Here is a 56827-nt window from a genome sequence, read left to right on the forward strand (position 1 = left end):
CGGCGTCCTGCTCACTCCGGACAGCGAACGGCACCGGCAGGAGATCAACGCCTGGATCCGCACCCAGCGCCGCACCGACGGTGTCGTGGATTTCGATGCCGCGCTGCGGGATCCGGAGAACCCCTCGGTACTGCGGCGCGATCTGTCGAGCCCGGACCGCCTGCACCCCAACCCGGCGGGTTATCGCGCGATGGCCGATGCCGTCGAACTCGCCATGATCGCCGGGAACCCGGGCTGCTGACACCGGCGGACCCGGCTCCCTCGCGTGCGGGCCGGGTTCCGGCCGCTCAGTAACATCGTTATCATGGTGGGGATGGTTCGCTCGCGCCCGGCCGAGCCGAGCCCGCGAGCCGGCGGCGCACGAAGTCGCGTCCCCGGTTCTCGCGATAGATTGCGGAGGGGAACGACCGTGGAACCGAACACCGAGGTCGGCAGGGCGGCGGCGCACCGGCTGCGCCGGCAGTTCGCCGGCCTGACCGCGCATACCGTCGACGGCGCGACGATTCTGGCGGAGTTCATGGATCCACCGGCCGATCCCCGAAGTATCCGGTCCAGGCTCGCCGCGGCCAGTAGCGCCGGGGCCAGGGACGCCCGAGCCCTGCGCGCGACGGCCGCCGCCGAAGGGGCGGCCCTGCCCCGCCGGGCGGATCTGTACCGCCTGGCCTATCTGCTCGAATTCACCGTCGAGCATATGGAGGTCGCCGGCGAGTGCGCGGCCACGCACGACATCATCGCGCTGCCCGACGAACTGCTCATCGCCCTCGAGGCGATCCAGGACTGCACGCGCGCGGCGCACCGATTCGTGGGCACCACCCTCGGCGATCGTCGCGCGCGCGACCGGATCGCGGTATCGGCGCCGGCCGAGTTCGCCGCGAGCACCTCCACCGGCCCGTTCCGGGCAGCCACGGGAGCCTCGGGTTTCGACCTGGCCATCGAGGAGATCGGCGAGGGTATCGGTCACGTCGCCCGCTGCCTGGGTCAGGTCGCCAAACTCCTGCCGGTGGTCGACACACTGGCCTGATCGCCGCCCGCCACGGCTCCGGCGGGCCGGCGCACGACGAGCGAACCGGACACACCGGCACCCGGATGGCCTAGTCTCGAGGATCCCGGAGGCAACCGCGAAGGATCCGACCACCATGAAGCGCCGCAACGAAGTCGCACCGGCGGAGCACATCGTCATCGTCGTCCAGGAGATGCTGGAGTCGCAGGGCTACGCCGCTGTGCAACTCCGCGAGGTCGCGCGCCGCGCCCACGTCTCCCTGGCGACCGTGTACAAATGCTTCGCCACCCGCGACGAGCTCATCGTCACCGCGGTCGAGCGGTGGATGGCGGCCCACAATTTCTCCCCCACCGCCCCCGCGCCGGCCGGCGAATCGCCGCGGTCCGGGCTGGTACGCATCCTCCGGCATATCCTCGCGCCCTGGGAAACCCATCCGCATATGCTCGAGGCCTACCACCGGGCCCGGTCGGGCCCGGGCGGCCGCAGACTCGACGAACGGGCGATCCGCGAGGTACTTCCGGCGGTCTCCGCGCTGTTCGCGGGTTCGGACCCCGACTATGTCTCCGATGTGGGACTGATCCTGTCCAATATGATCTACGCGCTGATCGGCCGGTACGTCGACGGCGCCCTCGAGGTCACCGATATCCTGCCCGCGCTGGAACGCACCGTGATCCGGCTGACGAGCGATAACAAGGCGCCGAGCGGACCCGGTGCCGAGGAGCCGCCGCGTTCCGGCGCGGTTGTCGACGCCTCCCTGGCGGGCCCCTACGGGCCCGGCGACCGCCGGTCAGGGTAGTACCGCGCGCACCGACCCGGTACGCGCGGCGGCGATCGGTTCCGCCGGGGATCGTCCACCGGCCCCGGCGGAACCGTTCACGCTCACGGCGCGGCGACCTCGAGCACCGTCGCCGAACCCATACCGCCGCCCGCGCACATCGCGACGATCGCCAGACCGCCGCCGCGGCGGCGCAGCTCGTGGATCGTGGTGACGATCATGCGGGCGCCGGTGGCCGCCACCGGATGCCCGAGCGAGCAGCCGCTGCCGTTCACATTCACCAGCTCGGGGTTCAGGTCCAAGGCCCGGATGGCCGCGATCGGCACGGACGCGAAGGCCTCGTTGATCTCGAACAGTTTCACCTCACCGAGCGAGATCCCCGCCTTCCGGGCGGCCTTGGTGATGGCCTCGATGGGCGCCAGGCCGGTATCGGCGGGATCGACTCCCACCGAGGCCCAGGACCGGATGGTCGCCAGCGCCGGCAATCCCAGTTCGTCACTCGCGACCGTGAGCAGCGCCGCGCCGTCGTTGGCGCCGGCGGCGTTGCCCGCGGTGATCGAGAAGCCCTCGATCTCGGGATGCAGCACCTTCAGCGACGCCAGCTTCTCCAGCGTCGTGGTGCGCCGTGGATGTTCGTCCACCGCGAACTGCCCGAAGGGGGTGTCGATGGGCACCACCTCATCGGCGAAGCGGCCCTCGTCGATCGCCGCGATCGCGTTCCGGTGCGAGCGCAGCGCCCAGGCGTCCAGCTCCTCGCGCGAGATCCCCGATTTCACCGCCGCGTTCCAGCCGACCGTGATCGACATATCCAGGTTCGGCGCGTCCGGCCGGTCCGGATGCGAGGGCGAGGTCCACGGATCGACCCATTCGTCGGGGCCCACCCGGAACCGGGATTTGGGTGCGGTGGAATCGGCGTTCACTCCGCCGGCCAGTACCAGCCGGTCCATTCCGGACCGGATACCGGCCGCCGCGGTCTGCACAGCGGCCATTCCGGCCGCGCAGTGCCGGTTGTGCGCCAGGCCCGGCACTCCGGTGAGCCCGGCGGTGACGGCCGCGTGCCGCGCGATCACACCGCCGCCGTACCGGCCCTCACCCAGGATCAGGTCGTCGATGGGGGCATCGGTTTCCAGCTGTTTGGTGGTCGATTCGACCACGTGGTGAGCAAGGTCGAATGCGGTGGTCTCGCGCAGGGTTCCCTTCACGGCGGTCCCGATCGGGGTGCGCAGCGCGGATACGATCACGGCTTCAGGCATCAGTTCACTCCAGTTTCCGCCACGTCGACGATCTTGCCTATATACATGAGAATAGTATTCTCTCAATCTGAGAGCGAGAATCGCAAGAGAGGGTAGCGCTATGCAGATCGAAGGTAGTTCGGCGATCGTCGTCGGCGGCACGGGCGGGCTCGGCGAAGCGACCGTCCGCCGTCTGCATGCCGCGGGCGCGAAGGTCGTGGTGGCCGATGTGGCCGACGACAAGGGCAAGGAACTGTCCGACGAGCTCGGTATCCGCTATGTGCACACCGACGCAACCAGCGAGGAGTCGGTGCGGGCGGCTATCGAGGAGGCGAAATCCCTCGGACCGCTGCGTATTTCGGTCGACACCCACGGCGGCCCGGCGGCCGGCGGCCGGCTGGTCGGCAAGGACGGCTCCCCGCTGCCGCTCGACGGGTTCCGCACCACCATCGAGTTCTATCTGATCGCGGTGTTCAACGTGATGCGGATGTCGGCCGCGGCGATCGCCGAATCCGAACCCACCGAAGAGGGGGGACGCGGGGTCATCGTCAACACCGCCTCGGTGGCCGGCTACGAGGGCCAGATCGGCCAGCTCCCCTACTCCGCCGCCAAGGGCGGCGTGATCGGCATGACCCTCGTCGCGGCCCGCGACCTGTCCCCGCTCGGGATCCGGGTGGTGACCATCGCGCCGGGCACCTTCAACACCCCGGCCTACGGTAAGGCCGCCGACCAGCTCGAACAGTACTGGTCCCCGCAGATCCCGTTCCCCAAGCGGATGGGCCGGTCGCCGGAGTACGGGCAGCTGGTGCAGTCGATCGTGGAGAACGACTACCTCAACGGCGAGGTCATCCGCCTCGACGGCGCGCTGCGCTTCCCGCCGAAGTAGCCGGACCGGTTCCCCGCTCACCACACGGTGAGCGGGCCGGGCCGGCGGAAGGCCGGGCGGTGTTCATGCCGACGGCAGGCCGGCCCGCTGCCGGAGCCGATGCAATTCCCAGAGCGCCATCGCGATGACCACCACCGCGCCCAGCAGCAGAACCGACAGCGGGTAGACGGTTCGCAGGACCTCCCGGCGGCCGTACCGGTCGACGATATCGAGCCACAGCGGGAGCCTCCAGACGCCCAGCGCCGCCAGTACAACGAGGGCGATCGCGCCGAATACCGCGCGCAGACAGGCGAATCGGCGATAGGCCAGCGCCACGTGATAGTCCGCCCACCGCGCGTTGGGCGAGGTGTCGAGATGGGTGGTATCGCCCTCCAGTTGCCGGATCTCGGCCAGCGCGTAGGCCACCGACCGGTCCAGCGAGTCCCGCCCCTCCAGCCCCTCGGGCCATTCCGCCCGGACCTTCACGAGTGCGTCGAGTCGCTCGTACGGCGCCCTGCGGGCCCGCCCGGACGCGTACCGGCCGCCGGTCCACGCGGCGAGCACGATCGCCAGCGGGGCGGCGACGGTCAGGACGTCCCTCCACCACGAACCGGACGGAACCGGGACGGCTTCCGCGGTAAGCCAGTCGACCACGAGCCGATCCTCCCACTCCCGCACCCCCGCCGGTGCTGGTTCGGCAAACCCGAGTAAACCACCTTGGATAGACTGGTTTACTTCCACTTTCGCTAGTCAGCAACTTTTTGGCATCCGATTCGTGCCGCGCCGGGTATCACGTCACCGCCCCGAGACCCCTGCCCCGCATCTGCCACCGCCACACCTCGGACCCGTTTCCCGCAGGGCTTCGATAAGTTATTCATCATTCTGTTGATTTCATCATCAGAAGCTGGCCATATAGGCGATTATGTAATCGGAAATACTCGCTCTATCACCGGATCGGACCGGGCTGCGGGCGAGCACTCCGACGATTGGAGACCCGCCTATGAGCACCACACTCCCGGCGCTCGGCCGAGAGCACGCCGAAATCGTGCGCGCGACACTGCCCCTGATCGGGGCGCATATCGACGAGATCACCGAGGTGTTCTACCGCGAACTCTTCGACCACCACCCCGAACTGGGACGCGACCTGTTCAACCGCGCCGATCAGGCCGTGGGCTCCCAGCCCCGCGCATTGGCCGCGTCGATCGCGCGCTTCGCCGCGCGCCTGATCGACCCCGCCGCCCCGCAGCCGGACTCCATGCTGGCCCGGATCGGCCACAAACACGTCTCACTGGGAGTCACCGCCGGACAGTACGAGGTCGTGCACGAGCACTTGTTCGCCGCGATCGTCACCGTGCTCGGCGCCGAGGTGGTCACCGAACCCGTCGCCGCCGCCTGGGACCGGGTCTACTGGCTGATGGCCGAAGTGCTCATCGAACAGGAGAACCGGCTCTACGCGCGGGCCGGGACCGCACCCGGCGCGGTATTCCGGGAGGCCGTCGTGGTGGCCCGCGACGAGGATCCGTCCGGCGTGGCGGTATTCACGGTGGAATCCGCCGACCCGGACCGGCCGCTTCCCGGATTCGCACCCGGACAGTACATCTCGGTGGCCGGACGACTGCCCGACGGCGCCCGTCAGCTGCGGCAGTACAGCCTGGTGGGCCCGGCCGGGGGCGGGCGGCTGATATTCGCGGTCAAACGCGTCGACGGTGAGCCGGGGCTGCCGGCCGGTGAGGTGTCGACCCGGCTGTACCGGCATCTCTCGCCGGGTGACGCGCTCACCCTCACCCTGCCCGCCGGAGAGGTCACGGTCGATCCCGCGGCCACGACCGCGCTGGTCCTGATCTCCGCCGGGATCGGGATCGCGCCGATGATCGGCATCCTGGAGGCGCTGGCGATCCACAGCCCGGGCCGGCAGGTGCTCCTGGCCCACGCCGACCGCGCCCCGCATGCCGTCCCACTGCGCGCTCGGCTGCTCGAACTGGTTCCGCGGTTACCCGCCCTGACGCTGGAATTCCACTACAGCGAACAGGGCACGGGTGCGCACTTCGCGGTGAATCCCGGGGCACTCGACCTGCCCGCGGAGGCCGATTTCCTGCTCTGCGGCCCCACCGGGTTCCTGACCACCGTGCGTGCGGCGTTGTGCGAGCACGGTATTCCGGAAACCCGGATCCGCACCGAACAGTTCACCCCGACCGACTGGCGCGACGGCACCGCCTGACCCGCACCGCGACCTATCCGGATCGCACCGCCACCGCGTCGACCTCGAACCGCATCTCGGGCAGGGCGAGCGCGGCGACCCCCAGCAGGGTCTGCGCGGGCGGTCGGTCGCCCCAGATCCCCGCGATCACGCGGCCGAGGATCTCGAGTTTGCCCACCTCGTGGTCGACGATATAGGTGCGCAGCGAAGCGACATCGGCGTAGCCGAGGCCGACCGCGGCGAGGGCGATTCCCAGGTTCGCGAAGGCCGCCTCGACCTGCCCGGCGAAATCCGCACGGGTCGGGTGGCCTTCGGCGCCGGAATCGTATTGTCCGGCGATGAGCACCAGCTCACCCTGGGTCCGGGCGATATGGCTGTAGCCGAACGGCACCGGATCGTGCAGTCCGGGCGGGTTGATGATCTCGATCGCCATGGTGGCACTCCGTTCTCGGCAGATGTCGTTCCGACATGACGACGAAACGACCGGGGCCACTGTGACAACCCGCCCGCCGGCGGCTTATTTCTTCCCGGAGGTGAGCCGGGTGATGGTCGCCTGGAAATCGTCGGTCTGGAACGACTGGTACTCCGCGGTGAGGGCGTAGTCCAGGGTGGTGAGAACAGCTTTCTCGAGCTGCATGTTCAGTACCCGTTTGGTGGCCTCCACGGCCTGGCGGGGCATTTCGGCGATCCGCTTCGCACAGGCCAGCGCTTCGGCCATCGGATCGGCGACCACGTGATTGGCCAGGCCCATCTCGCGGGCGCGTTCGGCGGAGATCCGCGCGCCGGTGAGGGCGTATTCCTTGGCCAGCAGCAGGCTGGTGTGCAGCGGCCAGGTCAGCGGACCGCCGTCGGCGGCCACCAGGCCCACCTGGACGTGCGGATCGGCGAGATAGGCGTGCTCGGCGATATAGACGATATCGCTGAGCGAGACGAGACTGCAGCCCAGACCGACGGCCGGACCGTTGACCGCCGTCACCACCGGCACCCGGCAGCGGGCCATCCCGAGGACGATATCGCGCCCGTGCGCGATGGTCTTCTCCCGCAGCGCCGTATCCCGGCCCAGCTCTTCCAGGTAGGTGAAATCACCACCGGCCGAGAACGCCTTACCGGCGCCGGTGAGCACCACCGCCCGCACCTCGGGATCCTCCGACAGCCGCGGCCACAGCCGCGCCAGCCCCGAGTGCAGCGCGTCGTCGACCGCGTTGAGGGCATCGGGCCGGTTCAGCGTCACGATGCGCAGCACGCCTTCGGCCCGGACGTCGATTTCCGCGGGCATATCGTACATTTCAGACTCCCAATCCGAGGATCCGCGAGGCGATGATGTTCTTCTGGATCTGCGAGGTCCCGCCCATCACGCTCTGCGCGCGGCTGTAGAGGTAGGCGCCGAACATCTCGGTATCGGCGGTACCCGCGACGGTGAGCGCGGCATGCCCGACCGATTGGTCCACCCAGGTCATGAGCAGTTTGTCCAGCGACCCCTGCGGCCCGTGGACCACACCGTCGAGCTGTTCGGACAGCCGCCGCCGCACATGCAGGCGCAGCATCTCCGACTGCACGGCCGCCCAGGCGAGGTCGCCGGGCAGCGGCCCGTCCACCCGCGCGGCCAGCTGGCGCACGAGTTTGCCGTACCGGGCGGCGTAGCCGAGGGTCGAGGGTTCGCGTTCGTGCCCGACCACCGTCATCGCCAGTTTCCAGCCCTCGCCGGGCGCGCCCACCATCTGATCGGCGGGTACCCGCGCCCCGTCGAAGAGGACCTGCCCGAATTCGGTGGTCACCCCGCTCATCATCTCCAGCGGGCGCTGCTCGACGCCGGGTTGTTTCATCGACAGCACGAACGCCGAGATCCCCTTGTGCCGCGGCGCGTCCGGATCGGTGCGGGCCAGCAGCAGGCACCAGTCCGCCACATCCGAGTAGCTGGTCCAGATCTTGTGCCCGTGGATGACGTAGTCGTCACCGTCACGGGTGGCGGTGGTGGTGAGCGAGGCGAGGTCGGAACCGGCGCCGGGTTCGCTGAAGCCCTGGCACCAGCGCTGGCTGCCGTCGATCATCCCGGGCAGGAAGCGGCGGCACAGGTCGGGGCTCGCGTGATGGCCCAGACCCTGGATCAGATAACCGAGGCTCGGCCGGGGCGGGGCGCCGGCGATGGCCAGTTCCTCGTCGAGGATCACATCGAAAACCGGTGTGAGTTCCTGGCCGCCGTACTCCTTCGGCCAGGACAGCCCGAAGAAGCCGGCCTGGTACAACTCGGCATGCCATTCGCCCTGCCGGGCCCAGTACTCGTCACCCGAGGTCGGGTATTTGCCGGCGATATCGGCGAGCCAGCCGCGCAGCCGCTCCCGGAACGCGGCCTCCTCCGGGGAATCACGAAAGTCCAAGGCCGGCCTCCTCCAATCGGACGGGAAACAGTTCGGTGGACACCAGGGCCCGCCGCAGATACACGTGGGCCAGACATTCCCAGGTGTTGCCGATACCGCCGTGCACCTGGATCGCGGTCTCGCACACGGTGCGGGTGGCGCGGGCGGCGTAGATCTTGGCGATCCGCGCGGCCTGCAGCGCTTCGGCGGGGTCGAGTTCGTCGACCGCCCACGCGGCATGCCAGAGCACACTGATCGATCCTTCGATCAGCGCCTCGCTCTCGGCCAGCAGATGCGCGACGGCCTGATAGGAGCCGATCGTCTTGCCGTACTGGGCGCGCATTTTCGCGTACTCGACCGCGAGCCGCTGCGCGCCCCGCGCGGTGCCCACCAGATCGGCGCAGGTCGCGGTCAGCGCGAGCGCGTGCCAGCGGTGGCGGTGCCGGTCGGAGATATCGCCACGCGACTCCCAGGGCCCCTCCGCGACGGCGCCGGCGCGGGTGAGGTCGGCGCCCGGCGCCGGCCCGGCGACCCGGCCGGCGAGCAGCGTACTGCCGTCGAGGCGCAGCACCCGCTCGCAGCCGGTCGCGTCGACGGCGATACCGTCCACCGCGACCGTCCACAGCGCGGTCTCACCGTCGGCGCGCCCGTGCAGATCGTCGGCGAGAATCGGGCCGAGGAACGGCACATCCACCAGACCCCGGCCGAACTCCTCGGCCACCAGCGCCACCTCGACGCCGGTGGCGCCGTCGGAGCGCAGTTCGCGGAACCCGGTGCCGGATACCGCCTTCTCCAGCCGGGCCCGGCGGGTGGCGTCCGCCAGATCCAGCACCGACCCGGGCCCGAGTTCATCGGCCAGTTCGGCCGCCGCGTCCCGGAGTTGGCGTTGTTCACTCGTCAGCCGGACGTCCATAACGCTCCTTCAGCACTCGCCGCAGCACCTTGCCCGAGGGCAGGCGCGGGATCTCGTCCACGAACAGCACCCGGTGCAGGCGCTTGTAACCGGCCAGCCGCTCGTGTACGAGCGTCGTCAGTTCCTCGGCGGTCACGGGCGAGGCGGTCGCGACGGCCGCCACGATGGCCTCGCCGTTGGCGCCGTCGGGCACCCCGAACACCGCGCAGTCCGCGACCGCGTCGTGCCCGTGCAGGACGGCCTCGATTTCCGCGGGCGCCACCTGGAACCCGCGGACCTTGATCATTTCCTTGGACCGGTCGGTGAGCCGGATCCAGCCGTCCCCGTCCACATTTCCCACATCGCCGGTGCGGTACCAGCCGTCGTCGAGCGCGCCCGCGGTCGCCGAATCGGGCAGATACCCGGCCATCAGCGAATCGGCCCGCAGCTGGATCTCCCCGTCCTCGCCGGGCGCCACCGGTTCTCCGTTGTCGAGCGACACCACCCGGACCCGCACGCCCGGTACGGCCTTACCCACGCTGTCGAGCCGCGGACCGTCGATCGGATTACAGGCGATCACGGGGAGTTCGCTCGCCCCGTAGGCCGGCAACCAGGTGACACCGGTCCGCCGGGTGACCGTCTCCGCCACGCTGGGCGTCACCGGTGTCGCGCCCCACATGATGTAGCGCAGCGAGGACAGGTCGTAGGACTCGAGGCCGGGATGCTGGGCGATGGCCAGCGCGATCGGCGCCACCGCCATCTCCACCGTGATCTTGTCGGCCTCGATGGTGCGCAGCACCCGCTCGAGGTCGAACCGGCGGTGCAGGCGCAGCCAGGATCCGCATTCCAGCGCGGTGATGATATTGAGGATGCCGAGGATATGCGAGGGCGGAGTTGCCACCTGGATCCGGTCACCGGGGCCCAGCCCGAGGGCCACGCGCCAGTGCTCCACCGCGACCGCGAAGGACGCGTGGGTGTGGCGGACCGCCTTGGGCAATCCGGTGGTGCCCGAACTGAAGACGAGGACCGCGTCGCTACCGGGGTCCGGCGGGTCGAAGGTCCGGGTGACGGCGGGCACCGGTTCGTCGAGCGACAGCATATCCGTGAGCTCGCCCAGCACCGGATGATCGCCGAGGGCGTGCTCGGCGCCGGTGATCTCGAGCGCATGCGCGACCTCGGCCTGTTTCCAGGCCGGGCTCAGCAGCACCACCGCCGCGCCCAGCCGCCAGACGGCCAGTACCGCACTCACGAATTCCGGTCGGTTGGACGACATCAGCGCCACCCGCTGCCCCGGCCGGACCCCTCGGCCCGCCAGCAGTTCGGCCAGACCGTCCGCCGTCGCATCCAGTTCGGCGCGGGTGTACTCGCGGTCCTCGAAGGCGAGCACTGTGGGACCTGTCATCTGCGTCCCCCGATCCGGTAGCACTTCATCGCTGTTCCTATCCGAATTTGAGAATACTATTCTCGCTTGGATAGAATCTTAATACCAGAAGGAGGCGACCATGGCGAGACCACCGTTGTTCCGGCGCGCGAAGGTGATCCGGATCGTCAAGGAGACACCGGACACCCGCACCTTCGTGCTGGAACCGGAGGACGGGCCGTTCTCCTACCAGGCCGGGCAGTTCTGCACGTTCAAGTTCACCGTCGACGGCAAACCGTTCTTCCGGTCGTACTCGATGTCGAGCGCGCCCGAGACCGACACCGAGTTCATGACCACCGTCAAACGGGTTCCCGGCGGCACGGTGTCGAACTGGATGCACGACAACCTCAGCGAAGGCGACGAGGTCGAACTGACGGTGCCCACCGGACGGTTCTGCCTGCGTGAGGCCGAGGTCCCCCTGCTCGGCTTTTCCGGCGGCAGCGGTATCACCCCGATCATCTCGCTGGCCAAGAGCACCCTGGCCACCACCGGCCGCAGCGTCCGCCTGCTCTGCGCCGACCGCGACCGCCCCTCCGCGATCTTCGAGGCCGCCCTCGACGAACTCGTCGCGAAGTATCCGGGCCGCTTGACGGTGCTCCGGCACCGCGACGACGAACACGGTTACGTCGACGCCGCCAAGGTACTCGAGTTCGTCGGCTCCGATACCGCCGGCGACGCCTATATCTGCGGGCCGGAACCGTTCATGGAACTGGTCGAGAACGCACTACCGGGACCGGGCCGGATCTTCTCGGAGCGCTTCGGCGCCGCCACCCCCGCCAAACCCGCCGACACCGCCCCGGCCCCCGCCCACACCGCGGAGCGGCAGGGCGCACCCGCCGGCGCCGTGACCCCGGCCGACGCACCGGCGGCGGCGCCCGCCACCGCCGAAGAAGAAGGCACGATCACGATCTTCCTGAACCGGAAGAAGAAGTCGGTTCCCCGGCGCGACGGCGAAACCCTGCTCGAGAGCGCCCGCCGAGCCGGGCTGACCCCGCCGTTCTCCTGCGAATCCGGTAACTGCGCCACCTGCATGGCCAAACTCACCGACGGCAAGGCCACCATGCGGATCAACGACGCGCTCACCGACGACGACCTCGAGGAGGGCTACATCCTCACCTGCCAGGCCGTCCCCGACACCCCCTCGGTGACCGTGCGCTACGAATAGGCTCTCGCCCCGTTCCCATCCACATCGGCTGGCCGGAGTCGGCCTTCTGACGCGGATCAGCCGGCGGCCTGGGCCTTGCCCCACAACACCAGCGCCCAGCCCAGGCACGCGAACGCCACGGTGCTCGTCACGGTGCGGACGATATTCCAGGCCACCCACCGGGCCTCCTGGAAATCGGCCCGGACCGCCGCGGGGTCGGCCATCTCGGCCGGCGCTCCCGCGGCCTTCAGCGCGTCGTTGAGCGGCAGGTGCACGGCGACGGTGATCACTACCGCCGCCAGATAGAGCACCGCGGCGGCCGCGGTCCAGGCGAGCACCGAGCCGCGACCGCCACCGATCTGCAGCACCGCCGCCAGCACCGAGAGCACCAGCGCGCCCATGAAGGTCAGCAGGAACAGCGGATTCACGATGGCGCGGTCGATGGCCTGGAAGGAACCGATGAATGTCCGGTCGTCGGTGGTCCGCAGGCCGGGCATGATCGCCAGCGCGTAGATCCCGAAGACTCCGGCCATCAGGCCGGTCGCCAGGGTCGCCGCGAGCAGCGTGACCGAGCGGAGTCCGTCGAGCATGACATCACCTCGTCCGAGTAGATCCCGAATGCCTCGAACGAGGCGTCCACTCGCTACGCGATCCGCGACCGAGCAGAGTCACCGTACCGGCGGCCGGAAAACACCACCAGCCCTGGGACGACACAGAGGTGCACACCTGGATGTGCTCACTCCCGGCCGTCCAGAATCTCGCGCAACCGGCGCGCGAATTCCTCCGGCTGACCCGCGTACCCGAATTCCCCGTCGGCGAAGCCACCATGATGACTCGGGAACACCGCCGCCTGCCCACCCAGCAGAGCCGCCGTCGCCACCGCGGTACGCCCGGTGAACGCCTCCCCCGTTTCGACCCCCACGGCGACGACCACGCGAGTACCTGCCGCGGCCAGCGCGCTCGGGTCGGGGCGGTAGCTGCTGACCGCCCAGGATCGATCCGACAGCAGCGGGTCGTCTCGGGAGCCGTCGTCCTCGGCGGGCATCCCGAACATGGCCGGATCGGGGGCGGGCTGCGCGAAGTACTCGTCGGTGAACTCACCCTGCCACGAGGTCATGGCGACGAAGGCCGCCATCCCGGTACCGAACCCTTTCGCCCGGTAGGCGTCCGTTACCGCCGCGCGGGCCCGTTCGGCGGCCCCCGCATCGGGCAGGACCGGGATCAGGGGCGGTTCATGCGCCACCAGGGCGACCACGTCGTCGGGGTAGGCCACCACGAGCGCGAGCGCGGTCACCGCACCGCCGCTGCTGGCGAACATCTCCACCGGTCCGGCCCCGAGCGCTTCGATGATGGCGTGAACGTCCCCGGCCTGCACTTCCGGTGTCTGATCGACGCGGCCGTCCTTGCGGACGCTGCGCCCGATCCCCCGCGGGTCGTAGGTGACGACGGTGCGGTCCGGAAACTGCGCGGCGAGCGCACGGAAACCGGCGGCCTCCATCGGCTGCCCGATCATGAACAGCGGCGGCTTCCCTCCGGCCGTGGGCAGCGGTCCGTGCACGTCGTAGACGAGATCGGCACCGGCGGTCTCGAGCGTATGTGTCGACATACCGGTACAGACGCCTTCCGCACGGATAATTCATCGCATCCGCCGCGGGCCTTCAGGCGAAGCCGCGGAACACACCGTCCGGGTCGGCGGCGTCGGCGAAGTCCTGGAAATCCATATTGGCGATGGACAGATTGTTTTCGATACCCCACATCTCCGAGGGGAGTATCCGGACCGTCCGGCCGCGTTCGTGACCGGTCTCCTCCGGTCCGGTGTCGACGGCGAGGATCGGATGTTCGGGGTCGCCGAGAGTGACGGCGTCGGCGAAGAAGGCGAAGTAGGTCGGCCGGTCGCCGATCCTCTCGAGCAGCGCATCGACGGATAATCCGTCGTTCTCGCGATTGTCGATACAGGTCAGAGAGGCAACGAACTCGGCCTCCTCACCCACGCCCGGAGCCATCGCCAATGCCGCCACCAACCGCCACGCATCGTCGTCGTCGAAATCGGTCCGGACGAACAGCGACGCATCGTCGTCGAGGAAGTCGTCCAGCCTGCGCCCTGTGCCGAGCGCTCCGGTGAGCTCCGCCTCCGCCCGCGCCGCGGCATCGGCCGGGATATCCGCGGGGTCCGGCCCGTCACCGTCCGGCGAAACGACAGAGGCGATAACCCGTTCACAGTCGACCGGGGACAGTGGGATACCGCTGCGGATCTCGAACGTCCAGGGACCGAGCACCTCTCGGTGAGCGACCGGGGTATCCCGCAGCGTGGGGTCCGGCTCGGGTTCGCCGGTATCGGTGGGCCACTGGCGCACGGTGAACGACATTCGGCGATGGTAGGGCACCCCGCCGACACCCGGCAGAGCCCGCAGGATTCGCTCGAAGTCATGTACCGACCGCCGGCTGAACTCTGGATCCTCGCGCTCGAGCAGACCGGCAGCCTGCGCTTCGACCTCAAACCTCTGACGATCCTTCTCCTCCATCACCCGGCTCGGCACCAGCACCCAGTTTCGGTGAGAGGTATCGAACAACCAGTCGACCTGGCGGTCGTCGGCTTCGACGATGCGGCGTAGCGTGCCCTCGAATTCTTCCGGTCGAGGCTCGGAGAACCGCCAGACCACGAGCGGCGGCCTGGCTGTACCGTCGTCGCCGATTCCCCCCGAGTGGCGATACCATTCCACATTTCCGAAGTTCTTCAGGAGCGCAATCAGATCGCGCGATCTCATTTACCCCACCACCCTGCTCGCGCCCATGGCCGCCCGGCAATCTCTCCGGCCCCCGGTCGTCGATCTCGGCAGGGTGGTCCAGGTGCCCGGCAGCGATCCGGGCAGAGGTCATCGCGATCGGTCCGACCGGTCATGGGCACCACCTACCATTCGACCATGTCCCCGCCCTGGATCGACCGGCCAGACCTCCCGGAGTACATGACCTGGGAAGAACTGGAGCGGCTACCGGACGAGGTAGCGGACCGGATCGAACTCTGGGACGGACGGGTCGTGTGGGTGCGGCCCAGACGACGTGAGCACCAGAAGTTCACCCGGCGGTTGGTCAACGAGTTCGAGCGCTGCGCGCGTGAGCGCATGTCCGCTCGATCCGACCGCTGCTGGGAGGTCGAGTCGGAAACCAACGTGTTTCTGGGTCTCAGCGGAAAGTCGGACTTCCTGACCCCGGACTTTCTCGTCCACCGATGCATACCGCCGTACCAGGACGTACGCGCCGCCGACACGATGCTGGTGGGCGAGGTGCTCTCCCCCTCGAATACCCAATCCGATGTCGAGGCCAAGAAGAGCCGCTACGCCGCCGCGGGCATCCCCTAGGAGGTCACGCTGCGGCCGGCGATCAGCGCCATCGCGACCATCCGAGCCTATGGTTTGGAAACAGGGGTCGCCACGTTGCCGGAGGGCGTGCGGCCGCTGCATCGGCCCGACTACCGCTTGGTGGGCGAATGGACACCCGCCGACGGGACAGAGGTGGCGTTCGAATATCCGTTCCCGATCGCAATCCCCTGGGCCTCGCTCGCCTTCTGAGCGGCCGGGCCCAGTACCCAGCAGGCGGAAAATACGGGCGATCGTTTTCGGCAGGATCCTGCCGAAATCTGGACCTCATGGGAGGTCACAAGCAAACCTCGCGAGCAATCGGCAGTATCTTGCCGATTGGGGATTCCTATGTCCGGTCGGCCAGTTTTCACCGTCTCCCCCGTTCCCAGCGGAACGCGAAGTACGATTTCGCCGCAGCGAATTGCAGCGGCTGTGACATCGGCCGCGAACCGCGGAGCCGATTCACCGGACGGATTCGCAACGCCGGTCGTTCCCACCGACCTCAGGTAACGCGGGGTACCCGGATGGGCGATGATGTTCTCGACGCACCGGCTGCTGCAGACCGCGGTCCGCCTGCTCGGGCGACGCACAGGCACCGCGCGATATGACGCCGGACCGAACACTCCCCCTCGGCGGCGGGAGTGTCGATACCTCCGGATTACCCCGATCGCTCAGACCGTCGGCTTCGGTCCGGCCCCACGCAGACCAGCAGTGAAGGAGTCCCACTCCCCTGGACCGAAAACCAGGGCCGGGCCGGTGGGGTTCTTGGAGTCCCGCACGCCCACCATTCCACTGGCCAGATGGGCGACTTCGACGCAGTCTTTTCCACTGACGCTGCGGCTGCTCTTGAACCACGTTGCGCCGGATAGGTCGATGTTCACGCCCGATACTCCCTTGCCGTCGCCTCGATGAAGCGCTGTGTTTCTCGCTCGTCCAATGCTACGTGCAGGATGGAGTCGCGGGCCGCCTGATATTGGTCGACTTCGCTCGGCTTGTCCAGGTACAGCGCCCCGGTGAAACCTTCCACGTACACGACAGGAGGTTCTGTCAGTACCGGATTCAAATGCTCCGGAAACTCCAGGTACACGAAGTCCTTCGCCGCCAAACCACTATGATTGGGAGCGTCGAATCGAACTACCCGCAGGGAGACGGTCGGCGAGGCGGAGAGCTCGATGAGATGGTCCAACTGGGCCGCCATGGTCACGGCGTTTCCGATTACGTGCCGAAGTGCCGACTCGCCGAGTACGACGTCGAGGCTGAAGCCAGGCGAGTCCTGCAACCGCTCCTGACGCTTCCGAAGCAAGCCGAGCTCTCGGTCGAGGTCGATTTGAGCCCCGAGTGCGGTGGAGATATCCCACGTCGCACGTCGGTAATCCGGCGTTTGAACCAGCCCCGGCAGTGTTGTCGACTGCCACGAGAAGATCTTGCAGGCAGCTCGTTCCAAACCGAGAAACATCTCGAACTCGGGGAACATGACATCGTCATAGGACTGCCACCATCCGTCTTTGCGAGATTCATCGACCAGCCAGAGCAGCTCACGACGCTCGGTGCCGCTTGCCCCGTACACATCGCAAAGCGCATTGACCACCATTTTCTTCGTCTCGCTGTTGCGCCCGGATTCCAAGCGCCACAGTGTCTGCGCCCCCATCTCGCACTTCCGGGCCGCGTTCGCCCGGCTCATCCCGGCCAGCTCGCGCAGTTCGCGCAGACGTCGGCCCAGTACCCGCCGCGGCAGGGTAGGTGGGTTCGCGGGATTCGATTCGATGGACATGGACACTCCCCTTCGTAGCCGTTACTCGCGGTTATTCCAACTCGAATGGAATAGTCGAACAGTTCGGAATTACCTATCCACCCGATGTAATTCCGTTGTGCCACAGAATCTTACGTATGGATTCACAATCGGCAAGAGGGATGCTTGACTGATTGCGCGGACGACGCCATGGAATATTCCACGGCGGAATTTTCCATATTGCACGCCAGACCATCCCGACGTTACGAGGTGACCATGCTGTTCGGACTACCGGTAACCGACCACCGGACGGTGCCGGTGATGACCGTCGACCACGCCCACCAGGTGATGCAGACCCATATCGAATGCCCGCCGACGGCGTGCCCGATCAAAAGACAAGCCCGGGCACGGCTGGTCGAGGAACGCAGAATGGTTCCCGGTGCCCGGGAATTCTCCGAGTACTGATCCGACCGGGTGAAGGGAAATATATCAGTGAAAGAAGAATTGCCGCGTCGCCTCCCCGGTGCGGCTCCGGTACCGCCGGGGAGGAATTGGCAATCCCCGGCCGACCCCGCCACACTGCTCCGGGTGTCGAACGCATTGCGCCGGTGGGCCATCACGGGAAACCGGGCGGGCAGGTGAACAGACGCCGAGCGCGCGACTATCACACTGCGCTGTTCGATTCGCTTGCCGCACAGGCCGGAAGCCTGGGTTACCGTCTCGTCCGCGAGCCGGGCACGCCGGCGCGATGGTCGTTGCTGGACGCCACGGACGGCGAAACGCTGTACGGGGCTTCCGCTCTCACCGATATCGCGCGGTATCTCGATGGCTAGCGGCGAAGCGCTCCCCCGGCCTCACGCGGGCCGCTCGGCACCGCCTCGGGTATCCGGGCAGTCACGGACACTGCTACCAGGTGTCCGCCTCGTCCTCGCGCAGGCGGGGCAGGGCCCGGTCGATCCACTCGGCGAACGCGGCCGCGAGATCGGACGCGCCCGCAGGCCGCACCGTGACGTGTTCCCGGGTTCGACTCTCCAGGTACCTGCCGTCACCGGTGATGTCGTACCACTGGAGTCCGTACCAGGGCTCGGGCCGGTCCAGAATCGACCCGACCCGCAGGCCCGCGCTACCGCCGCCATCGGCGGGCCGCAGCGCGAGGCGCCGGTATTGTTCGCCGGGGCCACGCCGGTGGGACTGCTGCTGTTCCCGGCCCGGGGCGAGGTCGTCGATATGGAACGTGCCCGCCGCTTCCCGTCCGGTGTCACACGTCGGCACCATGGCGGCGAGGCGTTTCGGAAGTTGCCCGGCGGCGAACAGGTGCGCGTGGACCGAGCCGTAGACGCCGTCGATCACCGACTGCGCGAGCACCACCCCGTACTGCGGGTTGCGCGCGCCGACCACCCGGTACTCCCGAATCCGGCCCTTGGACGTCGCGGTCGAGGCACCGAGTATCTCGATCCGCAGGTCACCGTCGGACACGGTGTGCAGAGCACGCCGGATCAGTTCACGCTCATCCCGGTCGTACCGCTCCCGCACGGCCGCCACATGCGCCTCATACGGGTTGCGGGTCTTGTACACGCTCAGATAGCGGAGCGGGCGCGGGAACCGATCGATCCCGTCGCGATACCAGAGCGCGGCGAAATCGTCCGGCTCCCAGATCCATGTGCTCATTGTCGGTGGTTATTCCTCGATTACGTCACGGCTGCCGGAGCGTCGGCTCCGGCAGCCGCCGGCCGGAGCCCGGTGCGGGCAGGTAACTCAGTCGCGTTCCGGTGGGCGCGCGGCCGGTACGTCGGCCCCCAGTACCCCGCCGGGAATCGTGGGCGGCAACTCCCCGAGCAGTTCGTCGGTGTTCTCGGCGGTGATGAGATAGTCCGGGATCTCGTGCTTGTCGTCATCGCCCCCCTGCTGTCCGCGACCCGCCCCCGGCGACATCATCCCCGGCATACCGCTGCGCGCCGCACCCGAACTGGTGGTCCCGGCAGCCGCCGCGGCAGGGGCGGCGGTGGTGTTGGGGGTACCGGGCACGCTGCGGCCGGGATCACCGGTGGTCACCGGACTTCCGCCGGGCGACCCCGGGGATCCCGGACCGGGAGAGGTCGTCGTGCTCGGCATGGTCGTGGTGCTCGGTGTGGTGGATACCGGGCTATCCGTGGTGGACGGCGTCGTTTCGGTCGGCGTCTCGCCGGGCTGCTCGGTGCCCGGTTCCTCTGTCTGCTCGGTGCCCGGATCATCACCGGGCTGCTCTTCGCCGGGCTCCTCCCCGGTGGGATTCTCTCCGTCCGGCGTGCCCGTATCCGGACTGTTCGGGTTACCACCCTCCTCGGTGGACGTATCGCCGGGGCCGGGTTGGTCACCGGTATCGGTGGGCAGATCTGTGTGCAGGGGCTGGGTCGGGTTCACGGGGACGGGCAGGACGGGAATCTTCGTATCGGCCGCGACGAAGCCGGTCACATAGTTGTCGCCCATCACCTGCCGTGCCACTTCCTCGGCATCACTGCGATCGGTGTCCTCGTAGAACGGCAGCCACGACCACCCTGTCGGATTGATCCACGACTTGTCCCCGGGGACCTCGGGCAAGTTGTTCTGGGTACGCATGATCGAGACGACCGAGTCGTGGACCTGAACAGCCAGCGCATTCAGCGCGGGAACCAGATCTTCGGCCCGGGTGGCGTAATTGCCGATCGCCTGGCGAGACTGCTCCGCTGCCGGCCCCTCCCAGGCCGCCGAGCTGGACCGGCGGATGCGCGCCGCGAACACCTGCACCCCGCTCTCCCACATAGCGGCGATCTGCCCGTATTGGTCCGAGGCGGTCATTCCGTGATCACCCGGCGCCAACGGTTTGAACGCCTCGTTGATCTGAGTATGAGAGAACCCGTTGGGCTCCTCCGGATCACCGATTTTCGGACTCTCGTTCTGAAAGGTCATCGCTCCCCCTGCTTCATACCGGCTGGCGCACTGTGTGGCAGCACCATGTTTCCCCTACTGACCCGGAATCACGGGGAACGCGGGCGGCATCGCCAGCGGCGTGATCGGCGGTGCTCCAACCATCAACTCGTTGTACCGACCAGCGAACGCCTCATCGGTCTGCATGTACCGCTGCGCGATAACCCTGTGTAACTCCTGGATGTCCTCAACGATCCGGTAATGCTCATCCAATATCGCATGAATATCGTTGCCGTCTAACGACTTCTGCGCCTTGGTACGGAAACGATCGACCAGGACAGACGCCGAGGTGAGGCCTTGAGCCGTCTCTCCGAGATCCCATCGTTCACGGCTATATATTTCCCGTGCGATTCGCTGCAATTCTTGAATTAGGAGCTTGAAACCTTCACAGTCGCGATCCATGTATACGAACTCTTCAGCATTAACCCGCACCGCTTCCGGCGAACCCGCGCCTAAGTTCACCGACAAATAGCCATCCCGCGCCTGGGCCAGCAGATCCTCCAGTGGACGTGGCGCGCTATCTCCACTCATTCCCGAACTCCCTCCCTTTGCCTACCGCCGAAATCTCACTGCGCTCAAGCATCCGGTATCAATGGGGCGATCTTCTCTGCCAGTCCCCGCGACAGTTCACACGTATCGATGTCTCCGGTCTTATTCCGCGACTCAGGATTGTCCATCGAGAGTTCGAGACTGCCTCCGTCCATCTCTACATAAAACAAGCAGGATGCCCGCACATCAGGATCGCCGGCCGCATCCACCGCCATGGCCGACCTACCGTCGACGGTGTACTCCTGTCGCACCACGAACTGGTCGTTGTCCCGCACCACAGGCAACGTCAGATTCGTCGTAGTGATTCCGACCGCGTAGCTGTCTGGAGCCACGTAACTGCACCCGCGCCACTTGATCCCCTGCGAACCATCGACATTCGCATCCGTCACCCCACGCCGCAGATCCTCCGATGCCAGCACCTCCTGCGGAATATCAGTACACGGATCGAACGACGACGGCGCTTCCGCCGCGATCGGCAACCCGGTCGTGGTGGTTACCGGCGACGCCGTCCCCTCGGACCCGGAATCACACCCCGCGACCAGCAGCGCAACCCCCACACCACACAGAATCCCCCGGACCGACCGAACAGCGGCCATCACGAACCTCCCGACACCGGCATTCCATATCGAACCGGGAACCGGCCGGCCCCCCGCGTCCAGCCGACCCTACCTACCCCGTAACCCCTACTCAACCCGCCACCGTCCGAACACCTGCTTGCCCTAATGACGGAATGAGGGCCCTCGCTTGCCTGCTCGTTGCAGGATCATCCAGGCGGGGCCGGACACCGCCGTGTCGTACCACCCGGCGTTGGACTTCCAGATGCAGCCTTCCCAGCCCGAGAATTCGGTCCCGAAAGGCCCGGTCGGCACGGGCCGGTGCCGTCGGCGGTCCGGCACCAGAAACGGGCTCAGGGCGTGACGATCGCGAAATCCGGGTCCGGGGCGTCGAGCAGGTCCTCGAGCTGCCGCAGGACCGCCGGATCGCCGGCGACGCGGATATCTCCGGACCGGACCGCGGCGGCGAAATCCCCGCCGCCCAGAATCACCTTCAGCAGGGTGGCCCTGGTCAGGTCGAAGGAGGCATCGGGGGCGGCACCGGGGGCGCCGGCCGGGACGTCGTAGTGCACGAGCACGCCGTTGCGCAGTTCGGTCCGGTGCGTGCGGTGCTCGTCGCGGATACGCCAGTCCATCAGCATCCGCCGGTCCCAGGCCCGGGGTCCGTCGACCCGGACGGCGATCGCGTCGAACACCATCTCCACCGTCAAGGCCGCGCTGAGGCCGGCATTGTCGGTGCTGGTCGGAGTGCCGAACGAACCGTTGCGCAGTTCGGTCGCACCGGAGAGGTAGAAGTTGCGCCAGGTGGCGTTCTCCGCGCCGTAACCGAGCTGTTCGAACGTACTGGCCTGGAGTTGTTTCGCCGCCGTATTCGCCGGGTCGGCGAAGATCACGTAGTTCACCAATTGCGCCGCCCAACGGTAGTCGCCGTCGCGGTAGGCGTTGCCCGCCTTGTCCAGCACCGCGTCCGCGCCGCCCATCGCGTCGACGTGGCGGGTGGCCGATTCCACCGGCGGATGTTCCCACAGATGCGCGGGATTACCGTCGAACCAGCCCATGTAGCGCTGATAGACGCCCTTCACGTTATGGCTCAGCGACCCGTAGTAGCCGTGGCTGTGCCAGGCGTCGCGCAACGCGGGCGGTAGCTCGAGCATTTCCGCGATCTCACTGCCGACAAAACCTTGATTGATCAGCCGCAGGGTCTGATCGTGCAGGTAGGCATACAGATCGCGTTGCAGCGAGAGGTATTCGACGATGCGATCCCCACCCCAGGTCGGCCAATGGTGCGACGCGAAGGCCACCTCGGCGGAGTGGCCGAACAGATTGATCGCCTCGGTGAGGTACCCGGCCCACATCCGCGGGTCCCGGACCTGGGCGCCGCGCAGGGTGATCAGATTGTGCATGGTGTGCGTGGCGTTCTCGGCCATACAGAGCGCGCGATGGTCCGGGAAGTAGAAATTCATCTCGGCCGGGGCCTCGGTGCCCGGGGTCAGATGGAAGACGATGCGGACACCGTCGATGGTCTCCTCTTGCCCCGTGCGGGTGATATCGCGGGTGGGCGGAATCAGGCCGATGGTGCCGACCGAGGTGGTCTGCCCGAGGCCCGAACCGACCTGGCCCTTCGGACCGCGGGGCAGTGCGGCGCCGTACATGTACCCGGCGCGGCGGCTCATCGCCGGGCCCGCGTAGACGTTCTCGGAGACCGCGTGCTCGAGGAACCCGGCGGGCGCCAGCACCGGACAGCGCCCCGCCCGGACCTCCTCCGGGCTCGTCACACCGAGCACGCCACCGAAGTGGTCGACATGCGCGTGGGTGTAGATCACCCCGGTGACCGGGCGGTCGCCCCGGTGTTTCCGGTACAGGCCGAGGGCGGCGGCCGCGGTCTCGCGGGAGATGAGCGGGTCGATCACGACCACGCCGGCCCGCCCCTCTACCAACGTCATGCTGGAGAGGTCGAGTCCGCGCACCTGGTAGATGCCCGGAACCACCTCGTAGAGACCCTGCCGGGCGACCAGCCCGGACTGCCGCCACAGGCTCGGATGCACCGACGGCGGGCACGGCTCTCGCAGGAACCCGTACGAATCGTTGTCCCAGACGACCTTGTCGCCGGCGCCGCGAACCACGCCGGGTTCCAGTGAGCCGATCCAGCCCCGATCGGCATCGGCGAAATCCGCGGTATCGGAGAAGGGCAGTGTGTCGGCGGCGCGGCGATTGCTGTCGAGAACATGACCGCTGGGCTCGCTCACCTCCGCGAAGGCGCCCGCGTCGAATCCGGGGGAATCGCAGCCCGATACCGAGGCGCCCACCGCGGTCACCGCCAGCGCGGCAGCGCCGATACCGAAGATCCCGCGCCGTGAAATCCTGTGGTCGCCGCCGGAATCAGCTCCGGCGCCATCGAATTGCACGCCGTTACCGCTTGTCATCGCCGACACCACCTACTCACTGGACAGAACACCCCCGGTGGGAAGGCTCGCGGAACTCCCTCGTCACCTCCGCGAACATCTCCCACACCGGGAGTCATGACGGAACGAGAATTCCGTGGCGGCGGCCACACCACAAGTTTGCGTGCGCAATGCTCGAAATAGTCGAAACGAAAATTGTGTGCATTGTGTTCACCGAATCGGCGCACGTTATCGTGCACGAATGGCCAGAGCACGAAACCGGACGGTCCGGTTGCGCACGCAGGTCCTGCTGCTGCAGGTCCTGGTCCTGGCGCTGGCCTTCGTCGTCGCCCTCGCCATCTGGGCGTTCCGCAGCGACACCCGGCTGCGGACCGGGTTCGGGCAGCGGGCCCTGGCCATCGCCCAGGTGATCGCCGCCGAACCCGGGGTGCGTGAGCAGGTGACCCGGGCCTCCTCGGCACCGCTGCCGGAGCCGGGCCGGATCGAGGCGGACCCGGCCGCGGCGCGGGTGCAGGACTCCGTCGCCGCGGCCCGGGCGCGGACCGGCGCGGACGCGATCGTGGTCACCGATGATCGTGGCGTCGTCCTGGCGGGCCCGGACCTGCCCGTGGGGCCGGTATCACCCGGCGGCCCGCCGGGGCACGCGTCCGCCGAGGAGTACGGCACCGAACACGGCACCGCCTGGGCCCGGGTTCCCATCCGCGCGGTCGGCGCCGAGCGGGCGACCGGCACCGTCGACGTCCGGCTCGCCATCGACCCCGCGGCCACCCGGCTGGCCCCGGATCTCCGCAATGCCGCGCCGGTCGTCGGGGCCGGACTTCTGCTGGGCGTCGCCGGCGCGCTGCTGCTGGCCCGCCGGTGGCGCGGTCTCACCCTGGGCCTGGAACCCGCCGATCTGGCGGAACTGGTCCGCGGGCAGGCCGCGATCCTGCACGGAATCGGCCAGGGCGTGGTCGCCGTGGATTCGGACGGGCGCACGACCTTCGTCAACGACCAGGCCGTCCGGTTGCTCGGGATCGGCCGCGCCACGGGTCGTCCGATGGCCGAGATCGGCCTGACTCCGCGGGTGCTCGACCTGTTCCGCACGTTGGAATCGCGCCCGACCACCGCGACGGTGCACGATCGGGTCGTGGTGGTCGTGGCCCGCCCGGTCCGCCGCGACGGCCGAGATCTGGGCGCGGTGCTCATCGTGCAGGACCGCACCGATGTGGAATCGCTGACCCGTCAGCTCGACGCGGTGCAGTCGATGAGCACGGTACTGCGCGCCCAGCGCCACGAATTCGCCAATACGCTGCACCTGCTCAGCGGCCTGCTGCACCGCGGCCGGGTCGGCGAGGCCACTCGCTGTATCGACGACACCCTCGGCTCGGGTCCGCTCGGCGCCGCCGCCCCCGGTATCGACGCCGTCGCCGACCCTTACCTGCAGGCATTCCTCGCGGCCAAGGCCGCCCACGCCCGCGAGCGCGGCGCCGAACTGGCGCTCGCGCCGGATACCGCCGTGGCCGGCGCGCTGATCGACCCCGTCGATGTCACCACCGTGCTGGGCAATCTCCTGGACAACGCCCTCGACGCGGTCGCGGATACCGACGATCCGGTGAAAAGAGTGGAAGTGGAACTGATACAGGAGGAATCCACGCTGTACATCGTGGTCACCGACAGCGGTCCCGGTATCGCGCCGGAACTGGTCGACACCATTTTCACCGAGGGCACCTCCACCCGTGACCCGGGCACGGTCCCCGGCGGGCGCGGTGTGGGACTGGCCCTGATCCGCCAGCTGGCCCGGGCGCGCGGCGGCGATGTCCTGTTGTCCAGTCCGGGCGGTGGTGCCGAGGTGCTGCGCGGCGCCGAATTCGTGGCACGAATCCCCGGCGTCCTGCGGACGAGGGAGCAGTGATGAGCACCGGACCACTGCGGGTCCTGATCGTGGAGGACGATTTCCGGATCGCGAACCTGCACACCGATATCGTGACCTCGGTACCCGGTTTCACCGTCGTGGGAGTCCTGTCGACCGTGGCCGACGCGCGGGCCGGCTATCGCGAGCTCGCCGCCGACCTCGCGCTGGTCGATGTCTATCTCCCGGACGGCAACGGTATCGATCTGGTGCGCGAAATGCGCTGCGACACGATGGTTCTCACCGCCGACTCGGACAGCGATACTGTCCGGGCGGCGCTCGGCGCCGGGGCACTCGGCTATTTCGTCAAACCTTTTCCACCGGCGGCTTTGAGCTCCCGGCTGGCCGGCTACGCCCGCTATCGCCGGTTATTGGCGGATCCCCGGGTTGACCATGCCCGCGTGGAAGCCGCCCTGGCGGCGCTGCGCCCGGCACCCGCTCCCGTACCCGCCCCGCCGGTGGTCTCACCCACCAGAACCCTGGTGCTGGAGGCCCTCGAGGACTCCGGCCGACCCCTGTCCGCGGGTGAGGTCGCCGATGCCATCGGCGTCTCCCGCCCCACCGCCCAGCGCCACCTCACCGCTCTCGTCGGCGCCGGCGAACTCCGGATGCGTCTGCGCTACGGGCAGGCGGGCCGCCCGGAACAGGAGTACTCGCTGTCCCCGGACCGCTGAGCGCCGGGCAGTAGTCCATGAGACCTCCGGGAACGCCCACAAGCAGCAAACCCATGACCAGTCCGGCGATCGCCGCGATGAGCAGCCCGGCCGTGGAAGAGGGGGCAGTGTAACCTGTTCCCGGACACGGTAAGAGGGGGCGAAAGTTGTTCGGTAACAGTGAATTCGTGGTGACGTGTTCGTTCCCCGAGGTCGATCTCGCTACCGCGGACGAACTGTGCGCCGATCTGTCCGACAGCCTCCACCTGGCCCTCCCGGAGCTCTCCACCGCCCGGGTCCGGGACAACGAGCTCACCCAGGACCTCGGCACGATCCTGACGATCGTGCTGTCCCAGCCCGCCGTGGTTCTGGTCATCCGTGAGCTGTTCCGCTGGGGCGCGCGGAGATACGACGCGAGTTTCCGGCTGAGCCGGTCGGACACCGGGGAGACCGTGCATATCAAGGGGCCGCTGACGGATCGTCACGAGCGGATCCTGCGGGACTTCCTCTCCGGCGACGGCCATGCATGACCCGGACCGGACGGTCGCGGTCGTCTGCGGCGCGAGCAGTTGGCCGCGACTGGACGGTTTCACGGCGGCCAGCGCGTTCGGGAGGACCGCGAGGGGACTCATCGCGTATCTGACGGGTGAGAACGGGCTCGGGCTGCCGGACGGAAACGTCCTGGACCTGTTCGACAGCGACGCCACCGCGGTGCAGCATTTCGACCGCGTCAAAACGTTTCTCGAGCACCATATGCGGCGTACCCGCAGTCGTCACGGCAAGGGCATGCTCGTCCTGGTCGCCTATATCGGGCACGGCGCCTTCTTCGAGGCACAGCGGTTCTACTGTCTGCTGCTGCGCGACACCCACGAACCCGCGCCGGTGGAAACCAGTCTGCGGGTGTCGGCCCTGTCACGCACGCTCCGCAACACCGCTCCCCGGAGTTCACGGATCGTGATCCTCGATTCGTGTTTCGCCGCCCATGCCGTCAACGATTTCCAGAGCGAGGTCCAGCAGGTCGCGTCGGCGAAGGCGCAGGAGGCCGTCGAGTACGAACTCGACGAGATCCGGCCGGCCGACGATGCTTTCGAGGAGACGTTCGACGAGGTCACCGCGATCGAAGGGGGCGGCGGTTCGGGGGGCGTCGCGCTGCTGTGCGCGTCCAGTTCCAAGGATCCCGCCCAGCTGGCGAGCGAGGATTCCTACACCTTGTTCGGGCAGGCGCTGCTCGATGTGCTGCGTTACGGCGACCCCCGGCGGCCGGGTCCGATGAGCCTGCGCCAGGTGTGCCGGCTCATCACCGAACGGCTGCGGCAGGTCGGGGACGCGCCGCGGCCCCAGGTGCATTCGCCGGAGCAGGACGGTCACGACCTGGCCGACGAGCCGCTGTTCCCGAATCCCGCGCTGGGATCGCCGCCGAAGATGCGGATCACCCGGCCCCGGCGCACGAAACGGCTGCTGGGCGCCCTGGCGACGGCCGTCGCCGTGGTCTGCGCCGCGGTGGCGGTGGCGTTGATCTATCCGGATCGGGAGAACCCCTGCGGCACCGATATCGCGACCGTGATCCACGACGGCGACGAATGCCTCGGCCTGACCGACGGTTCGTACAATTTCTTCCGGCCGCCCGCCCGGGATCAGATCGTGCAGGACCAGATCCAGCTGGTGCTCGACACTCTCAGGGATCAGAACGCCTGGACCGAAGACCTGCACGAACAGCACCCCGAACGGCCGTACTTCACCCTGGTCAACCTCCAGTCCCTCACCGCGCCGAAGCACGGCAGCGGTACGGCGGCCGATCTGACCGCCGAACGGGAAAGCCTGGAGGGGCTGGTCGTCGCGCAGCGCAAGCAGATCGACGCCGTCGGCCCGGGCGAACCGTTGATACGCATCCTGATCGGTAACGCGGGCCGGGGGACGGCGAAGGGCCCGGAGCTGGCCGACCAGATCATCCGGGCCGCGCGCGAGGACCCCACCATCGTCGGCGTCGTCGGCTTCAATATGAGCAACCGGGCGACGCAGGACACCGTGGCGGTCCTCGCGGGCGCCGGTATCCCGATGGTGGCCACCACGCTCTCGCTGGACACGCTGGCCGACCGCAATCCGCTGTTCATCCAGGTGGCGCCGCAGAATCGGCGCGAGGCCGCCACCGTGGCCGGGTTCGCCGCGAACGAACTGTCCACGCCGCGCACTCTCCGGATCTACTACTCCGGCGACGAAACCGACCTCTACAGCATCAACCTGCGCGACGACGTCCGGTACTGGTTCGAACAGTTCGGATTCGCGGTGCGGACGCACTCGTTCACCCCGTCCGGCCTGCTCGCCGAGGACGCGGCCCCGCGTACGGACCATATGTTCGGCAGCGCGTTCGAGGCGGGAACGGATATCTGCACCGGTGACGGTATCGCGTTCTTCTCCGGCCGCGGCGTTCCCGACTTCGGCGAATATCTGCGCGGCGCGTCGACCTGTGAGAATCGCGCCACGACGATCATCGGCGCCGACGATGTCACCAAACATGTCGCCGACCCGGTGGCCCGCTCACGCGAGGCCCTCGCCGGGGTGCCGTACTACTTCGTCTCGTTCGCCCCGGCCCCCATCACCGATTCCGAACCGGCCGCGATCGCGACCAGATTCTACGATCTGCTGCGCCAGCGGTTCGCCTTCGAACAGCAACCCGAGAGCGAGCGTTCCCTCGACGGGCACGCCGCGCTCGCCTACGACGGCGCGCAGGTGTATCTCACCGCGGTCCGGGAGCTGAACCGCACCGCGCCGGGGCAGCCGACCCTGGCCGCGGTATCCCGGCAGGTCACCGAGTTGGGCGTACTTCCCGGCGCCACCGGAACCTTCCATTACGGCGTGCGTCCCCGGCCCAATGTGCCCCGGCACAAGCCCGTCACCGTGCTGCGGGTCGAGAACGGGGACGTGGTCCGCCGGATTTACGCCTACTGCGGCGACTACCCCGACCGCCCCACGGCCTCCGCGCCCTGGTGCCCGCCCGATGCCGACGAGCGACCCGCGGGTCCCTGAACGCGGCTGTCCGGCGAAGGGTGCGCACGCGGATTACCGCATCATCGCAGATCGTTGGCGATTTCCGCGATCATCTCCCGGGTGCGGCGCTTCGAGGCGATCAGTTCGTCGCGGTTGTCGCCGATGGGCAGCAGCCGCACCGACAGATCGGTCGCGCCGGCCTCGGCATAGCGGCGCAGACCCGCGGCGATGGCGTCCTCGTCACCCGCGATGCAGATATCGCCGATATCCCGGGCGTCGCCCTGCTCCAGCAGCCGCTGATAATTCGGGGAGACCTCCGCCTCCCCCAGGATGCGATTGGCGCGCTGCTTGGCCGTGTCGATATCGGCATTGGCGCAGAGGCAGATGGGCAGCCCGGCCACGATCCGCGGGGCCGTGCGACCGGCGTCGGCGGCGGCCTTGGTGATCCGCGGGACGACGTGATCGGCGATCGCGCGTTCGTCGGCCATCCAGAGAATGGTGCCGTCGGCATGCTCGCCGGCGATGCGCAGCATCACCGGGCCGAGCGCGGCGACCAGGACCGGCAGCGGCGCGACCGGGCCCAGGTCCAGCGGATTGTTCACGGTGAAACTGCCGTTGGAGACCTGTACCGTTCCGGGCCCGTTCAGCGCGGGATTCAGCACCTCGAGGTAGTCGCGGGTGTAGGCGGCAGGCTTCTCGTAGGGGAGGCCGAGCATATCCTGCACGATCCAGTGGTGAGACGGGCCGACGCCCAGCGCCAGCCGGCCGCCGGCCACCGCGTGCGCCGAGAGCGCCTGCCGGGCCAGCGCGACCGGATGCTGCGCCTGCAGCGGCACCACCGCGGTACCGAGTTCGATCCGCTCGGTGGCCGCGCCCAGCAGAGCGATCGTCACCAGGGCGTCGAAATCCGTCGGGATCTGCGGGATCCAGGCGGTATCCATCCCGGCCGATTCGGCCCATTTGATGTCGTCGACCATCCGGGCCGCCTTACGCGCGGTATCGCCGCGCTCGGGCCCGATCATCACACCGATCCGCACGATTCCTCCACTCTCAGACATATTTCGAGGTGGAGCCGCCGCCCACCGTCATGGCGGCGGCTCCGGGCCCGGACGTCACCGCGTCCGGGAGCGGGATACCCGAGGAGGTATGGACTGTGTCGCTCATCTTTGAATACGATACTTGCAGAAAATGAGAATGCCAATACCGCTTCGCGCGAACGCATAATCGACCGGGAGTGACATGTCGACCGAACAGCAGATCTTCACCGACCGGACACTGGTGGTGTCCGGGGCCAGCCGGGGTATCGGTCTCGCCATCGCCCTGGGCGCGGCCCGCCACGGCGCCAATGTGGTGCTGCTGGCGAAAACCGCGGAGCCGCATCCGAAACTGCCCGGCACCGTGCATACCGCTGTCGCCGAGATCGAGGCGGCCGGCGGGAAGGCGGCGGCGGTGGTCGGCGATGTCCGCGACGAGGACGATGTGGCGCGGGTCGTGGACACCGCGCTGGAACGGTTCGGGCGGATCGACTACTGCGTCAACAACGCCAGCGCCATCGCCACCGACCCCACCGAGCGGCTCTCGGCCAAGAAATTCGACCTGATGCAGCAGATCAATCTGCGCGGCACCTTCCTGCTGACCCGGGCCTGCCTACCGCATCTGCGGGAGGCGCCGAATCCGCATATCCTGACCGTCGCACCGCCGCTCAACACCAGCCCGCGCTGGCTCGGCGCCCACCCGTCCTACACCCTGTCCAAATACGGGATGACCCTGCTGACCCTGGGCTGGGCGGCGGAGTACGCCGACGCCGGTATCGCGGCGAACTGCCTCTGGCCGCAGACCTATATCGCGACCTCGGCGGTGGCGAATCTGCCGGACGGCAGCGATCTGCTGGAGAAATCGCGCAGCCCGCGGATCATGGGCGACGCCGCCGCGGAGATCCTGGCGCGGGAGGCCAGGTTCAATACGGGCAACTGCTATATCGACGCCACCGCCCTCATCGAATCCGGGCGGACCGACCTCTCCGAATACGGCGGCGGCGACAACCCGATCCCGGATATGTTCCTGGACTGACCCGCGGGGTCAGCCGGGGCGCCGGGCCACCACCGCGAAGTTCAGCGGGATCCGCGGCGCTCCCGGCGGGAGCTCCCAGCCCTGCGGGCAGGCCACGAGCCCGGGGAAGGCGCGCCAATCCATATACGGCAGTTCGGCGAACTCGTCGATCCGCAATCCGGCGCGTAGCAGCGAACCGGTGATCTCACCGAGGTCGTGACGCCACTCGTGCACCTCGGTCCGGGTGATCAGCCCGGCCGAGTTCTCGGTGTAGCTGCCGGAATCGGTGTAGGTCCGGGCGCCGCCCCCGGACAGGTAGTCGTCGGTGATCTCCCACGGCTCGAAGTCCACGGCCCCGAGAATCGGATGATCGTCACGGATCAGGAACACTCCGCCCGGCGCGAGCAGATCGTGGATGGACCGGGCCCAATCGGCGAGGTCGGGCAGCCATACGATCGTCCCGGCACTGGTGACGACCACATCGAACCGCCGGTCGATCAGCGCCGAGGCGAACCGCGCGTCGCCCTCCACCCAGGTGATCTCCCGGCCGTCGGCGCGCGCGATCCGGCCGGCGTGGGCCAGCGAGTTCGGGGACAGGTCCAGGCCGTGCACCTCGGCCGCGCCGAGCCGGGCCCAGGACAGGGTGTCGGTGCCGATATGGCATTGCAGGTGCAGCAGCGACCGGCCCCGGACGCCGGTCTCCGGGAGATGCCCGGCCAGCACCGCGAGGTCGTTGCGCACCACCGACGACACCGCCGCGGGGTCGGCCAGAAAGGCGTCGACGTCGTACATCTCGGAGCGCCGATGCACATCGGCCCGTTCGTCCCAGTTGGCGCGGTTGGCGGCGAGTGCCGCTGCCTCGTTCACGGCCCGGCTCCTTTCGGCGGTGCGGCAGCTCCTACGCGCGCCTGTCTATCACACGCGTGAGACGCATTCACACCGATTTTCGACCGGCCCGGTGCCGACGAGTGGCACCTGAAGCCCGCTCAGACCTCGACCGCGGTGCCGCAGATCCCGCAGACCTCGAGCACGCGGCGCTTCCAGCGGGCGACCGGCACGAAGAACAGGGTGAACTGCTTGAACTCGCGCATCCGGAGCCACTGCGTGGTGTTGTGACAGCGCGGGCAGGTACGGGTGGCGCCGGGGCCCAGGGGTTTGCGCTTGGTGCCGAATCCGAAGATGAAGAACACGGGGCCAGCGTAGAGGGTGGGGGTTACGCGACGGCCCGTTCGCGCGCCCGATGGGCGAATCGGGCCGGAACGGCGACCGGCCGCCCCCGGCACCACAGTGCGCGGGGGCGGCCGGTCGCGACTGCCGTCGCGGTCGTTCAGAAGCTCGCGGGCATACTCTCCCAGCCCCGGACCGTGGAGGTCGGCGACAGTGTGGCGGCGGACAGATCGGGCTCCCACTCGGGGAACCGTTTCAGGATCTCCTCCAGCGCGATCCGCCCCTCCAGCCGGGCCAGGGCCGAACCCATGCAGAAATGGGTGCCCACGCTGAAGGCGAGATGCGGTTTGCTCTCCCGGTGGATATCGAAGACGTCGCCGTCGGGCGCGAAATGCCGGCCGTCACGGTTGGCGGCGCCGATGAGCATCATCATGGCGCTGCCCTCGGGCACGGTCTGCCCGTGGTACTCCACATCCCGGGTGACATAGCGGGCCACATGCGGAGCCGGGGGCTCGAACCGCAGTAGTTCCTCGACCGCGGCCGGGATCAGCGAGGGGTCGTTCACCAGTTCCCGCCGCTGGTCCGGATGCTCGGCCAGCACCTTGCCCGCCCAGCCGATCAGCCGGGTGGTGGTCTCGTTACCGGCGCCGGACACCACGTTGATGTAAGTGAGGATCTCGTCGCGGGTGAGGTTGCGCAGGGTGCCGGTCTCGTCCTCGAACTCCACGTTCAGCAGTTCGGAGATGATGTCGTCGGACGGGTGCTCGGTGCGCCAGTCGACGTACTTCTCGAAGAGTTCCCCGCTGACCATGCCCTCCGTGGACGCCTTCATCGGCTTGCCCTCTTCGGTGCGCATCTGGTCGTTGGCGAAATCGCGGATGGCCTCCTGGTCCTCCTCCGGGATGCCCAGCAGCATGCCGATGGTCCGCATCGGCATCTGCGCGCCCAGATCGGCGATGAAATCGATCTTGCCGGTCCCGATCAGCGGATCCAGGCTGCGCGCGCAGAACTCCCGGACCTTGTCCTCCAGCGCGGAGATCTTGCGCGGGGTGAACATCCGGGACAGCAGTTTGCGGTGCATGGTGTGGATCGGCGGATCCTCGAAGATCAGGACGCCGGGCGGGATCTCGATATTCGCCTTGATCAGTTCGATGATCGCGCCGCGCGCCGAACTGAAGGTGTCCTTGTCGATCAACGCCGCGTTCACATCGGCGAACCGGCTGAGCGCGTAGAAATCGTGGGTTTCGTTGTAGTACAGCGGTCGCTCGTCGCGAATCCGCTTGAACATCGGATACGGATCCGCGTTCAGCTGGACATCGTAGGGGTCGTAATAGACGTCGCTGGGCGCACTGGTCGTCACAGGTCGGTCTCCTCTCGGCGCGGTCGTTCCGGCGTGGTCACCACGTCACCGGCAGCCGGTACACACCGAAAGCCAGTTTGTCGTGTTTGAATTCGACGTCTTCGGCCGGAATCGCCAGCCGCATGGTGGGAATCCGCCGCAGCAGCGTCTTGAAGACGATCTGCAGTTCCACCCGGGCGAGCTGCTGGCCGACGCACTGATGCGGGCCGAACCCGAAGCCGACGTGCAGGCGCGCCGGGCGGGTCAGATCGAGCTTGTCCGGTTCCGGGAACTGGTTGGGGTCCCAGTTGGCCGGGGCCAGGTCGATGATCACGCCTTCGCCGGCCTTGATGGTGTGCCCGCCGATCTCGATATCGTCGAGGGCGACCCGGCGCTGGCCGTTCTGGATGATGCTCAGGTAGCGGAGCAGTTCCTCGATCGCGTTGGCGACGACCTTGGGTTCGTCGGTATCGCGCAACAGCGCCAGCTGATCCGGATTCTCCAGCAGGGCGAGCGTGCCCAGCGCGATCATATTCGCGCTGGTCTCGTGCCCGGCGATGAGCACACCGGTACCGATCTGCGCGGCTTCCTTCATCGAGATCTCACCGGCGGTGACGCGTTCGGCCAGCTCGGTGACCATGTCCTCGGCGGGATTCTCCATCTTGGATTTGATGAGGTCGATCAGATAGCGCGCCAGACCGACCCGCCCCTGCTGCGATTCCTCTTTGGTGGCGTAGCGGGAGACGCCGGTGGTCGCGTGCTGCTGGAAGAACTCGTGATCTTCGTAGGGCACGCCCAGCATTTCGCTGATCACCAGGGACGGCACCGGCAACGCCAGCGCCTCGACCAGATCGGCGGGCTGCGGTCCGGCCAGAATCGCGTCGATATGGTCGTCGGTGATCTTCTGGATCGCCGGACGCAGCGCGTCCACGCGTTTGACGGTGAACGGTTTGGTCATCATCCGGCGGAACCGGCTGTGTTCCTCGCCGTCGGTGTTGAACACCGAACGGGCCCGGTGCGGCACCATATCGAGCATGCCCTCGTTCCAGTGCGGGAACCCGGGCTGATGGTCGTCGGTGCTGATCCGCGGATCGGACATGAGCGATTTCAGTTCGGCGTACCCGGTGACCAGCCACGGTGTGCTGCCGTCCCAGATCCGGACCCGGCTCAGCGGCCGCTCGGTGATGAGCCCGAGCACCTCGGGCGGCGGCGCGAACGGGCAGGCGAGGGCCCGGTCCAGCGGATAGTTCAGGATTTCGTCGGTTTCCGTGGTGGAACCCGATCCAGCAGAGTTGGTCACTGTCACTCCTCGTGCACGTGGATGGCCATGGCGGGGCATACCGCGGCGGCTTCGCGGACCTCTTCGGCGAGTTCGTCCGGGGGGTTCTCGTCCAGCAGGACCACGATGCCGTCGTCCTCGCGCTGGTCGAACACCGCGTCGGCGGCCATCACGCAGTGTCCGGCGGCGATGCATTTCCCTTGTTCGACAGTCACTTTCATGACGTTCTCTTTCCTGGATAGCGGTGGTCGGGATCCGGACGATTCATGACGACCGCGCCGGGGCGCCGTTGGCGGCGGATTCGGTCCGGCGGCGCAGCGCCTTACCGGCGGTGGTGCCGCCGTCGACGGTCAGCACCGTGCCGGTCAGATAGCGGGAGCGGTCGCCGGCGAAATACACGGCGGCCTCGGCGACATCCTCGGGCGTGCCCTCACGGGGCAGCGGGCGGTCCTGGTTCATCATCTCCCGCATCGCGCGGGTCATCCGTTCGGCCTTCTCCGGCGACATCGTCGTCGAGGCCTTCGCGAGCAGATCGGTGGGGATATTGCCGGGAGCGATACAGTTCACCCGGATCTCGTACTGCGCCAGTTCGATCGCCGCCGATTTGGTGAAGTGGATGACCGCGGCCTTGGAGGCGCGGTAGGTCATCACCCCGCCCCCGGCCTGCACTCCGCCCACCGACGACAGGTTGATGATCGACCCGCCGCCGTGCTCGGACATATGCCGGGCGGCGGACCGGGTGCCGGCCATGACGCCGAGTACATTGACCGCCATCACCTGCTGGAAATCGGCGAGGTCGTCGTGCAGCAGGCTCTTGTGCATCTTTCCGGATATCCCGGCGTTGTTGCACATGATGTGCAGCCCGCCGAACCGTTGCACGGCGAGGTCGACGAGCCCGGCGACCTGGCCGGGATCCCCGGCATCGGATACCTCGAACACCGCGCTGTCACCGCAGCGTCGCGCGACCCGCGCGCCACCCGCGGCGTCGAGATCCCCGATCACCACCCGGGCGCCCTCGGCAACGAACCGCTCGACCATCGCGCTGCCCAGGCCGGACGCGCCGCCGGTCACCACCGCGACCTTGCCCGCCAACTCGTTGCCCATGCGCTGCGTTTCCTTCCGTAACGAAATATCTGATCCCACTGCTGTCCGCGTGATCTCCCGCTCAGCCGCTGCGCGCGTACTCCGGGGCGGGCGCGGTGCGCGACTGCCGGTCCAGGAAGTCCAGGAGCAGCGCGTCGACGGCCTCGGGCTGTTCCAGTTGCGGGCAGTGCCCGGCCTCGGCGACGACCGCCGATTCCGCGCCGGGGATCCGGGCGGCCAGTGCGGCGGCCCAGCCGCGCGGCAGCAGTTTGTCCGCGCCGCCCTCGACGACGAGAGCCGGGATCCGGACCCGTTCGTAGGGCCGGTCCCCCGCCGCGGCGGGCGCCTCGGCGCCCGGCCGCCGGAACCGGGCCGCCGCCAGGGACTCCCAGGCCCCCGGGGCGGTCGCCGACTCGAACCGGCGCCGCACGTAGTCCTCGTCGGCCGGATAGGCCGGGGACGCGAACAGCGCGGTGACGATACGGCGCATGGCGGGCAGGGTCGCGTCGAAATCGTAGAGCGCCTGCATATGTTCGTTCGCCTGGATCTGCCCGCCGCCGCAGATCGTGACCATGGCGCGCACCGGCAGCCGCGGCGTATCGGCGGTGGTGTCGGCGAACAGGTTCACCGCGCCCATCGAATTGCCCACGAAGAACGCCGAATCGATACCGAGAATCGCGCACAGCCGGGCGATATGGCGGATGCGCAGGCCGCGGCCGTCGGTGAAGTCCACGACCTTCGCCGACTCGCCGAAGCCGAGCATATCCGGGGCGATCACGTGATACCGGGCGGCGAGCGCGTCGATCGTGCGCTCCCAGCCGATCTCGGCACTCGCCCCGAACTCCCCGCCGTGCAGGAGCACCACGGGTTCGCCCGCGCCCGCCTCGAGGAAATGGGTCCGCAGGCCGTCGACCAGGATCGTCCGGTGCTCGTACCCGCTCATGTGGTGCCGCCGACCGTCCGGGCGGTGGTGAGGACCTGGGTGGCCAGCAGCTCGAGCTGCCCCTGGACGCCGGGGTCGGTGAGAGCGCCGGCGTCGTCCCAGATCTTGTCCGCGGAGTTGATCGCGACACCGATCGGTGTCGGCCAGGCGCGCAGCGCGTGACCTATCCCCCGCAACTGGCCGAGCGTGCCGACCGCCGCCTGCCAGCCGTAGGCACAGGTGATACAGCCCCACGGCTTGTTGTCCAGGTAGACCGTGGGATCGGTGCGCATATCCTCGACATAGTCGAGAGCGTTCTTCACCAGTCCCGAGATGGCGCCGTGGTACCCGGGCGATCCGACGATCACCGCGTCGGCGGCGCGCAACGCCTCCACCAGGGCGAGGGCCTGCGGGGTGCGGGCCGGATCGTGCGGGTTGTACATCGGCAGATTGATGTCCTCGCCGCTGAACAGGGCGGTGCGCCCGCCCCGCTTCTCCACCTCGTCCAGGCAGTGGCGTAACGCCCGTTCGGTCGAGGAATTCGCCCGCAGCGTCCCGCCGAGGCCGACGACGAACGGCTGCGTATCCGCGCCGGGTTCTGTGTGCTCCACCATTGTGCTTCCCACGGTCATGACCGGTCTCCTATTTGATGGCGATCGGGTTGATCGGTGATCCCACCGCGCCCACCACGCGCAGCGGCGGTGCGATCAGCTGGAATTCGTAGACTCCGTCGGCGGCGCAATCGGCGGCCAAGGCGGTGAAATCCCAGTATTCGCCGAGCATCAGGCCCATATCGCGGAGACAGAGCATATGCATCGGCAGGAACGTGCCGTCCACGCCGGACACCGGGTTCTCCACCATCAGGTTATCGGCGGCCACCGCGGCGATCTCGTGGTCGTGCAGCCATTTCGCGCACGTCCAGTCCAGGCCCGAGTACGGCTCCGCGCCGTCGCCGGCCTCGAGGAAACGGTTCCACCATCCGGTGCGGACCAGCACGATATCCCCGGATTCGACGGTCACGCCCTGACGTTTCGCGCATTCGTCGAGTTCGTCGCCGGTAATCGGCTCGCCGACCTCCAGGAAGACATCCGCGCCCCGGTGCTTCACGAGATCCAGCAGGACGCCGCGGCCGGTGATGCCCTTACTGTCCACCTTCTCGATACCGCAGTGGAACGCGCCCATACTGGTCACCGAGTTCGCCGGGAAACCGTTGTAGAGCTTGTCGTCGTAGTAGACGTGCGAGAAGGCGTCCCACTGGGTGGCGGCCTGCAACGGCATGATGAGCATATCGTCGTTGAACCGGAAGGGGTTGTCGGCGAAGAATCCGGCCAATTCTCCGGCGACGGAATTCTGCATCCATTTCGGTCCGAATTCGACCAGTGTTTCGGCGTCGCCGCCGTCGACGGTCATCACATGGGTCGGGTTCGCCCGGAACTTGAACGCACCCTGGGGGCCGTTCGAACTGAAGTCGATTCCCAGCGGAAAGACTTTGCCGTGCCGCACCAGCCCGGCCGCGGCCGCGACCTTCGCCGGGGTGATGAAATTCAGGGTGCCGAGTTCGTCATCGGCGCCCCAGCGGCCCCAGTTACGCACGGTTTCACCGAGTTTGTAGAAATCGGACAGAGATGCCACGTTGCACTTTCCTTCCAGCTGCCTATTTCGGCTCACCCGGGCGCGGCCCGGCCAGTTCCCCGGCCAGGCGCGCGGCGAGGTTCCCGCCGTCGACCCACAGCACTTGGCCGGTGATGTATCCGGCGGCCCGGCTGCCCAGGAACAGCAGTGCGGACGCCTGTTCGACGGGATCGGCGGACCGGCCCAGCGGTTTGGGGATCCCGTCGAGGTAGTCCTGGCCGTACGCCGAGCGCAGCTGGTCCAGGATGGGGGTTTCGGTGACGCCGGGCCCGGTGCAGTTCATCCGGATCCCGCGGGCCGCGAGCTCCACCGACCGGCGCACGGTGTAGAGAATGATCGCCTCTTTGGACAACCGGTATCCGCCGTCCGCGAGGGCGTCCGGATTCGCGGTGCACCAGGCGATACCCTCCGCCATCGAGGTGGTCTCCAGGAATCCGTTGACCGCCCAGCGGTTCTCCAGGTATCCGGAGGCGGCCAGCGAGGAGACGCTGACCACCGCCGAACCCGGTTCCATATGCGGGACGAGCGCTTCGGTGAAATGCCGCATCCCGAGGAAATTGATGGTGGCCACGCGCAGCGGGTCGCCGATACCGGAGGAGACACCGGCGATATTGAAGAGCACGTCCACATCGGTCCCGACCTTGCGGGCCGCCCGGTCGATCGAAGACGGATCCGCCTGATCCATCTCGTAGAACTCGTCGGGTTCGGTGCCCGGACGCAACAGATCGAGGCCGATGATCTCGGCCCCCAGGTCACGCAGCTGTGTGACCAGGCAGGCGCCGATACCGGACGCACAGCCGGTCACCACCACCCGTTTACCGTCGAAACGCCACCGCCGGTCGATCGAATCCACCTCGGGCACCGCGCTCTCCTCTCCCGCTGCCGCCGTTCAGCCCTGCTGCTGTTCCTTCAAGGCCTGCGCGGCCTTCACCCGGCCCTCGTTGATCTCGGCCATGGCCTCGGGAATCTCGCTGGCGGTGAACTTGCCGCCCCGGCCGGTGGGCAGCCCGCCGATCGCGTAGCTCTCGTCGAATTCCGGCGCCGCCCAGGGCCGGCGCCGCGCTTCGGCCTTCTCCAGGACCGGTTCGAGGCGCTTGGCCTTCGCGGCCCGGGCCACCTCGTCGCGTTCGATGAACTCCGGCAGGATCTCCTTGCCCATGATCTCGATGGATTCCATCGTTCCCTCGTGACTGCGCGGGTTCAGCAGCAGGATGATCTCGTCGACCCCGCTCTCCTCGTACCCGCGCAGGAATTCGCGCACGGTGTCCGGGCCGCCGATGGCGCCGCGACCGGGGCCGTAGGCGAGGGTCTCGTCTTCCTTCACCGCGTCCAGGTAGGCATCCCACACACCGGTGCGGCCGGGGGTGTGCATACCGGTCATGTAGTAGTGCATGATGCCGAACGAGAAGAACCCGCCGCCCAGACCGAGGCGTTTGACCGCTTCCTCGTCGGTTTTGGCGACCATCATCGACAGGTCACCGCCGATGGCGAGGATGTTCGGGTTCATCTGCGGTACCGAGGGCGCGGCGGCGTTCTCGAATTCCTCGTAGTAGCCGCGCACGCGCTCACCGAGGGCCTCCGGGCCGGTGTAGGCGAAACTCAGTGCGCCGATACCCTTCTGGGCCGCCATCTGCACCGACGACGGCCGGGTACAGGCGACCCACAGCGGCGGGTGCGGGGTCTGCCGCGGTTTCGGGATCACGTTGCGGGGCGGCATCGTGATGTGCTCGCCCTTGAACCCGGTGAAGGGGCTCTCGGTCATCGCGCGGATGGTGACCTCGAGGGCTTCCTCCCACTGGGCACGCTTGTCCGCGGGGTCGATGTTGAACCCGCCGAGCTCGGCCACCGACGACGATTCGCCGGTACCGAATTCCACACGGCCGCCGGACAGATGGTCCAGGGTCGCCACCCGCTCCGCGGCGCGGGCCGGATGGTTGATCCCCGGCGGCAGATGCATGACGCCGAAACCGAGCCGGATGTTCTTCGTCCGCTGGCTGGCCGCCGAGAGGAACATCTCGGGCGCCGTGGCGTGGCAGTACTCCTCGAGGAAGTGGTGCTCGGTGAGCCAGACCGTGGAGAACCCGGCCTTATCCGCCGCTTCTACTTCGTCCAGCCCGTCCTGGAACATCTGGAATTCGTCGTCGTCGGTCCACGGCCGCGGCAGGGCGAACTCGTAGAAGAGGGATATTTTCATCGATTACCTCCAGTGGTGTCGATCGTCTGTTCTTCTCCTTCGGCCCCGGTCCGGGCCGCCCCTTCGCCGGTATCCCCCGTGGACCCCGAGGTGTCGCCCGTGGGCGCGGGGGTCCGGTGCGCGCAGTGCTCGGCCGCGATATAGCCGAAGGTCATGGCGGGCCCGATGGTCGCCCCGGCGCCCGCGTAGCTGCGGCCCATCACGGCGGCCGACGCGTTGCCGACCGCGTACAGGCCCTCGATCGCCGATCCGTCCGGCCGCAGCACCCGGGCGTGCTCGTCGGTCCGCAGACCGCCCGAGGTGCCGAGGTCGCCGAGCACGATGCGGAAGGCGTAGTAGGGCGGTTTGCCGATCGGGTACAGATTCGGATTGGCCAGCGTGGGATCGCCGTAGTAGTTGTCGTACACGCTGTCGCCGCGCTGGAAATCGTCATCGTGACCGGACCGGGCCAGCTCGTTGAACCGGGCCGCGGTGGCCTCGAGCTCGGCCACCGGGACCTCGATCTTCCCGGCGAGTTCCGCGAAACTGCCGGCGGATTTCACCACCCCGGATTCCAGCCACGCCTGCACCATCTTGTAGCCGGTGGGCACCGGCGCGAACGGCACCTTCGGTATGGGCAGATGACCGCCGATCACATATCTGTGCCAGGACCGGTGGTCGGTGATCAGCCAGCACGGGATATGGGTGACCCCGCTGCGCTGGCCCTCGATCATGGCGTGCCCGAAGTCCATATAGGGCGCGGCCTCGTTGATGAAGCGCTTCCCGGCCCCGTTGACGATGAACTGGGCGGGCATCATCCGCTCGTTGAGCATGAACTGCATCCGGCCGTCGGGCCACTGGATGGCGGGGAACCACCAGGCCTCATCCATCAGCTCGGTCGCGGCGCCGGCCTGCTGCCCGGCGCGGATGCCGTCGCCGGTGGCGACCGGGTTGCCGAAGCTCCAGTCCTGGTCGACCTCGGGCAGTTCCTCTTTGCGCCAGGTCATATCGTGGTCGAAACCGCCGGTCGCCACGATCACCCCGCGCCGGGCCCGGATCCGGACCGGTTTCCCGTCCCGCTCCACCACGGCGCCGGTGATCTGCCCGTCGGCGCCGGTGAGCAGCGAGGTCATCGGTGAACCGAGCCAGAGCGGGATATCGCGTTCCTTCATCGCAAGGCGCAGCCGGGCGATCAGTGACTGGCCGATGGCGGCGATCCGGTCGCCGAACACCCGGGCCCGGAACATCCGCCAGACCAGCTTCAGCATCACGGCCTTACCGCGCCAGTTCTGCCGGACCTGATAGAACATCCGCAGATCCTTGGGCCCCAGCCAGATCCCCTTCGGCGCCAGCGCCAGCGGTTTGAGCAGGTTCTCCTCCTCGTCGCCGAGGGACCGCAGATCGATGGGCGGCACATTGATGGTGCTGCCCTGCGGGGAGCCGCCCTCGATTTCGGGGTAGTAGTCGGCGTAGCCGGGTTTCCACACGAATTCCAGCCAGCGGCTGCGCTCCTCGAGGAACGCCATCATGTCCGGTGATCTCTCGACATAGGCCCGCAGCCGTTCGTCGGTGACCAGCCCGCCGGTGATGGTCCGCAGATACCCGACCACCTCGTCGGGCTCCAGCGAGAAACCGTCACGCCGCTGCGCGGGCGCGTTCGGTACCCAGATCCCGCCGCCGGACAGCGCGGTGGAGCCGCCGTAGTAGTCGGCCTTCTCCACCACCAGGGTCCGCAGACCCAATGCCTCGCCCCGCAGCGCGGCACTCATCCCGCCGCCGCCGGAGCCGATCACCAGCAGATCGACGGTTTCGTCGAATTCCGCGGTCTCGTCTGTACTCACTGCTCGCCTCCTGTCGTCGTCGGCTCGTCGGCCGGCCGGGCGGTCCGCACGGCGAAACCGGCGATCAGCTCGGGCGCGGGCCGGTAGTAGCGCACGCCGGTGCGATAGGACCCCTGCGCGGCCAGCGCCGCGAACGCGGCGACCCAGGTGCGCACCTCGTGCGCCGAATTACCCGCCGTCCGCGCGATCTCGTCGTTGTCCCAGTCGTCGACCGCCGAGAGCCGCCCGGTATCGACCAACTCGAGAAAGGCGCGATCCCAGTCCGGATTGAGCGGTCGCAGCGGGCTGTCCCCCGCGGCGAAATCCCGGGCCGCGGCGATCACCGCGGTCTGCCGGGCCGCGCGCTGCTCGCCGGTCATGGGCGCGCCGTGCACGATGCGTTCCAGTACCGGTTCCGGCGCGGTGGCCCGCTGCGGGACCGGCGGATCGTGGGAGAGCCCACCCGAACCGATCACCAGCACTCGTTTGCCCAGTGTCGCCAGATGCCGCCCGACCGCGGTGCCCAGTGCCCGCACCCGGCGCAGCGGTCCCAGCGGGGTGGCCACCGAATTGATGAAGACCGGGATCACCGGCCGCGCGGTGGCCTCCCCGAACAACCGTTGCAGCGGCTGCACGGTGCCGTGGTCGACCTCCATCGCGGCCGAGGTCGCGATATCGATACCCGCGTCCAGCAGCGCTTCGGCGAGTCGCAGCGCCGCCGGCTCCGGAACGTCCAGCGGTCCGGCGTAGGTGCCGTAGTCGCCGATCGCGGTGGCCGCGGTGGCCAGGCAGAACGGCGGCATGAGTTTGTAGAAGAACCCGTTGTAGTGGTCCGGGGAGAACAGGACCACCAGTTCGGGGTCGAAATCCCGGACGAACGCGCGGGCCCGGTCCAGGGCCGCGCCCACCTCGTCCCGCAGTTGCTCACCGGGACCGGGCAGTTCAAGAAGCGGGCTGTGCGAAACGCAGCACACGGCCAGCGGCATCGGAACCTCCCGGGGTGAGTGTCAGAGTCCGGCGCAGCGCCGCGCCGAGTTCGGGGGCGTGCTGCGCGATACAGGCGCCGGCGATACAGCGGTCCGGGCGCAGGAACAGCACCGAGTCCAGCTGGCCGTCGAACCATTTCTTCAGCGCGCCGGTGTGGTCGCCGATCACCAGTACGTCCGGATCGTCGTGCCCCTCCCAGTGCAACTGGGTGGCCGGGCGCGCCTCGACGAAGCGGGCGCCGATCGCCTGCCACGCCGCGAATTCCTCGTCCCCCAGTATTTTCCGCGGCCGGTTGTTCCAGCACACCACCGCGAACCAGGGACCGAGCGCCTCGTCCAGCAGCACCTCCGGCCGCGCCCGCGTCGCGACGCGGGGCTGGATGAACAGCGTGCCGACCGCCGAATTCGGCGATCGCGACCAGCCGTGCACCACCGCGCCGCGGTCGTAACGCGGCATCGGCTTGAAGCGCATGCCGAGCACGTACCGTTTCAACGGCGGCACCAGCGCCAGGCCCCGCACCACCACATCCCGCACCGCCGCGACCCGCTGGTCGGTCGGTGAGATGACCCGGCCGACCATGGTCGAGAGGTCGATCATGGCGCGTGCGTGTTTGCGGCGTTCCTGGTCGTAGGAGTCGAGCAGACCGTCGCCGGCCATCCCGCCGGTGACCGCCGCCAGTTTCCAGGCCAGATTCGCCGCGTCCCGGATACCGCTGTTGTAGCCCTGTCCCTGCCAGACCGGCATCAGATGGGCGGCGTCGCCGGCCAGGAAGAGCCTGCCCTTGCGGAATTCGCCCGCGATCCGGGAATGGTGGGTGTACACGCGGCGCCGGATCACATCGAGCCGGTCCGGGTACGGGACGAACGGGGCCATCAGCCGGTTCAGGAATTCCGGCGTCTCGGCGTCGGCATCGGATTCGTCCGGATGCAACATGAATTCGAACCGGCGGATCCCGTGCGCCAGTGAGATCGAGACGTTGGGACGCAGCGGGTCGGCGCCCACCTCCAGGTTCGGATGCCCGAGCGGGTCGCCGTCGATATCGACGACCAGCCAGCGCGTCGGCGAGGTCGTACCCTCGAAACTCACCCCCATCGCGTGCCGGGTGGTGCTGCGGCCGCCGTCGGATCCCACAACGTAGCGGGCGCACACCTGTTCCGGGCCGTCCGGTGCTTCGAGCTCCACCACGACCTGGTCGCCGAGATCGTTCGCCGCGCGCAGCGCGGTACCCCAGCGGATCTCCACGGTGTCGAAGCGATCCAGCCCGCGCAGCAGTTCGGCGTCCACCAGCGGCTGGATGAAACCGCTGCGTTTGGGCCAGCCGAACTGCTGATCGGTGGGCGCGATCTCGACCAGCAGCCGGCGCTGCCCGTCCACGAATCGCATGATCTGGTTCGGGTTGGTGTGCGGCAGGATCCGGTCGAGCAGTCCGGTGGACTGCAGGGTGCGCATCGATTCGTCGTCGAGCCCGACACCGCGGGGATAGTCGATGAGGTTCGGCCGCTCTTCCACCAGCAGGGTCCGCACGCCGTAGCGGCCCAGGATATTCGCGGTGGTCAGCCCGACCGGTCCCGCACCGACGATCACGACGTCGTACAGTTCCGGGCCGCTGCCGTTTCCGGTGCTCATATCAACCACCCAGCAGGAATTCGAGATGGAGGGCGTTGAACGCCTCGGGCGCCTCGTACTGCGGCCAGTGCCCGCAATCGGGCAGGACCTCGAAGCGCGCGCCGGGGATCATGGACGCGATCCGTTTGCCCTCGGTGACATCGGCGGTCGGATCGTCACTGGTCCACACCACCAGGGTGGGCGCGGTGATAGCGCCGTACTCGGCCGGGCCGAGCAGGTTGCGGGATCGGATCTCCGGATCCTGCAGCGCCATGATGTCGCGCATGGCGTCGACGAACCCCGGCTGCCGGTAGACCCGCTGCCGGCTGGCGACGATATCGTCGTAGTCCTTGCTCTTATCGGCCATCAGCCATTTGATGCGGGCCTGCACCGTCTCCCAGGTGGGGTCGGCGGCCGCGGCCATGGACAGGGTGATGATCCGCTGCATGACCTCGGGATCGGCCTGCGACCCGCCGGCGGTGTTGAGGACCAGCCGATCGATCCGGCCCGGGTGGTCGGAGGCGGCGCGGGCCGCGACCCACCCGCCCAGCGATTCACCGCTGATATGGGCGCGCGGGGCGCCGATGGTGTCCAGGAACGAGATCAGATGCCGCACATAGTGTTCGACCTCCAGCGGATGCCCGGGCTTGTCCGTGTACCCGTGGCCGAGCATATCGATGGACCAGGTGGAGAAATGCTCCGCGTGCGCGGCGAGATTGCGGACGTAGGCCTCGGCATGACCGCCCGACCCGTGGAGCAGGATCAGGGCCGGTCTGCCGTGATCACCGGCATGCAGGTAACGCGTCCGCACCCCCTCCACGTCCAGGTATCCCTGCTCGAACGCGACCCCCTGCAGATCGCACCACACACTCTCGAATTCCGACACTTCTACCTTCCGCTCCGTCCGTACGCCCGGGCCCGCCGTATCCCGGCGGCCCGCACCGGGCGCCGCACTGTCCGTTCGCCCGCTTGTTGTGCCGATCAGCTCTTCACCGAATCGCCGGTGGCCGCGTGGTATCCGGCCCGGAAGCCCCACACCATGCCGGGTCCGATGGTTCCGCCGGCGCCGCCGTAGGCCCGGCCGGTCACCCCGGCCATCGCATTGCCCACCGCGTACAGGCCGGGAATCACCGCGCCGCCGATATGCCGGACCCGGGCCTCCCGGTCGGTCCGGGGACCGCCCTTGGTACCCATGGCACCGACCGTCACCGGAACCGCGTAGTAGGGCCCGGTATCGAGCGGGCCGAGGGTCCGGCCGGCGACCGTCTCGGCGTCCGGATCGCCCCAGTAGCCGTCGTATTCGCTGTCGCCGCGGCCGAAATCGGGGTCGGATCCGGCGGCGACCGCGCGGTTCCACGCGGTCACGGTGGCGCGCAGCCCTTCCGGGTCGATCCCGGTGCGGGCGCCCAGTTCGTTCAGATCGGCCGATTCGCAGAACCAGTCCGGCGCCGGGCCACCCGGTTCCACCCCGAGGAATCCGTAGCGACGCAGATGTTCGGCGTCGAAGACCATCCAGCCGGGATTGTTCACATAGCCGCCGCGCGGGTCGAGGTAGTGGAAGGCCCCGGCCATCGAGTTGTACTCCGCGGCCTCGTTGACGAAACGCTTCCCGGCCCGGTTCACGATGATGCTGCGGGGCCGGGTGCGCTCGAGCCGGACGCTGCGGCTGCGCTGTTCACCGTCGATGGTGTCGCCGGGCAACTGCACCACCGGCACCCACCAGGCCTCACCCATATTGCCGAGTTCGGCGCCGAGGGCCATCGCCATCCGCAACCCGTCGCCGGTGTTGTCGGGCGGGGAGACGGGGCCTGTCATCGGGCCCCGCAGAAACGCCGTGACCAGTCCGGGGTCCCATTCGAATCCACCGGTGGCGAGCACGACCCCGCGACGTGCCCGGACCGAGATCTCCCGATCCTCCAGCGCGATCCGCACCCCGGTGACCGCACCGCCGGTGGTGAGCAGTTCCACCGCCCGCGCTCCGGTCCGCGGTGTGATCCCCGCGGCCAGGACACCGTCCAGTAGTCCGGCCACCAGCGCCTGACCGGCGACACAGACATCGGCGCTGGCGTCACCCAGCACCGCCCGGAGCCGGGCGCGGGTTTCGGCGTCGAATCCGACATTGCTCCAGTCGAGCGGGAAGGTGGTGATCCGGTCGCGCCAGTCGCCGAGACGGGCCAGATCGTAGGCGGCGGGGCCGATCGACCGCCCGCCGGCGGGCCGCCCGCCGGGCAGTTCCGGTTTGTAGTCCGGGAACCCCTCGGCGACCTCGAATTTCACGGCGCTGTGCTGTTCGACGTAGTCGAGCATCCGGGCTCCGGTGCGGACGAACACCTCGACCAGTTCGTCGTCCATCGAATTCAGCGATTGCGCCGACAGATAGGCCAGCGCGTCGTCGACGGTGAGTTCACGATCGGCGCGGGTATGCGCCGGAATCCAGGCCAGGCCACCGGACACCGCGCTGGTTCCGCCGACGGTCGGCGCCTTCTCGAACAGTTCCACCGCCGCGCCCTCCACGGCGGCGGTGAGCGCCGCGGTGAGTCCGGCGGCGCCGGAGCCGAGAACCACGACATCGGTTTCGGAATCCCAGGCGTGCGGCGGGCCGGGTTCGGCGGCCGTTTGATGCGATGGCACTGCGCTGTCCTTTCGGCGAGCAGGCGGGGTGAACGGCGCTGGTCCGGCGGGCTGCCGTGCGGAGCACGGGCCGGACCAGCGCGCGTAAAACGATAATCTCCCTTTTCGAGAATACTATTCTCGCAGGATGGATGCCGCAATACCCTCTCGGATCAAATGTTTCTGGATCTTGCCGCTGGGGGTGCGCGGGAAGTCCGTGGCCTCGAACAACCGGGCCGGCAGCTTCTGCCGCGCGACCCCCGCCCGCTCGAAGAACTCCCGCAATTCCTCCTCCGAGGGCAGCGAGGCACCGGGCCGCAACCGGAGCACCGCGCCCACCACCTCACCGAAACGGCTGTCCGGCAGCGCGATCACCACTGATTCGGCCACCTGCGGCATCGCGTCGAGCACATCCTCGACCTCGCGCGCCCCCACGTTCTCCCCGCCGCGGATGATGACATCGGCCTTGCGGTCGGTGATGGTCAGGCAGCCGTCGGCGTCCAGCTCACCGATATCGCCGGTGTGATACCAGCCCTCGGAGTCGAAGGCGCGCGCGGTGAGTCCGGGATCGGTATAGCCCAGGCACAGATCCGGTCCACGGCTGAGGATCTCCCCGTCCGGGGCGAACCGGATCTCCACCCCCGGCATCGGACGGCCGTCGGTGACGAGCCGCTCCCGCTCCGGGGCGTCCAGCGCCGAGGCCGTGATCGACGGGTGTTCGGTGCTGCCGTAGGCCCGGAAGGCGATGATGCCGAGATCGGTGAGCATGCGGGTCACCGCCACCGGCACCGCCGAACCGCCGAGTCCCACATGCCGCATATGCGCGAGATGGTCCGGGGTGTAGTCCGGATGCTCGACCATGCTGGTCACGAAATACGGCGGACCACCGCCCACCACCAGGCCGTCGGATTTCATGAGCGCCAGCGCCCGGCCCGGATCCCAGACGTCCAGCAGGTTCACCGGCCGGCCGTGCAGCACGGGCAGCAGGCAGGCGCCGACCATACCGATGAAATGCCCGACCGGGGTCGCGGTGAGCTGATCCCCCCGGTCGTCGGCATTGCGCTCGGCGAGCTGCAGGGATTCGCAGCCCAGGGTCTGATGACTGTGCACCACACCCTTCGGCGCACTGGTGGTACCGGACGTGAAGGCGATGAGCGCGGGCCCGGCCGGATCGGCGGGCAGCACCCCCGCCATGGGCTCGTCGGCGAGCAACTCCTCGAAGTCGCTCCCCACCACGCCCACGATCGGGATATCGGCGCAGAGTTCGGGATCGTAGGTCCGGCGCCCGAACTCGGCCATTGTGATGAACACCTTCGGCCGCGCGACCCCCAGAATGTGCCGGAGCTCGGCGGGACCGTAGAAATGCACGATCGGCACCACCGCCGTACCCAGGAACGAGGCGGCCCAGAAAGTCGCCGCCGCCTCCATCCAGTTGGGCAGCTGGAAGGCCAGCACATCGCCGGGCCCCACACCGCGGGCCCGCAGTCCCGCCGCCAGCCGCCGCGCCACCCGCTCGACCTCGGCGAAGGTTCCGCGCCACGGCCGCACCTCGGAGTGGACGCGAAACGCCGCGTCCGGCGCCGCGGCCAGGCCCCGGCTCAGCAGATCGCCCATGGTGTCGCCGGTCCACCAGCCCTCGGCGACATACCGGGCCCGCAGCTCGTCCGGTATCGGGCGGGTCATGCGCCGCCACCTCGCCTGTTGCCAAGGATCATCCCGGTCACCCCTTCCGCGTCGGCGGCGACGGCCCGGCCATCGCGAGCGACCCGGAACGCGAGTCGGTGCCCGAACCCCGCCGACTGGTGAAAATTGGATTCTCCAATGAGGAAAACATTGGATACTCGTACGGTACGCAGCTCGCCCGCGTCCGGCGGTGCGGATCGGCAGATGAATTCACCGACTGCCCGAAGATTGCCGGATCGACCAGGCTTCTTCCGAAACCTTGCCGCCGACCCCGGCGGTAGAGTACCGTTCTCGTATGCGAAAACGCAGTTCTTTTCGCATACGAGAACAGCCGTATGTCCGCAGCCGGTACCCGGCGGTGCTGGGTCTCCGCCGGCAATACAGCATCGGGTCCACGGCCGGATCGGCGCGCGGCACTCGCCGCGCACCCTGTCCCGTACCGCGTCGGCCCCAGATGGTTCCGGCACACCGGGCAGGTCACTCCCGAACACAGATCGAAAGGGAATGCTGTGGGACGTGTTGAGGGCAAAGTCGCATTCATCACGGGCGCCGCGCGCGGTCAGGGCCGTAGCCACGCCGTCCGGCTGGCAGAGGAAGGCGCCGATATCATCGCCGTCGATATCTGCCAGAGCATGTCGACCATCGGTTATCCGCTGGCCACGCCCGAAGACCTCGAGGAAACCGTGCGCCTGGTCGAGAAGACCGGCCGCCGTATCGTCGCGAGCCAGACCGACGTCCGGGACGCGACCGCGCTGAAGGCAGCGCTGGACGCCGGTGTCGCGGAACTCGGCAAGCTCGATATCGTGATCGCCCAGGCGGGCGTGGCCGGTATGAAGGGCAAACCGGATATCCAGGCGTGGACCGATGTCATCAACACGAACCTGGTCGGCACCATCAACGCCATCCAGGCCGCGCTGCCGCATCTCGGCGACGGCGCGTCCATCGTGGCGACCGGATCGACCGCGGCGATGGTCGATACCAGCAAGGTCGACAACCCCGGTTCCGACCTCGGCGGTATGGCCTACGTCCACTCCAAGCGGGCACTGTCGTACTACGTCTTCGATATCGCCCGGCACCTCTCGACCCGCGGCATCCGGGCCAACGTCGTGCACCCGACCAACTGCAACACCGACATGCTGCAGAGCGAGCCCATGTACCGGTCCTTCCGGCCCGATCTGGAGAACCCGGGCCGCGCCGACGCGGAACCGGCCTTCTACGTCCAGCAGGCCATGAAGACTCCGTGGATCGAACCCGTCGATATCTCCAACGCCATCCTGTATCTGGTCTCCGACGAAGCCCGCTTCGTCACCGGTATGCAGTTGCGCGTCGATGCCGGCGGCTACCTGAAGTGGTACGACCACAAGCTCTGACCCGCCCGGCCACGCCGGCGCAGGCGGCGCGCAGCTCGCAGGCGATCGATACGCGCGCCGCCGCCCGGTGCCGAGTCGGCCATCCGACGACTCCCGGAGCGGCGCAGAGCTCCGGGACCCCCGGCGAAGGTTCGCCGACCCAGTGACCAGCAGAGGGACTACATACCGTGACTTCTACGGATAACGACCAGCGCAAGCAGAATCGGTACCACTTCGACCGGCACACTCCCGAGTACCGGGAGAAGTTCAGCGACATCACCCACGAGATGCACGCGAAATGCCCGGTGGCGTGGTCGGAGACCTACGACGGGCACTGGGTCGCCGCCGGCGGCAACGCGGTCTTCGAACTCGCCCGGTGCCCCGAGGCATCGGTCGACCACGATGTGCACAACGAACGCCGTGGCTACCAGGGCATCTCGATCCCGAAGGCGCAGCGGGCCGCGCTGGTCCGCGGCGGCATGCTGGAAATGGACGAGCCCGAACACCGCACCTACCGCTCGATCCTCAATCCGTACCTCTCACCCGCCGCGGTGAAACGCTGGCAGCCGTTCATCGACGAGATCGTCCGGGCCAGCATCGACGAGAAGATCGAGACGGGCCGCATCGACTTCGTGGACGATCTCGCCAATATCGTCCCCGCCGTGCTGACCCTGGCGATGCTGGGCATCCCGCTGAAGAAGTGGTCGGTGTACAGCGATCCGGTCCACGCCTCGGTCTACACCCCCGAGGACTCCCCCGACGCCCCCCGGGTCGCCGAAATGCACCGGACCATGGGTATCGATATCCTCACCAGCCTGCACGAAGCCAAGTCCGACCCGAAGCCCGGCCTCATCAAAGCACTCGTCGAACTGCGCATCGACGGTGAACCGGCGCCCGATATGGAGCTGCTCGGGATGATGGGCCTGCTCATCGGCGGCGGTTTCGACACCACCACCGCGCTCACCGCCCATTCCCTGGAGTGGCTGGCGGAGAATCCCGACCAGCGCGAGGAGCTCAGCCGCGATCGCGAGGATCTGCTGGACTCGGCCACCGAGGAGTTCCTGCGCTACTTCACGCCCGCCCCGGGCGACGGCCGCACCATCGCCGACGACTGCACCTATCAGGGCACCGAATTCAAAGAGGGCGACCGGCTGTGGCTGTCCTGGGCGATGGCGAACCGGGACCAGACCATCTTCCCCGACGCCGACGAGATCGTCATGGACCGGAAGGGCAACCGGCACTTCAGCTTCGGGCTGGGCGTGCACCGGTGCATCGGCTCCAACGTCGCGCGCACGGTCTTCAAGTCCATGCTCTTGGCGGTGCTCGACCGGATGCCCGACTACACCTGCGATCCCGTGGGCACGGTGCACTACGACACCATCGGCGTCATCCAGGGGATGCGTCATCTGCCCGCCACCTTCACCCCGGGCAAGCGGCTGGGCCCCGGCCTCGACGAAACCCTCGAGCAGCTGCAGCGAATCTGCGACGAACAGGGACCGGCCGCACCGGTGACCGAACACCCCGATCCCGTGGTGATCGATTTCGAGTACTGACCGCCGGACTACCGGCCGATCCGCGGGGTTCGGCCGGTACTCCTTTTCCCGACGAGGTATCGCCATGAAGGATCTGCCCGACGGCACCCGCACCCCGGTGATCGATACCAGCGTGCACATCTTCTTCCGCTCCAACGACGATATGCGGTCGTTCCTGAACGAACCGTTCAAGAGCCGCGGTATCCCCGACGCCGAGATGGACTGGTACGGCGCGCCCGGCGGGGAATACGCCAAGGGCGCGCGGGGACCGCAGCGCGGATACCCGGGCTCGGATCCGGAGTTCGTGGGCGAGCGGCTGTTCGGCGAGCGCGGCGTCGATGTGGCCGTACTGCATCCGATGACGCGTGGCATCCTGCCCGATCGTCATCTCACCACCGCGGTTCTCTCCGCCCACAACGATATGATGGTGTCGCGCTGGCTCGACAGCGGTACCCATCACGAGCGCTTCCGCGGCACCCTGCGGGTGAACCCGGAGGACATCAGCGGCGCGCTGCGTGAGATCGACCGGCTGGGCGATCACCCGCGGATCGTCCAGATCGGTGTCCCGCTGCAGTCCCGCGAACTGTACGGCAAACCCCAGTTCTGGCCGCTGTGGGAGGCCGCCGCGGCGGCGAACCTGCCGGTGGCGGTGCATATCGAGACCGGCGAGAGCATCGGGCTGCCGCCCACGCCCTCGGGCCATCCCCGCACCTACGAGCAGTACTACGGGTTCATGGGGCTGAACTACATCTATCACCTGATGAACATGATCGCCGAGGGTGTGTTCGAACGCTATCCGGACCTGAGATTCGTCTGGGCCGACGGCGGCGCCGATCTGCTCACCCCGTTCACCTGGCGGATGGACACCTTCGGCCGGCCGCACCTCGAGCAGACCCCCTGGGCGCCCCGCATGCCCAGCGACTACCTGGCCGGACACGTCTATTTCGTGCACGCCACGATCGACGGTCCCGGCGACGCCCCGTTCGCGGCGGAGTGGCTGGATTTCACCGGCAAGGACGACATGGTGATGTTCGGTTCCAGCTATCCGCACTGGCACGGCGGCGATATCGACACCCTGCCGGCCGCGCTCACGGCCGGACAGCGGGAAAAACTCTGCTGGCGAAACGCCGCGCGTCTGTACAGCATCGATATAGACGCCGTAACCGCGGTCGGCTGATGCGGCCGGCCCGGTCGGATCTTTCCGCGATGGGGCGATACCTCCGCCTTCGCTACGGCCTCCGCCGATCAGATGTAGCCCCTACGAAGGAGGCGTGATGACAACAGCACAGGCACAGGCGCGAGTACCGTCTACGGAACTGGTCCCGGTACGCGTAGTCGATTCCGATGTGCACCCGGTCCCCCGGCGGGGCGACCTGGTGGAACATATCCCGGAACCGTGGCGCAGTTCGTTCTTTCTCAGTCACCGTGTCGGCGACACCATCATCTACGACGCGCCCGACTACGCGCATTCGAAGGCGATGCGGGTCGATACCTTTCCCGAGAACGGGGAATTCCCCGGCAGCGACCCGGATATGGCGTTCCGGCAGCTCATCATGGATGCCGGCTCCGATATCGTGATCCTGGAGCCGACGGTCAAGGCCACCCGCCTGCCCGAGGCCACCGCCGCGATGGCGACCGGGGTCAACGGCTGGCTCGACGCGCAATGGCTGGACTCGCACAACAACTGGCATCAGCGCTGGCGCGGCTCGATCTGTGTAGCCATCGACGATCCGCGGAGCGCGGTCGCCGAGATCGAGCGCTGGGCCGGGCACCCGTACATGGCGCAGATCCTCATCAAGGCCGAACCCCGGCCGTCGTGGGGTGACGCCCGCTACGACCCGATCTGGGCCGCGGCCGTGAAACACAACCTGCCGGTGAGTTGCCACCTCAGCCGCGGCGCCTACGAGACCATGCCCATGCCGCCGGTCGGTTTCCCCAGCTACAACCACGATTTCATGGTGACCTACTCGCTGCTGGCGGCGAATCAGGTGATGAGCCTGATCTTCGACGGGGTCTTCGACCGCTTCCCGGCACTGCGCATCGTCTTCGTGGAGCACGCGTTCACCTGGATCCTGCCGCTGATGTGGCGGATGGACGCCATCTACGCCGCGCGCGGATCGTTCATGTCGATCACCCGCAAACCCTCGGAGTACGTCAAGGAACACATCAAGTTCACCACCCAGCCGCTGGACTACCCGGAGGACAAGACCGAACTCACCCGGGCGTTCGAATGGATGGAGGCGGACAAGATCCTGCTGTACTCCTCGGACTATCCGCACTGGACCTTCGACGATCCGCGCTGGCTGGTGAAACATCTGCCGACAGCCGCTCGCGAGAAGGTCATGTTCCGCAACGGAATCGAGACCTACCATCTGCCGGAAACCGTTCCGGCGCTGCACGGGCAGATGCGGGTCCACTGATGGCGGACGGAACCGGGACGCCCGGTACGAGGCCCGCCCCGCCGGAGGCGGATCCCACCCCGGGTAAGCGGTCGGCGGACAACCCGCCACGGCTGGCCCAGGGTCGCGAACATGTGGTGGCGACCGTCGACGAAATTCCTCCCGGCTCGTCGAAAGTCGTCCCGATCGGGCGGCACGGGGTCGGGGTCTACAACGTCAACGGCACGTTCTACGCCATCGCCAACTATTGCCCGCACGAGGGCGGCCCGCTGTGCGCGGGCCGCACCCGGGGTCGCACGGTGGTCGACGATTCGGTTCCCGGCGATTCGGTGATGGTGCGCGACAACGAGTTCATCTACTGCCCCTGGCATCAGTGGGGGTTCGAACTCGCCACCGGCACCACCGCGGTGAAACCCGAATGGAGTATCCGCACCTACCCGGTCCGGGTGGTGGGAGACGACGTCCTGGTCACCGCCTGAACCGGCGGGACCCGACAGTACGAGAAGCGGCCGGCCGCCCGCGGCCCGGTCACGCCGAGATCTGCCGCGGCCGGTCCTCGGCGAACCCTTTCAGGAGTGAGGTATGCCCGCGGTAACGGTGAACGGCGGCAAGGTCGTCTACGAGATACTCGGCACGACAGGTGATCTCATCGTGCTCACGCCGGGAGGTCGCTACAGCAAGGACATCCCGGGGCTGCGGCCGCTGGCCGAGGCCCTCGTCGAGGGCGGTCACCGGGTTCTGCTGTGGGACCGGCCCAACTGCGGCGCCTCCGATGTGCAGTTCTACGGGCAGACCGAATCGCATATGCGCGCCGAGACCCTGCACGGCCTGCTCACCGAACTCGGCACCGGCCCGGTGATCCTGGCCGGCGGGTCCGGCGGCGCCCGTGATTCGATGCTGACCACCATGCTCTACCCGGAGCTGGTCACCGATCTGGTGCTGTGGAATATCGTCGGCGGCGTCTACGGCACCTTCAATCTGGGCGCCTACTACGTGCTGCCGAGCCTGCAGACGGTCCGCGGGCTGGGTGTCCAGGGTCTGGTGCGGATGCGGGAATGGCGCGAACTGATCGCGGAGAACCCCGACAACGAACAGCGCCTGCGCGATCTCGACGCGGACGAGTTCGTCAAACTCTCGCTGCGCTGGCTCAACGCCTACGTGCCGAAACCGGGTCAGACGATTCCCGGGGTGGACGACGAGATGTTCGAGCGCATCCGGGTCCCCACCCTCATCATCCGCGGCGGCGCCCACGACCTCGATCACCCCAAACGCACCTCGCTCGAAGTGCACTGCCTGATCGAGGGCTCCACCCTGATCGATCCCCCGTGGCCCGAGGACGCCTGGGAACGGGCGATGGAAGAACGCGCGCAGGGTCTGGTGAAGCAGTACAACATGTTCGACACCTGGGTGCTGGCCGCGCCGGAGATCCTGAAGTTCCTGGGCGACCGATGAACGTCCCGGGATCAGACCGTGTGGATGACGACCTCGCAGTTGGTCGAGGCCTCCAGCGCGGTGTGGATCCGGCTCTCCGGGACCCGTTCCAGATCGGCCTCCCGCAACCGCACCCGCAGGACGTCGTACCCCTCGGTGCCCGGCACCCGGATGATCTCCCCGGCCAGGCCGAAGCCGGCCAGCACGCCGTGGGCGTCGTCGTCGGTACCTCGACTGACATAGGTGATCACACCGGGCGCCGCGTCGGTACCGAACACCCGCGCGCACAGGGCCGTGATCCGCTGTGTATCGGCCGCCGCGTCGGCGCTGTCCAGCAGTACCTGCACTTCACGCCGCGTCGGCGGCACCGCGCCGAGATCCTTGTCGAGCAGTTGCCCGCCCACCTCGGTGAGGGCATCGGCCAGCTCGGCGAGACCGCTGGTCAGGGATTCGGCGGTGAGCCCACCGGCCGGATCGATATTCACCCGCAGCACCGCAGTTCGCATGCGGATCAGCCTAGTACGAGCGCCCCGAGGACTCGGCCCGGTTCGAGCGCCCCGGCACTACTTCGTAGAGGCGCCCCGGCACTGCTCTGTAGAGGCGCCCCGGCGCTGCTCCGTAGGGGCGCCCCGGCGCCGAGCTCACCCAGGAGGGGATGATGCAGCACACCTACTCGTCGGCCGGAGGCCTGACGGTGGTTCCCTATCCCGGCAGCGATCCGCGCCTGCTCCGGATCGGCGACGGGGTGGAAACCGCCTACGAGTACCGCGACCGCGGCGGTTACCGCCCGGTGGGTTCGGTCCAGGCGCTGGCGGCCGCGGTCGAA

Annotated in this window: 58 protein-coding genes (2 of these 58 only partly in view); 22 read left to right on the forward strand and 36 right to left on the reverse strand. The window is 68.1% G+C overall.

Annotated features, from left to right (window positions below):
* From ACZ6SF_RS24200 to ACZ6SF_RS24210, 3 genes are all read left to right on the forward strand, one after another.
* Window positions 1–241, forward strand: partial view of a GDSL-type esterase/lipase family protein gene (locus tag ACZ6SF_RS24200; protein ID WP_466064710.1) — the 3' end only. It extends 1109 nt beyond the left edge of the window; only the last 241 of its 1350 coding nucleotides appear in the window; its start codon lies off the left edge, out of view; its stop codon occupies window positions 239–241.
* Between the two features lie 168 nt (window positions 242–409).
* Complete coding sequence (locus ACZ6SF_RS24205; RefSeq protein ID WP_466064712.1) at window positions 410–1021, forward strand: hypothetical protein; 612 nt, start codon at window positions 410–412, stop codon at window positions 1019–1021.
* Between the two features lie 115 nt (window positions 1022–1136).
* Window positions 1137–1796 carry a TetR/AcrR family transcriptional regulator gene (locus tag ACZ6SF_RS24210; protein ID WP_466064714.1) on the forward strand — a complete coding sequence of 220 codons (660 nt, stop codon included), beginning with the start codon at window positions 1137–1139 and terminating at the stop codon, window positions 1794–1796.
* Between the two features lie 83 nt (window positions 1797–1879).
* On the opposite strand, the gene ACZ6SF_RS24215 is transcribed toward ACZ6SF_RS24210, so the two are convergent.
* The gene (locus tag ACZ6SF_RS24215) at window positions 1880–3028 is read right to left on the reverse strand and encodes a thiolase family protein (RefSeq protein ID WP_466064716.1); all 1149 of its coding nucleotides are present in this window, start codon (window positions 3026–3028) and stop codon (window positions 1880–1882) included.
* A gap of 100 nt (window positions 3029–3128) precedes the next feature.
* Here ACZ6SF_RS24215 and ACZ6SF_RS24220 point away from each other — a divergent pair, with 100 nt between their 5' ends.
* The gene (locus ACZ6SF_RS24220) at window positions 3129–3893 is read left to right on the forward strand and encodes an SDR family NAD(P)-dependent oxidoreductase (RefSeq protein ID WP_357422369.1); all 765 of its coding nucleotides are present in this window, start codon (window positions 3129–3131) and stop codon (window positions 3891–3893) included.
* Window positions 3894–3956: 63 nt separating this feature from the next.
* On the opposite strand, the gene ACZ6SF_RS24225 is transcribed toward ACZ6SF_RS24220, so the two are convergent.
* Window positions 3957–4526, reverse strand: a complete 570-nt coding sequence (locus ACZ6SF_RS24225; RefSeq protein ID WP_466064717.1) for a hypothetical protein — start codon at window positions 4524–4526, stop codon at window positions 3957–3959.
* Window positions 4527–4872: 346 nt separating this feature from the next.
* On the opposite strand from ACZ6SF_RS24225, the gene ACZ6SF_RS24230 reads away from it, so the two are divergent.
* On the forward strand, window positions 4873–6090 hold the full coding sequence (locus ACZ6SF_RS24230) for an NO-inducible flavohemoprotein (protein WP_466064719.1): 1218 nt from the start codon (window positions 4873–4875) through the stop codon (window positions 6088–6090).
* A gap of 13 nt (window positions 6091–6103) precedes the next feature.
* On the opposite strand, the gene ACZ6SF_RS24235 is transcribed toward ACZ6SF_RS24230, so the two are convergent.
* The 5 genes from ACZ6SF_RS24235 to ACZ6SF_RS24255 all read right to left on the reverse strand — a co-directional run bounded on the left by ACZ6SF_RS24235 (window position 6104) and on the right by ACZ6SF_RS24255 (window position 10717).
* Window positions 6104–6502, reverse strand: coding sequence for a RidA family protein (locus ACZ6SF_RS24235; RefSeq protein ID WP_466064721.1), 399 nt, complete (start codon window positions 6500–6502; stop codon window positions 6104–6106).
* 84 nt (window positions 6503–6586) lie between these two features.
* Window positions 6587–7354, reverse strand: a complete 768-nt coding sequence (locus ACZ6SF_RS24240) for an enoyl-CoA hydratase/isomerase family protein (protein WP_466064723.1) — start codon at window positions 7352–7354, stop codon at window positions 6587–6589.
* Window position 7355: 1 nt separating this feature from the next.
* A complete protein-coding gene (locus ACZ6SF_RS24245) occupies window positions 7356–8444 on the reverse strand; it encodes an acyl-CoA dehydrogenase family protein (protein ID WP_466064724.1) in 1089 nt (362 codons plus the stop codon).
* Window positions 8431–9336 (reverse strand): acyl-CoA dehydrogenase family protein, encoded by a 906-nt coding sequence (locus tag ACZ6SF_RS24250; protein WP_466064726.1) that lies wholly within the window; start codon window positions 9334–9336, stop codon window positions 8431–8433. The genes ACZ6SF_RS24245 and ACZ6SF_RS24250 overlap by 14 nt, the downstream gene beginning before the upstream one ends.
* The gene (locus ACZ6SF_RS24255) at window positions 9314–10717 is read right to left on the reverse strand and encodes a class I adenylate-forming enzyme family protein (RefSeq protein ID WP_466064727.1); all 1404 of its coding nucleotides are present in this window, start codon (window positions 10715–10717) and stop codon (window positions 9314–9316) included. Before ACZ6SF_RS24255 ends, ACZ6SF_RS24250 begins: the two co-directional genes overlap by 23 nt.
* Before the next feature lie 100 nt (window positions 10718–10817).
* Between ACZ6SF_RS24255 and ACZ6SF_RS24260 the strand changes: the two genes are divergently transcribed.
* Window positions 10818–11900: a 2Fe-2S iron-sulfur cluster-binding protein gene (locus ACZ6SF_RS24260; protein ID WP_466064728.1), complete on the forward strand. Its 1083-nt coding sequence runs from the start codon at window positions 10818–10820 to the stop codon at window positions 11898–11900.
* A gap of 56 nt (window positions 11901–11956) precedes the next feature.
* Here the strand turns inward: ACZ6SF_RS24260 and ACZ6SF_RS24265 are convergent, their stop codons facing one another.
* The 3 genes from ACZ6SF_RS24265 to ACZ6SF_RS24275 form a co-directional block, all read right to left on the reverse strand.
* On the reverse strand, window positions 11957–12469 hold the full coding sequence (locus ACZ6SF_RS24265; protein WP_449995985.1) for an anthrone oxygenase family protein: 513 nt from the start codon (window positions 12467–12469) through the stop codon (window positions 11957–11959).
* Between the two features lie 146 nt (window positions 12470–12615).
* Complete coding sequence (locus ACZ6SF_RS24270; protein WP_466064731.1) at window positions 12616–13485, reverse strand: alpha/beta fold hydrolase; 870 nt, start codon at window positions 13483–13485, stop codon at window positions 12616–12618.
* 52 nt (window positions 13486–13537) lie between these two features.
* Window positions 13538–14245: a DUF6924 domain-containing protein gene (locus tag ACZ6SF_RS24275; protein WP_466064733.1), complete on the reverse strand. Its 708-nt coding sequence runs from the start codon at window positions 14243–14245 to the stop codon at window positions 13538–13540.
* A gap of 6 nt (window positions 14246–14251) precedes the next feature.
* Between ACZ6SF_RS24275 and ACZ6SF_RS24280 the strand changes: the two genes are divergently transcribed.
* Window positions 14252–14491 (forward strand): hypothetical protein, encoded by a 240-nt coding sequence (locus ACZ6SF_RS24280; protein ID WP_466064734.1) that lies wholly within the window; start codon window positions 14252–14254, stop codon window positions 14489–14491.
* Window positions 14492–14800: 309 nt separating this feature from the next.
* A complete protein-coding gene (locus ACZ6SF_RS24285; RefSeq protein ID WP_466064736.1) occupies window positions 14801–15235 on the forward strand; it encodes a Uma2 family endonuclease in 435 nt (144 codons plus the stop codon).
* 671 nt (window positions 15236–15906) lie between these two features.
* On the opposite strand, the gene ACZ6SF_RS24290 is transcribed toward ACZ6SF_RS24285, so the two are convergent.
* Window positions 15907–16116 (reverse strand): DUF397 domain-containing protein, encoded by a 210-nt coding sequence (locus ACZ6SF_RS24290; protein WP_466064738.1) that lies wholly within the window; start codon window positions 16114–16116, stop codon window positions 15907–15909.
* A complete protein-coding gene (locus ACZ6SF_RS24295; RefSeq protein WP_466064739.1) occupies window positions 16113–17006 on the reverse strand; it encodes a helix-turn-helix domain-containing protein in 894 nt (297 codons plus the stop codon). Before ACZ6SF_RS24295 ends, ACZ6SF_RS24290 begins: the two co-directional genes overlap by 4 nt.
* A gap of 234 nt (window positions 17007–17240) precedes the next feature.
* On the opposite strand from ACZ6SF_RS24295, the gene ACZ6SF_RS24300 reads away from it, so the two are divergent.
* Together ACZ6SF_RS24300 and ACZ6SF_RS24305 are read left to right on the forward strand one after the other, a co-directional pair.
* Complete coding sequence (locus ACZ6SF_RS24300; RefSeq protein WP_466064943.1) at window positions 17241–17429, forward strand: hypothetical protein; 189 nt, start codon at window positions 17241–17243, stop codon at window positions 17427–17429.
* A 173-nt stretch (window positions 17430–17602) separates the two neighbouring features.
* Window positions 17603–17797 (forward strand): hypothetical protein, encoded by a 195-nt coding sequence (locus tag ACZ6SF_RS24305; RefSeq protein ID WP_466064741.1) that lies wholly within the window; start codon window positions 17603–17605, stop codon window positions 17795–17797.
* A 73-nt stretch (window positions 17798–17870) separates the two neighbouring features.
* On the opposite strand, the gene ACZ6SF_RS24310 is transcribed toward ACZ6SF_RS24305, so the two are convergent.
* From ACZ6SF_RS24310 to ACZ6SF_RS24330, 5 genes are all read right to left on the reverse strand, one after another.
* Entirely contained in the window at window positions 17871–18632 is a 762-nt protein-coding gene (locus tag ACZ6SF_RS24310; RefSeq protein ID WP_466064742.1) for an ESX secretion-associated protein EspG, read from the reverse strand.
* A gap of 87 nt (window positions 18633–18719) precedes the next feature.
* On the reverse strand, window positions 18720–19889 hold the full coding sequence (locus tag ACZ6SF_RS24315) for a WXG100 family type VII secretion target (protein WP_466064744.1): 1170 nt from the start codon (window positions 19887–19889) through the stop codon (window positions 18720–18722).
* A gap of 54 nt (window positions 19890–19943) precedes the next feature.
* Window positions 19944–20438, reverse strand: coding sequence for a hypothetical protein (locus ACZ6SF_RS24320; RefSeq protein ID WP_466064746.1), 495 nt, complete (start codon window positions 20436–20438; stop codon window positions 19944–19946).
* A gap of 44 nt (window positions 20439–20482) precedes the next feature.
* A complete protein-coding gene (locus tag ACZ6SF_RS24325) occupies window positions 20483–21013 on the reverse strand; it encodes a DUF3558 domain-containing protein (protein WP_466064748.1) in 531 nt (176 codons plus the stop codon).
* A 350-nt stretch (window positions 21014–21363) separates the two neighbouring features.
* Window positions 21364–23433, reverse strand: coding sequence for an alkyl/aryl-sulfatase (locus ACZ6SF_RS24330; protein ID WP_466064750.1), 2070 nt, complete (start codon window positions 23431–23433; stop codon window positions 21364–21366).
* A gap of 220 nt (window positions 23434–23653) precedes the next feature.
* On the opposite strand from ACZ6SF_RS24330, the gene ACZ6SF_RS24335 reads away from it, so the two are divergent.
* The 4 genes from ACZ6SF_RS24335 to ACZ6SF_RS24350 all read left to right on the forward strand — a co-directional run bounded on the left by ACZ6SF_RS24335 (window position 23654) and on the right by ACZ6SF_RS24350 (window position 28980).
* Window positions 23654–25306 carry a sensor histidine kinase gene (locus ACZ6SF_RS24335; protein WP_466064752.1) on the forward strand — a complete coding sequence of 551 codons (1653 nt, stop codon included), beginning with the start codon at window positions 23654–23656 and terminating at the stop codon, window positions 25304–25306.
* Window positions 25306–25977 (forward strand): response regulator, encoded by a 672-nt coding sequence (locus ACZ6SF_RS24340; protein WP_466064754.1) that lies wholly within the window; start codon window positions 25306–25308, stop codon window positions 25975–25977. Before ACZ6SF_RS24335 ends, ACZ6SF_RS24340 begins: the two co-directional genes overlap by 1 nt.
* Before the next feature lie 146 nt (window positions 25978–26123).
* Window positions 26124–26486, forward strand: coding sequence for a hypothetical protein (locus tag ACZ6SF_RS24345; RefSeq protein ID WP_466064755.1), 363 nt, complete (start codon window positions 26124–26126; stop codon window positions 26484–26486).
* Window positions 26479–28980: a caspase family protein gene (locus ACZ6SF_RS24350; protein ID WP_466064756.1), complete on the forward strand. Its 2502-nt coding sequence runs from the start codon at window positions 26479–26481 to the stop codon at window positions 28978–28980. Before ACZ6SF_RS24345 ends, ACZ6SF_RS24350 begins: the two co-directional genes overlap by 8 nt.
* Window positions 28981–29021: 41 nt before the next feature.
* Here the strand turns inward: ACZ6SF_RS24350 and ACZ6SF_RS24355 are convergent, their stop codons facing one another.
* On the reverse strand, window positions 29022–29978 hold the full coding sequence (locus tag ACZ6SF_RS24355; RefSeq protein WP_466064945.1) for an LLM class F420-dependent oxidoreductase: 957 nt from the start codon (window positions 29976–29978) through the stop codon (window positions 29022–29024).
* A 202-nt stretch (window positions 29979–30180) separates the two neighbouring features.
* On the opposite strand from ACZ6SF_RS24355, the gene ACZ6SF_RS24360 reads away from it, so the two are divergent.
* Window positions 30181–31011 carry an SDR family oxidoreductase gene (locus ACZ6SF_RS24360; protein ID WP_466064758.1) on the forward strand — a complete coding sequence of 277 codons (831 nt, stop codon included), beginning with the start codon at window positions 30181–30183 and terminating at the stop codon, window positions 31009–31011.
* Between the two features lie 9 nt (window positions 31012–31020).
* Here ACZ6SF_RS24360 and ACZ6SF_RS24365 read toward each other — a convergent pair whose 3' ends face one another.
* The 17 genes from ACZ6SF_RS24365 to ACZ6SF_RS24445 form a co-directional block, all read right to left on the reverse strand.
* Complete coding sequence (locus ACZ6SF_RS24365) at window positions 31021–31857, reverse strand: class I SAM-dependent methyltransferase (RefSeq protein WP_466064760.1); 837 nt, start codon at window positions 31855–31857, stop codon at window positions 31021–31023.
* 119 nt (window positions 31858–31976) lie between these two features.
* A complete protein-coding gene (locus ACZ6SF_RS24370) occupies window positions 31977–32180 on the reverse strand; it encodes a zinc-ribbon domain-containing protein (protein ID WP_466064761.1) in 204 nt (67 codons plus the stop codon).
* A gap of 137 nt (window positions 32181–32317) precedes the next feature.
* Entirely contained in the window at window positions 32318–33517 is a 1200-nt protein-coding gene (locus ACZ6SF_RS24375; protein WP_466064763.1) for a cytochrome P450, read from the reverse strand.
* 37 nt (window positions 33518–33554) lie between these two features.
* On the reverse strand, window positions 33555–34796 hold the full coding sequence (locus ACZ6SF_RS24380) for a cytochrome P450 (protein WP_466064765.1): 1242 nt from the start codon (window positions 34794–34796) through the stop codon (window positions 33555–33557).
* Between the two features lie 2 nt (window positions 34797–34798).
* Window positions 34799–34996, reverse strand: coding sequence for a ferredoxin (locus ACZ6SF_RS24385; protein WP_466064767.1), 198 nt, complete (start codon window positions 34994–34996; stop codon window positions 34799–34801).
* Window positions 34997–35039: 43 nt separating this feature from the next.
* Complete coding sequence (locus tag ACZ6SF_RS24390) at window positions 35040–35879, reverse strand: SDR family NAD(P)-dependent oxidoreductase (RefSeq protein ID WP_466064769.1); 840 nt, start codon at window positions 35877–35879, stop codon at window positions 35040–35042.
* A gap of 61 nt (window positions 35880–35940) precedes the next feature.
* On the reverse strand, window positions 35941–36801 hold the full coding sequence (locus tag ACZ6SF_RS24395) for an alpha/beta fold hydrolase (protein ID WP_466064771.1): 861 nt from the start codon (window positions 36799–36801) through the stop codon (window positions 35941–35943).
* A complete protein-coding gene (locus tag ACZ6SF_RS24400) occupies window positions 36798–37394 on the reverse strand; it encodes an NADPH-dependent FMN reductase (protein ID WP_466064773.1) in 597 nt (198 codons plus the stop codon). Before ACZ6SF_RS24400 ends, ACZ6SF_RS24395 begins: the two co-directional genes overlap by 4 nt.
* Before the next feature lie 28 nt (window positions 37395–37422).
* Window positions 37423–38412 (reverse strand): cyclase family protein, encoded by a 990-nt coding sequence (locus ACZ6SF_RS24405; RefSeq protein ID WP_466064774.1) that lies wholly within the window; start codon window positions 38410–38412, stop codon window positions 37423–37425.
* Between the two features lie 22 nt (window positions 38413–38434).
* The gene (locus ACZ6SF_RS24410) at window positions 38435–39265 is read right to left on the reverse strand and encodes a coniferyl-alcohol dehydrogenase (RefSeq protein WP_466064947.1); all 831 of its coding nucleotides are present in this window, start codon (window positions 39263–39265) and stop codon (window positions 38435–38437) included.
* A 36-nt stretch (window positions 39266–39301) separates the two neighbouring features.
* Entirely contained in the window at window positions 39302–40606 is a 1305-nt protein-coding gene (locus ACZ6SF_RS24415) for an LLM class flavin-dependent oxidoreductase (RefSeq protein ID WP_466064776.1), read from the reverse strand.
* A complete protein-coding gene (locus tag ACZ6SF_RS24420; protein WP_466064777.1) occupies window positions 40603–42426 on the reverse strand; it encodes an FAD-binding protein in 1824 nt (607 codons plus the stop codon). The genes ACZ6SF_RS24415 and ACZ6SF_RS24420 overlap by 4 nt, the downstream gene beginning before the upstream one ends.
* Window positions 42423–43391, reverse strand: coding sequence for a 3-carboxyethylcatechol 2,3-dioxygenase (locus ACZ6SF_RS24425; protein ID WP_466064779.1), 969 nt, complete (start codon window positions 43389–43391; stop codon window positions 42423–42425). Before ACZ6SF_RS24425 ends, ACZ6SF_RS24420 begins: the two co-directional genes overlap by 4 nt.
* Window positions 43348–45018, reverse strand: coding sequence for a bifunctional 3-(3-hydroxy-phenyl)propionate/3-hydroxycinnamic acid hydroxylase (locus ACZ6SF_RS24430; protein ID WP_466064780.1), 1671 nt, complete (start codon window positions 45016–45018; stop codon window positions 43348–43350). Before ACZ6SF_RS24430 ends, ACZ6SF_RS24425 begins: the two co-directional genes overlap by 44 nt.
* A 1-nt stretch (window position 45019) precedes the next feature.
* The gene (locus ACZ6SF_RS24435; protein ID WP_466064782.1) at window positions 45020–45883 is read right to left on the reverse strand and encodes an alpha/beta fold hydrolase; all 864 of its coding nucleotides are present in this window, start codon (window positions 45881–45883) and stop codon (window positions 45020–45022) included.
* A gap of 95 nt (window positions 45884–45978) precedes the next feature.
* Window positions 45979–47628 carry an FAD-dependent oxidoreductase gene (locus ACZ6SF_RS24440; RefSeq protein ID WP_466064784.1) on the reverse strand — a complete coding sequence of 550 codons (1650 nt, stop codon included), beginning with the start codon at window positions 47626–47628 and terminating at the stop codon, window positions 45979–45981.
* Window positions 47629–47742: 114 nt separating this feature from the next.
* Entirely contained in the window at window positions 47743–49290 is a 1548-nt protein-coding gene (locus tag ACZ6SF_RS24445; RefSeq protein ID WP_466064786.1) for an AMP-binding protein, read from the reverse strand.
* Between the two features lie 509 nt (window positions 49291–49799).
* On the opposite strand from ACZ6SF_RS24445, the gene ACZ6SF_RS24450 reads away from it, so the two are divergent.
* The 6 genes from ACZ6SF_RS24450 to ACZ6SF_RS24475 all read left to right on the forward strand — a co-directional run bounded on the left by ACZ6SF_RS24450 (window position 49800) and on the right by ACZ6SF_RS24475 (window position 56022).
* Entirely contained in the window at window positions 49800–50660 is an 861-nt protein-coding gene (locus tag ACZ6SF_RS24450; protein WP_466064788.1) for a mycofactocin-coupled SDR family oxidoreductase, read from the forward strand.
* A 167-nt stretch (window positions 50661–50827) separates the two neighbouring features.
* A complete protein-coding gene (locus ACZ6SF_RS24455) occupies window positions 50828–52192 on the forward strand; it encodes a cytochrome P450 (protein ID WP_466064790.1) in 1365 nt (454 codons plus the stop codon).
* 64 nt (window positions 52193–52256) lie between these two features.
* Window positions 52257–53348 (forward strand): amidohydrolase family protein, encoded by a 1092-nt coding sequence (locus ACZ6SF_RS24460; protein ID WP_466064792.1) that lies wholly within the window; start codon window positions 52257–52259, stop codon window positions 53346–53348.
* Between the two features lie 97 nt (window positions 53349–53445).
* The gene (locus tag ACZ6SF_RS24465) at window positions 53446–54591 is read left to right on the forward strand and encodes an amidohydrolase family protein (protein ID WP_466064794.1); all 1146 of its coding nucleotides are present in this window, start codon (window positions 53446–53448) and stop codon (window positions 54589–54591) included.
* On the forward strand, window positions 54591–55049 hold the full coding sequence (locus ACZ6SF_RS24470) for a Rieske (2Fe-2S) protein (protein WP_466064796.1): 459 nt from the start codon (window positions 54591–54593) through the stop codon (window positions 55047–55049). The genes ACZ6SF_RS24465 and ACZ6SF_RS24470 overlap by 1 nt, the downstream gene beginning before the upstream one ends.
* Before the next feature lie 103 nt (window positions 55050–55152).
* Window positions 55153–56022, forward strand: coding sequence for an alpha/beta fold hydrolase (locus ACZ6SF_RS24475; RefSeq protein WP_466064798.1), 870 nt, complete (start codon window positions 55153–55155; stop codon window positions 56020–56022).
* 11 nt (window positions 56023–56033) lie between these two features.
* Here the strand turns inward: ACZ6SF_RS24475 and ACZ6SF_RS24480 are convergent, their stop codons facing one another.
* The gene (locus tag ACZ6SF_RS24480) at window positions 56034–56507 is read right to left on the reverse strand and encodes a hypothetical protein (protein ID WP_466064800.1); all 474 of its coding nucleotides are present in this window, start codon (window positions 56505–56507) and stop codon (window positions 56034–56036) included.
* 152 nt (window positions 56508–56659) lie between these two features.
* Between ACZ6SF_RS24480 and ACZ6SF_RS24485 the strand changes: the two genes are divergently transcribed.
* Window positions 56660–56827, forward strand: the 5' portion of a protein-coding gene (locus ACZ6SF_RS24485; RefSeq protein WP_466064948.1) for an NADH-ubiquinone oxidoreductase-F iron-sulfur binding region domain-containing protein. Its footprint extends 1164 nt past the window's final position; only the first 168 of its 1332 coding nucleotides appear in the window; its start codon is at window positions 56660–56662; the stop codon falls past the right edge of the window.

It is taken from the genome of Nocardia sp. NPDC049935 (assembly GCF_055586645.1).

Bases quoted from the DNA above. Each gene is read 5' to 3' on its own strand.
- ACZ6SF_RS24300 (WP_466064943.1), top strand. From the start codon at position 17,241: ATGCTGTTCGGACTACCGGTAACCGACCACCGGACGGTGCCGGTGATG.
- ACZ6SF_RS24480 (WP_466064800.1), bottom strand. From the start codon at position 56,507: ATGCGAACTGCGGTGCTGCGGGTGAATATCGATCCGGCCGGTGGGCTC.
- ACZ6SF_RS24240 (WP_466064723.1), bottom strand. From the start codon at position 7,354: ATGTACGATATGCCCGCGGAAATCGACGTCCGGGCCGAAGGCGTGCTG.
- ACZ6SF_RS24335 (WP_466064752.1), top strand. From the start codon at position 23,654: ATGGCCAGAGCACGAAACCGGACGGTCCGGTTGCGCACGCAGGTCCTG.
- ACZ6SF_RS24350 (WP_466064756.1), top strand. From the start codon at position 26,479: ATGCATGACCCGGACCGGACGGTCGCGGTCGTCTGCGGCGCGAGCAGT.
- ACZ6SF_RS24285 (WP_466064736.1), top strand. From the start codon at position 14,801: ATGTCCCCGCCCTGGATCGACCGGCCAGACCTCCCGGAGTACATGACC.
- ACZ6SF_RS24340 (WP_466064754.1), top strand. From the start codon at position 25,306: ATGAGCACCGGACCACTGCGGGTCCTGATCGTGGAGGACGATTTCCGG.
- ACZ6SF_RS24210 (WP_466064714.1), top strand. From the start codon at position 1,137: ATGAAGCGCCGCAACGAAGTCGCACCGGCGGAGCACATCGTCATCGTC.
- ACZ6SF_RS24270 (WP_466064731.1), bottom strand. From the start codon at position 13,485: ATGTCGACACATACGCTCGAGACCGCCGGTGCCGATCTCGTCTACGAC.
- ACZ6SF_RS24265 (WP_449995985.1), bottom strand. From the start codon at position 12,469: ATGCTCGACGGACTCCGCTCGGTCACGCTGCTCGCGGCGACCCTGGCG.
- ACZ6SF_RS24415 (WP_466064776.1), bottom strand. From the start codon at position 40,606: ATGAAAATATCCCTCTTCTACGAGTTCGCCCTGCCGCGGCCGTGGACC.
- ACZ6SF_RS24260 (WP_466064728.1), top strand. From the start codon at position 10,818: ATGGCGAGACCACCGTTGTTCCGGCGCGCGAAGGTGATCCGGATCGTC.
- ACZ6SF_RS24430 (WP_466064780.1), bottom strand. From the start codon at position 45,018: ATGAGCACCGGAAACGGCAGCGGCCCGGAACTGTACGACGTCGTGATC.
- ACZ6SF_RS24475 (WP_466064798.1), top strand. From the start codon at position 55,153: ATGCCCGCGGTAACGGTGAACGGCGGCAAGGTCGTCTACGAGATACTC.
- ACZ6SF_RS24215 (WP_466064716.1), bottom strand. From the start codon at position 3,028: ATGCCTGAAGCCGTGATCGTATCCGCGCTGCGCACCCCGATCGGGACC.
- ACZ6SF_RS24460 (WP_466064792.1), top strand. From the start codon at position 52,257: ATGAAGGATCTGCCCGACGGCACCCGCACCCCGGTGATCGATACCAGC.
- ACZ6SF_RS24400 (WP_466064773.1), bottom strand. From the start codon at position 37,394: ATGGTGGAGCACACAGAACCCGGCGCGGATACGCAGCCGTTCGTCGTC.
- ACZ6SF_RS24255 (WP_466064727.1), bottom strand. From the start codon at position 10,717: ATGACAGGTCCCACAGTGCTCGCCTTCGAGGACCGCGAGTACACCCGC.
- ACZ6SF_RS24220 (WP_357422369.1), top strand. From the start codon at position 3,129: ATGCAGATCGAAGGTAGTTCGGCGATCGTCGTCGGCGGCACGGGCGGG.
- ACZ6SF_RS24230 (WP_466064719.1), top strand. From the start codon at position 4,873: ATGAGCACCACACTCCCGGCGCTCGGCCGAGAGCACGCCGAAATCGTG.
- ACZ6SF_RS24310 (WP_466064742.1), bottom strand. From the start codon at position 18,632: ATGAGCACATGGATCTGGGAGCCGGACGATTTCGCCGCGCTCTGGTAT.
- ACZ6SF_RS24385 (WP_466064767.1), bottom strand. From the start codon at position 34,996: ATGAAAGTGACTGTCGAACAAGGGAAATGCATCGCCGCCGGACACTGC.
- ACZ6SF_RS24275 (WP_466064733.1), bottom strand. From the start codon at position 14,245: ATGTCGTTCACCGTGCGCCAGTGGCCCACCGATACCGGCGAACCCGAG.
- ACZ6SF_RS24315 (WP_466064744.1), bottom strand. From the start codon at position 19,889: ATGACCTTTCAGAACGAGAGTCCGAAAATCGGTGATCCGGAGGAGCCC.
- ACZ6SF_RS24280 (WP_466064734.1), top strand. From the start codon at position 14,252: ATGGTAGGGCACCCCGCCGACACCCGGCAGAGCCCGCAGGATTCGCTC.
- ACZ6SF_RS24395 (WP_466064771.1), bottom strand. From the start codon at position 36,801: ATGAGCGGGTACGAGCACCGGACGATCCTGGTCGACGGCCTGCGGACC.
- ACZ6SF_RS24295 (WP_466064739.1), bottom strand. From the start codon at position 17,006: ATGTCCATCGAATCGAATCCCGCGAACCCACCTACCCTGCCGCGGCGG.
- ACZ6SF_RS24235 (WP_466064721.1), bottom strand. From the start codon at position 6,502: ATGGCGATCGAGATCATCAACCCGCCCGGACTGCACGATCCGGTGCCG.
- ACZ6SF_RS24425 (WP_466064779.1), bottom strand. From the start codon at position 43,391: ATGCCGCTGGCCGTGTGCTGCGTTTCGCACAGCCCGCTTCTTGAACTG.
- ACZ6SF_RS24470 (WP_466064796.1), top strand. From the start codon at position 54,591: ATGGCGGACGGAACCGGGACGCCCGGTACGAGGCCCGCCCCGCCGGAG.
- ACZ6SF_RS24390 (WP_466064769.1), bottom strand. From the start codon at position 35,879: ATGGGCAACGAGTTGGCGGGCAAGGTCGCGGTGGTGACCGGCGGCGCG.
- ACZ6SF_RS24250 (WP_466064726.1), bottom strand. From the start codon at position 9,336: ATGGACGTCCGGCTGACGAGTGAACAACGCCAACTCCGGGACGCGGCG.
- ACZ6SF_RS24445 (WP_466064786.1), bottom strand. From the start codon at position 49,290: ATGACCCGCCCGATACCGGACGAGCTGCGGGCCCGGTATGTCGCCGAG.
- ACZ6SF_RS24360 (WP_466064758.1), top strand. From the start codon at position 30,181: ATGTCGACCGAACAGCAGATCTTCACCGACCGGACACTGGTGGTGTCC.
- ACZ6SF_RS24330 (WP_466064750.1), bottom strand. From the start codon at position 23,433: ATGACAAGCGGTAACGGCGTGCAATTCGATGGCGCCGGAGCTGATTCC.
- ACZ6SF_RS24320 (WP_466064746.1), bottom strand. From the start codon at position 20,438: ATGAGTGGAGATAGCGCGCCACGTCCACTGGAGGATCTGCTGGCCCAG.
- ACZ6SF_RS24465 (WP_466064794.1), top strand. From the start codon at position 53,446: ATGACAACAGCACAGGCACAGGCGCGAGTACCGTCTACGGAACTGGTC.